Below are 54,955 nucleotides of genomic sequence, written 5' to 3' on the forward strand. Positions count from 1 at the left end.
TGCGCGTTTCGCTTTCCATGATCGAGGCGGTATAGCGACGACGCACATCGGTCATCGGCAACTCGATCATTGTGGTGCTCGAGCAGTTCCTTGAGGCGAAAGGCGAAGCTGTTCCGTCATGGGTACTGGACCCTTTGGGGACGTGCCGAAGGCAGCGGTATACCAGAGCTGTAGACTTGAGGTTGACGGGGGTGGTTGTTCGGTGGGGCAGGCGCGATTAACGTAATGCATCGTTATCAAACCAAGGAAGGACTGCATGAGCCGCTCACTTGAAGTCAATCGCGCCAGTTGGGACGAGCGGGCGCCTTTGCACGCTGCGTCGAAGGACTACGAAGTCGAGTGCTTTGTAAGCAACCCAGGGCACCTCTCCGAGGTGGTGCGTTTTGACCAACCGCGGCTAGGCGACATCCGGGGGCTGCGCGCGGTGCATCTGCAATGTCACATCGGTACCGATACCTTGTCACTGGCACGCCTGGGCGCTCAGGTCAGCGGGCTGGATTTTTCAGAGGCCTCATTGCACCAGGCGCGGCAACTCGCCGAGCGCGCCGGGGCACGCATCGACTACGTGCAAGCGGACGTCTACCGGGCCGCCGAAGTGCTGGAGGCAGGCAGTTTCGACCTGGTCTACACCGGTATCGGCGCCCTCTGCTGGCTGCCCAGCATCGAGCGCTGGGCACGCACCGTGGCAGCGTTGTTGAAACCTGGCGGGCGGCTGTTCCTGCGTGACGGCCATCCGATGCTGATGGCCGTCAACGAAGACTATCAGGACCGCTTGCAACTGGATTACCCGTACTTCGAGCGGGAGGCGCCGACGATCTGGCACAGCGACCAGACCTACGTCGACACCGACCAGGCCCTGACCCAGACCGAAACCCATGAGTGGAATCACGGCCTGGGTGAGATCATCACGGCCTTGTTGGCCAACGGCCTTCGGATAGCTGGCCTGGAAGAGCACCAGAGCATCCCTTGGGAGGCCTTGCCCGGGCAGATGGAGCTTGGAGCCGACGGCGAATGGCGCCTGTGCGAAGCACCTTGGCGCCTGCCGCTGAGTTACACGCTGCAGGCGCTCAAGGCCTGAACATCAGGACAGGAAGCCACCGTCGACATTCAGCGCGGTGCCGGTGGTGTAGCTGGAGGCGTCGCTGGCCAGGTACAGCACCGCGCCGGCCATCTCGCTCGGGTCGGCCACGCGCTTGAGCGGGATCTGTTGCAGGGCGGCATTGCGGATGCTGTCGTTCTTGACCAGCGCCGAGGCAAACTTGGTGTCGGTCAGCCCCGGCAGCAGGGCATTGCAGCGGATGCCGAACTGCGCGCATTCCTTGGCGAATACCTTGGTCATGTTGATCACCGCAGCCTTGGTCACCGAGTAGATACCCTGGAACAGTCCCGGCGAGATGCCGTTGATCGACGCCACGTTGATGATGCTGCCGCCACCGTGCTCGCGCATCAGCTTGCCGGCCTCGACCGACATGAAGAAGTAGCCGCGGATGTTCACGTCGACGGTCTTCTGGAATGCTCCCAGGTCGGTGTCCAGCACATTGCAGAACTGCGGGTTGGTGGCCGCGTTGTTGACCAGAATGTCCAGGCGCCCGAATTGCTCGCGAATGCCGGCGAACACCTGCTGGATCTGCTCCATCTCACCGATATGGCAGGCCACCGCCGTAGCTTTGCCGCCTGCGGCGACTATTGCCTCGGCCACCTGCTGGCAGCCGTCGAGCTTGCGGCTCGAGACGATCACATGGGCACCCTGCTGGGCCAGCAGGTGGGCGATGGCCTCGCCGATGCCACGGCTGGCACCGGAGACGAAGGCGATCTTGCCGTCGAGGTCGAACAGGTGGGTCTTGGACATGCCGGGATTCCTTGTTGTCTGCCGGTGTTACAGGCTGGATTTGTCGATCAGTTGCAGGCTCATGTGCTCCAGTAGCCGGTTCATATGGATGAACTGGGCGAAGCGCTTGTCCTGGGTCTGGCCGTGGAAGAAGCGGTAGTAGATCTGCTGGACGATGCCGGCGAGGCGGAACAAGCCATAGCAGTAATAGAAGTCGACGTTGTCGATACGGATGCCGGCGCGCTCGGCGTAGTAATCGACGAACTGCCGGCGGGTGAGCATGCCGGGTGCGTTGCTGGGCTGGCGGCGCATCAATTGCACGGGAGCCGGGTCGCTTGCCTCGATCCAGTAAGCGAGACTGTTGCCCAGGTCCATCAACGGGTCGCCGATAGTGGCCATTTCCCAATCCAGCACACCGATGATGCGCATGGGGTTGTCGCTGTCGAGGATGACATTGTCGAAGCGGTAGTCGTTGTGCACGATGCCGGGGCGAGGGTGGTCTGCGGGCATTTTTTCACGCAGCCAGGCGATCACTCTCTCCCAGCGTGGAGCGTCGGGGGTCAGCGCCTTTTCGTAGCGGCTGGCCCAGCCCTCGATCTGGCGTTGCACATAGCCTTCCGGTTTGCCCAGGTCGGCCAGGCCGTAGGCGGTGTAGTCCACCTGATGCAGTTCGACCAGGCGATCGATGAAGCTCTTGCACAGGGCTTCGGTGCGGGTGGCATCGAGGTCGAGCTCGGCGGGAATGTCCGAGCGCAGGATGATGCCTTTGACCCGCTCCATCACATAGAACTCGCCTCCGATCAGCGTTTCGTCAGTGCAATGCACATAGGCTTTCGGGCAGTAGGGGAAGCCTTCGTTGAGCTGGTTGAGGATGCGAAACTCACGACCCATGTCGTGGGCCGACTTGGCCTTGTGGCCGAACGGTGGGCGACGCAGGACGAACTCCTTGTCCGGGTAGGCCACCAGGTAGGTGAGGTTGGAGGCGCCGCCTGGGAACTGGCTGATCGTCGGCGTGCCTGCCAAGCCTGGAATGTGATCCTTGAGGTACGGATCGATGACGGCGGCATCGAGTTCTTCGCCGGGGCGGACCTGGGTGGACTGATCGGTGAGCGTCATGCGATTTCCTTATGATCGGTAGCAAGGACTATTGGCTAATCTAATTTCCTAAGGCAGTTGGTACAAGCGTGCCAGGCCGTTATAGGCCGGGGTGTTGCCGGACGATCAATGGCCCTGATGGCCCGACCTTTTCTTGTGCAAAAAAAAACCGAAGCGCGTTGGCTTCGGTCTTTTCTTTCTACGATACGCCCTGGCGATCAGGCCGGGAACAGTTCGCTGAGCTTCATCGACAGCATCATGTCGCCTTCGACGCGCAGCTTGCCGCCCATGAAGGCTTGCATGCCGTCGGTGTCACCGCTGACGATGCCCTTCAGCGTCTCGCTGTCCAGCACCAGGGTGCAGTTGGCGTCGGCGTTCTCGCCTTCCTGGATCTCGCAGGTGCCATCCTTGACGAGCAGCGCGTAGTGCTTGTCTTCGTCGGTGATGTTGAAGCCGAACACCAGGTCCAGGCCGGCGGCCGCTGCAGGGTTGAATTTTGCCTTCATCGCCTCGACGGCTTTAGCTACATCGCTCATGGTGTATTCCTTGTTAAGTGATATTCGCGTCCGCAGGGACACAACAGACCGGGCTCATCGATAGGTGATGAGCTCCGGCGCCCGCAACAGCTGCACGTGGGCTTGGCTGTTGAAGGAAGCCAGTGCCACGTCGCGGCCCCGGAATTTCAGGTGGCTGAGCGACGTGTTGATGATCTGCCAGTTCAGGTTGAAGGCCTGCGCCGGCGTGACTCCGGTTACCAGGTGGAGCAGGGCGGCAATGGTGCCGCCCGAAGTGAACAGGGCGATGTTGTCGCCACTGGCGGCGCTGGCGAGCAGGCGACGAAGGCCGTCGCCGACTCGGTCGATAAAAGCCGGCCAGGTTTCCAGATGGTCGTCGTTATTGTGCTCGCCGTCATGCCAGCGCTGAACCATCAGCGCGAACAGGCGTTGGAACTCGCCACGATGTTGCGCGCCATTGCGCAGGATGTGCAGCGCCTCGGGTTCGTCGGGTAGCAGGCCTGGGAGCAGGGCGCGGATGACGCCGTCGGCGTCGAACTCGTTGAAGGCGGCATCGGTCTCTATGACGGGTACCGGGCTGCCGCTTTGCTGCAGCGCCTGTAGCGCCAGCCGGGCAGTGTCCTGCTGACGACGCAAGGTGCCGGCGACGCAGCGATCCAGCCGCAGGCCCAGTTGTGAGAGGTGCTCACCCAGGGCCTGGCTCTGGCGCTCGCCCACGGGCGAAAGGACGTCGTAGTCGTCGGCACCGAAGGAGGCTTGGCCATGTCGGATCAGGTAGAGGTTGCCCACGAGGTAGTCCGGCCCGGTTGGAGGTTGCTGCGAGGTTAGGATGCCCTTGGCAGGCTGTCAACGAAAAAACATACAAGCGTTTGAAAAGGTCGTTTGAACTGTGTTGCCAGCGTTTTCCCTGGCTGGCAGCCGCCCATGCGCACCGGTATGCTTGCAAGCATTTCGCACCCTTCGTGGTGCTGGTCTATCAAGGAGTCAATGTGGAGTTTCTTGCCGAATACGCAAGCTTTCTCGCCAAAACCGCCACGCTGGTGATCGCCATCCTGGTCGTGCTGTCGGCCATCGCCGGGCTGCGCGGCAAGGGTAGGCGCAAACCGGGCGGGCAGTTGCAGGTCACCCGCCTCAACGAGTTCTACAAGGAACTGCGCGAGCGCCTGGAGTCGGGCCTGCTCGACAAGGCCCAGCTCAAGGCCCTGCGCAAGCAGCAGGCCAAAGCGGAAAAACAGCAGAAGAAAAAGCCCGAGGACAAACGCCGGGTGTTCGTTCTCGATTTCGATGGCGACATCAAGGCATCGGCCACCGAGAGCCTACGCAATGAGATCACTGCGTTACTCACCCTGGCTACTCCGCAGGATGAAGTGGTGTTGCGCCTCGAGAGTGGCGGTGGCCTGGTGCACAGTTATGGCCTGGCCGCCTCGCAGTTGGCGCGCATCCGCGAGGCCGGTATTCCGTTGACCATCTGTATCGACAAGGTGGCGGCCAGCGGCGGTTACATGATGGCCTGCATCGGCGAGAAGATCGTCAGCGCCCCCTTCGCGGTGCTGGGCTCGATCGGCGTAGTGGCGCAGATGCCCAACGTCAATCGCCTGCTGAAAAAGCACGATATCGACTTCGAAGTGATCACGGCAGGTGAGTACAAGCGCACCCTGACCGTATTCGGTGAAAACACCGACAAGGGGCGGGAGAAATTCCAGGAAGACCTGGACATCACCCACCAGCTGTTCAAGGACTTCGTCGCCCGCTACCGCCCGCAGTTGCACATCGACGAAGTGGCCACCGGTGAAGTGTGGCTGGGTATCGCCGCGTTGAATCGCCAGTTGGTTGACGAGCTGGGCACCAGCGACGAGTACCTGAGCCTGCGTGCCCGCGAGGCCAACCTGTTCCACCTGCGCTTTGCCGAGCGCAAGACGCTACAGGAGCGCATTGGTGTGGCGGCCAGTGGCGCGGTGGAGAACACCCTGGTCGGTTTGTGGAGCAAACTCGGGCGTTTGCGCTAACACCTTGAACCCCTTGAAGATTTTTTTCAAAAAGGGGGTTGCAAGGTGAATCGAATGCCGACATAATGGCGTCCATCGAAACGCAGCTGACTTGAAAAAGCCCAGCGGTTTCAAGGAGATAGCGAAAGCTGACTCCGACTTTGAGGCCGAGTAGCAAAGTGGTTATGCTCCGGATTGCAAATCCGTCTACGCCGGTTCGATTCCGACCTCGGCCTCCACCATTCGAAACCCCGCAGATCTAGGTCTGCGGGGTTTTTATTTGTGCCTGGATAATGCCAAGAGTTCCGAAACTACGTTCACCAACAAGGAGAGTGGTATGCGCACATTGATCGGTTTGGCCGCATTGACCCTGATCGCGGGTTGTTCCACGACGCCGGTTTCCGAGGAGCATGCGAAGCAGATTCCATCCGAGCGAATCTATGATCAGGCACTCATCAGAGCCGTGTCGAAGGATGAGTCCACGGTCACATTCTTGCGCGACGAGGGGTTCTCTGGATCGGGGTGCAGTCACGTGGTGTATGTGAACAACCGCAAGGCTTTTGCCATCCGCTCCGGTGAAGGCATTCGCATCCATCTTGTTCCCGGATCTTACTTCTTCCGTCTGGAAACAGGCGCAGGCATGTGCCCAAACATCGCCACATCCCAGAACTCCGAACTCAAACCAGGGGCGCACGAGGCATATCGTATTCTATTACCTTCAGATGGCAGCCTACGACTGACAAGGATCCAGTAGCGAGGGCGGCATTGGAGTGCGTGTGGCATTCCTCGAGCGCCACGCTAGATCGGTTCGATAAGGCCGCTTCCCTGGTTTCTTGCATTCCCGACGGCAGTCGCCACCCGATACCACTCGAACGCTACTGCGGGTTCACCCAGTTCGAGCACCATCTGTTCCGCTTGTGCCTTGGATGTTGCTGGAGCAAGCCATTCACGGGCCAATGCCGGTGCCAGCACCACGGGCCGCCTGTCATGCACATCGACCATGCCCCCCTGGGCGTCGGCGGTGATGATCACGAAACCGTCATCAGCAGTACCGGAGAATTGGCCGATCGAAGCGCACAGGGCAGGGCGCCCGTCTCGGCGCTTGATGAAATAGGGCTGTTTCCGAGGGCCGCCCTCAGCCACCCATTCGAACCAACCGTCCACGGGGGTGATCGCCCGATGGGGCCAGATCGCCCGGAAGAACGGGCCGTGCGCGACTTTTTCAGCCCTGGCGTTGATTGGTGGTGCGCGATCGGTTGCCCAATGGGGGCGCCATCCCCATCGGACCAGGTCGGCCCGGAGGCCTGCGTGGTCCAGTCGAAGCACGGCCACTGGTGTCGAAGGGGCAATGTTGTAGCGAAGCAGCGGCAGGTTACCGACCGCATTGCGCCAGGCGCCTTCCATGTTCAAGGTGTCGGCGAACTCATGCAGGCCGCGGTACTGTGAAAGTCTTCCGCACATGGGGATTACCTCCGCACCTTGAGCATAGTTGCCGGTGCGGTGGTCAGTTGCTGGCATGCAAGCACTGCCCCAAAAAAGAAAACCCGCCGAGGGGCGGGTTGAACAGAACGTATCGAAGCCAGGTCAGTCTGCCTTCACGAATGTCAGCGTTTCGTGAAAACCTGTTGGCAAGGGCTCCAGTAACCGTTACTGAATTTTTCATCGATCATGTGTGTAGAGCGCCGCAGCGGCGCAAGCTCGCACGAAAAAAGCCCGCCATCAAGGGCGGGCAAGAACGTTTCTGAAGGGAGAGCCACTAACCTGCGCCTTACCGGTTAAGGCAGGGTTAACCGCACCGATGATTGACCAGGCGATGCGCTCGGCTTATACAGGCGGGCTGTTGTTACCGGAGACTGTAATGCACGACGAAGACGATTTGCCCGAACCCGAGCACGACCACCTGCTCGACCCTGAATTCCACGATGACTTCGACCCCGAAGCCGACGCCCATGGTGCGCTGGACGAAGTGGAGGAGGACGAAGAAGTGCTGGATGACTTCGATGACGAGGAAGACCATCCAGCCTGGCATGACGACTACGACGATTGACGCCGCAGTCGCCGCGCAACGACCTGTTCAGCGCTTATCGAGTGAGAATCGGCCAGGGCCGCTGACGGCAAGCACAAGCAAGCCACCGATGATGCTCAGGTTCTTGAGGAACTGGGTCATGTTGGCGCTGCGCTCGGGGTCGACCATGTTCCAGAACGGGTGGCCGAGCACTGCAGTGCCGAGCACGAACAAGGCGAGCAACAAGGCCAACGGCCGGGTGTAGAACCCGAGGATCAGCAGGATGGCGGCCAGGAACTCCATGATCACCGCGATCACCGCAGCCAGCATGGGGGCGGGCGCACCCAGTGATGTCATGTAGGCGACCGTGCCTTCGAACCCGGTGAGCTTGCTCCACCCGGAGAGCACGAACAGGATCAGCAGCAGGATGCGGGCAATCAGCAGGATGAGGTCACGTTGACCGTCGAGCAGTGTATAGCGCATGGCGGCGCTCCAGTGGACAGGGACATGTTCCACTCTAGCAGCCGGGCATTTTTTTGACGGGCATGAAAAAAGGCGCCGCAAGGGCACCTTTTCGAAAGAGGATGGTGCGAGTGGCGGGACTCGAACCCGCAAGGCTCACGCCGACAGATTTTAAGTCTGCTGTGTATACCAATTCCACCACACTCGCACGTTTGACTGTCGCGCTTCATAGGCAGAAGGGCCTGACAATCAAGGGCGCTTTATAACCCATTGTTATAGAAGCGTCAACCGGCGCAAGGGTCAGGCGTCGATGGCGTTGGCGATGTCGCGCATCTCGCACGCCGTGTCACGCAAGCCTTCCACATGCCCGTTCATGGCCTGTGCATCGGCCTGGTGGACCGAGTGGCGCAGGAACAGGGCGTGGCCATCCAGTGCCTCGCACAGTTCGTCAAGTTCCGTGGCCGTGCGCATCAGGTCGTCCTGCAGGCCTTGCATGCGAAGGTTCGAATTCATGTCGCTTCCTTGTGGGTTCGAGGCGGACGCAACTATAGGTCAATTGACAGGATGCTTCCATTGCGCCACCTTTTGCCCATTGGATCCAATAGAGCGTGCCGCCATGCCTTCGTCTTCCTCCGACCCCAGTACTGTGCCTGGACGCATCGTGCGCCCACGCCTGTTCTGGCGCCTGCTGTTCATTCAGGTCTGTCTGCTGGGGGCTTTTCTGTATGTCGGCCTCATGTGTCTGGGCGGTTACCTGGTGATGCTGGCGATCGACGAGCAGCATCCTGATCCACAGCGGTTCATGGCCTTGTGCGGTGGGGCGCTGATTCTCCTGGTGGGCTTGTGGCTGCTGAAAGTGGCGATGCCAAGGCGCCTGGTACCTTCGATGTTCGAGCGCGAGGGTTGACGATCGTCGCAGGCGGCCGGGTGCCCGCGAGACTTTTGACTACGCTCAATAAGTCTTTTCGCGGTCTTGTGGAGCTCGCATGGTTTCAGCGGACCAGCCCGGCCATTCCAACATGCCCGAAGCGCGCTATGAACAGTTGGTTCAGGCGGTGGTCGACTACGCCATCTACATGCTCGACCCGACGGGCCATGTGGTGTCATGGAATGCAGGGGCCCAGCGGATCAAGGGCTACCGTGCGGACGAGGTGATCGGCAAGCATTTTTCCCTGTTCTTCACCCCCCAGGATTGCGCCGATGGGCGCCCTGAGCGTTTATTGCGCCAGGCGCTGGAGCAGGGAGTGGCGCAGGACGAAGGCTGGCGAGTGCGCAAGGACGGCACGCAGTTCTGGGCCCTTGCCGCGCTGGATGTCATCCGTGACGAGCAGGGGCAAGTCATCGGCCTGGCCAAGGTGACTCGGGATATCACTGACCGCCGAGAGTCGGCCCTGCAGCTGGATGCCATGCGCGCGCAACTGTTCCAGGCGCAGAAGCTCGAGGCGCTTGGGCAATTGACCGGCGGATTGGCACACGACTTCAACAATCTGCTGACCATCATTCTCAGCTCGGCGCGTCTGGCGGTGAACAGCCAGGACCCGGCCCGTACCCAGCGGCTGCTCGATCATATCCTCGATGCCGGACAGCGGGGCACGCAACTGACCCAGCAATTGCTCAGTTTCGCCCGTCATCGTCAACTGAGCGTGACGTTTATCGCGCCAGCCGACGTGGTGCAGGCAACGCGTGGTCTGTTGGAGCACGCCTTGCCAAGGGATATCGAGTTGCACGAGCAGGTCGAGCCCGGCTTACCATCGATCGAGGTCGATGCAGGGCAGTTGCAGATGGTCCTGCTCAACTTGATGTTCAACGCTCGTGACGCTATCCAAGGGGCGGGAACGATTCGCCTGGTGGTGGAATGTGTACAGTTGGCCGGTGAGGTCGAGGCGCTGCAGGGGCGCTTCGTGCGCTTCGCCATCTACGATGATGGCCAGGGAATCGAGCCGGGCGTGTTACCGCGAATCTTCGAACCCTTCTTCACCACCAAGGCCTTTGGCAAGGGCACGGGGCTCGGGCTCAGCCAGGTCTACGGTTTCGCGAAGCAGAGCAATGGCGCGATCAGCGTGGACAGTCGCCTGGGCGAGGGGACCTGCATGAGCCTGTACTTACCGGCCAGCCAGGCGGCCGATGACCTTGAACCCGGCAGGTAGGTAGACAGCCATGGTAGAACAACTCAAGCGCCTGCCCACCGGCATCCCAGGACTCGACGCCTTGCTCAAGGGCGGGTTGGTGGCCGGCGCCTCGTACATCGTCCAGGGCCATCCGGGCTCGGGCAAGACCATCCTGGCCAACCAGCTCGCCTGCAATCATGTGCGCGACGGTGGTCGAGTGCTGGTGGCCACCTTGCTCAGCGAGTCCCACGAGCGGTTGTTCCAGTACCTGTCGACGCTGGCCTTCTTCGATCCCTCCCAGGTGGGCGACGCCATTCAATTCGTCAGTGCCTTCGACACATTGGAGCAGGACGGATTGGACGCGGTGGTTCGCTTGTTGCGTCAGGAAATAGCCCGGCAGCAGGCCAGCCTCCTGATCGTCGATGGCCTGCTCAATGCCCGTTCCCGGGCGGAGACCAGCCTGGACACCAAGAAATTCGTTTCCGAATTGCAGGGCCATGCCGCTTTTGCCGGCTGCACCGTGTTGCTGCTGACCAGTGCGCGCCTGGAGGAGGGCAGCCCCGAACACACCATGGTCGACGGCGTGATCGAACTCGGTGAGCACTTGGTCGGCAGCACTGCCGTGCGCAATGTCCAACTGCGCAAGACCCGTGGCAGTGGGGCATTGTCCGGACGTCATGAGTGCCTGATCGACGAGGACGGCCTGCAGATCTACCCGCGGCTGGAATCGCTTTACAGCCATCCAGACGGGGAGGGTGGGCGTACCGTGAACCAGGTGGCCACAGGCGTCCCTGACCTGGACACGATGCTTGGCGGTGGCCTTGCCGAAGGCTCCGTGAGCCTGCTGATGGGGCCATCCGGTGTCGGCAAGACAGCCTTGGGGGTGGCTTTCCTCGCCGCATCGAGCAAGGAATCGCCTGGGCTGCATTTCGGGTTTTACGAAACGCCGACGCGTCTGCGCCTGAAGGCGGCGGCGCTGGGCTATGAGTTGGCTGGACTGGAGCACGACGAAGCGGTACGGCTGAGCTGGCAACCGACGACCGAAGGGTTGCTCGACCAGGTTGGTGAGCGTTTGCTGCGGCAAGCTCGAGAGATGGGCGCGCGGCGCGTGGTGATCGACAGCCTTGGCGCCTTTGGGCGCCTGGCGCTGGACCCGGCACGCCTGAACGCTTTTTTCCGTGCCTTGACCGGTGAGCTGCGTTCACGTGGTATCACCGTACTGCTGACCTGGGAGATGCGCGATATCTTCGGTTCGGAGATCACCGCCCCGGCCCCGGACCTGTCTAGCATCGTCGACAACCTGATGCTCCTGCGCTTCGCCGAGCTTGATGCCCGCCTGCACCGCGTCTTGTCGATCGTCAAGGTGCGCGACAGCGATCATGACCCGACCCTGCAGGCGCTGCACCTGGGCCCCTGTGGAATCAGTCTGGGGCGGGTGTTCGACGGTGCCAGCGGTGTGCTCAGTGGTACGGCGATCCCTCAGGGGGATCGCTGATGGGATAGCGCGATGAACACCATCCTGATCGTCGATGACGAGTACCTGATAGCCGACATCCTGGGCTTTGCCTTGGAGGATCAGAACTTTCTGGTGGAAAAAGCGAGTAATGGGAGTAAGGCCCTGGATGCGCTGAAAGAGAAACGAGTGGACCTGGTAATCACCGACTATATGATGCCAGTGCTCAATGGCGAGGAGCTGGCACGGGCGATTCGCGACGAACTGCACCTGCCGGACCTGCCGGTGATTCTCATGAGTGGCGCCCAGGCCAGCCTGGGACGAGTTCGCCCGGAGCTGTTCGCGGCGGTATTCGACAAGCCATTCGACATGGACAGGATGATCGCCAAGGTGCGCGAACTGCTGGGCACCTGAGGCGCGAGGTGGGCTCCCCCGCGTGGGCGGGCAGTCGATCAGACGCGTCCGTGCGGCTTGATACCTGGGTGTTGTCAGTGGTGCTCGTCACTTTTCTCCGGGGCTGGGCTACCAGCCTGGATACGCTTGAAAATCTCTTCACGGTGCACCTGGACATCCTTGGGTGCATCGATGCCGATCCTCACTTGCATCCCCTTGACGCCCAGAATGGTGACTTTGATGTCATCGTTGATGACGATACTTTCGCCAACCTTGCGGGTGAGTATCAGCATGTAGTTCTCCTTGGTGGTGTAGAAAACCGCGGGGCCTGTGCCCAACGGGTGGGAGCGTGTCCCTCTTCCTTCTCATTAAAGACGCTTTCGGCGGATAGTAATTCCCTGGCGGACAAATTCTGTTGCCAGTCTTTAGGTGCAGGGGCCGATGAAAATCGTGTGACCCTCATCGGCGAAGGTGCTCGGTGGCAAGGATAGGGTGCTTGGCTCCATATGGGAAATTTCTGTGTTCGATGGGTTAAATAGCCAGTGTCAATCATCGTTTAGGTTTCCAGGTCCTGAAGGAAGCGCAACAGGACCACTTCCTCCCTCTCCAGGCCCTTGCGCTGGCGCACCCGAGGCAGCTTGGCCAGGTGCCCGAGCTGAAAATGCTCCAGCACGGCAGGGTGGATGTAGCAACGCCGGCAGACTGCCGGGGTGTTTCCCAAACGGGCGGCCACCTGGCGGACAACTGCGGCCACCTGGCGTCTGGCCTCGCTGATCGGTTCCCATGCAAGCGGTTTCAACAGCTCGAGGGCCAGGCTGCTGCCCGCCCAGGTGCGGTAGTCCTTGGCTGTGAAGTCGGCCCCTGTGAGTTGCTGGATGAACTGGTTGACTTCGGTCGAGCCCACGCAATGACGCTGCCCTTGTTCGTCGAGGTATTGGAACAATGCCTGCCCGGGGAGTTCGATGCAGCGCTTTAGCAAACTGGCCAGGCGCCTGTCCCGCAACGTGACGTCATGGTCGACGCCACGCTTGCCACGGAACTGGAAACGCATGGTGCTGCCCCGCACTCTGACGTGGCGCGTTGCGAGGGTGGTCAGCCCGTAGGAGCGATTGTCACGCAGATACTGACGGTTACCGATGCGTATCAGCGTGTTGTCAAGCAGGCTGATCACCAGCGCCATGACCTTCTCCCGGCCCAGGCCGGGGTGCGCCAGGTGTCGATCCAACTGTTTGCGCAGGTTCGGCAGGGCTTCGGCGAAGGCCAGCATGCGTTCGTACTTGTGCTGGTCGCGCAGTTCGCGCCAGAGGGCGTGGTAGCGATACTGCTTGCGCCCACGGGCGTCGCGCCCTGTGGCCTGAAGATGCCCCTGCGGATCGGCGCAGATCCACACGTCGGTATAGGCGGGAGGGATCACCAGCGCGGCGATGCGAGCGAGGGTTTCAGTGTCGCGAATCCGCTGGCCTTGCCTATCGAAGTAATGAAAGTGGTCGCGCCAACGGCGCCGCGTCAGGCCGGGCTGGGTGTCATCGACATAGTGCAGTGAGGCGGGCAGCGGGCAGTCAGGCATCCTGGCGATCCTGGCGTGGGTCATGCTGCAATGGACAACCGCAGCATGGGCGTTGCTCAACCCAGCAACGCCACCGACTTGATCTGCGCCCACAACAGTTGACCGGCCTGCACCCCCAATTGCTCCGCCGAGTAGCGGGTGATGCGTGCCAGCAGCGGGTTGCCGGTGGCATCCAGGCTGACCAGCACATGGGCCGGATTGTCGGCGGGGCGGCATTCGCGCACCCGGACCGGCAAGCGGTTGAGGATGCTCGAGGCCGCGTCGGCGTTCAGCGCCAGGCTCACGTCGCGCGCCTGCACCTTGAGCCGCAGGGTGCTGCCGACATGCAGGTCGGGGTGGGCGATGCGCAGCAGTTGGCCGTCGCTGCCGGGCAGGCGCAGGTCGAACAATCCGTAGTGCGGATCATGGCCGACCACCACGCCTTCAAGCACGACGCCGGCGTCCTCGCCCTGGGCCAGCGACAGGTCGAGGCGGGCCAGGGTCTGGCCGATGGGGCCACTGGCCACGGCCTTGCCCTGTTCCAGTAGCACCAGATGGTCGGCCAGGCGTGCCACTTCGTCCTGGGCATGGCTGACGTAGATCAGCGGGATGTCCAGCTCGTCGTGAAGGCGTTCGAGGTAGGGCAGGATCTCGCGCTTGCGCGCGCTGTCCAGGGCCGCCAGGGGTTCGTCCATCAGCAGCAGCCGAGGGCTGCTGAGCAGTGCCCGGGCGATGCCGACACGCTGGGCCTCGCCGCCGGACAGCGTTGCCGGTTTGCGCTCGAGCAGGTGGCCGATACCAAGCAGTTGGCAGGCCTGCGCCTGGTTGATCTTGCGCTCGGCGGGGGCGATGCGGCGCCAGCCGAATTCCAGGTTGGCGCGTACCGACAAGTGCGGGAACAGGCTGGCTTCCTGGAATACATAGCCCAGCGGGCGCTTGTGCGGGGCGAGGAAAAGACCGCGTGCGCTGTCTTCCCAGACCTCGCCGTTGACCTCGATGTAGGCGCTGGCGGCCCGTTCGAGCCCGGCCAGGCAGCGTAGACAGGAGGTCTTGCCCGAGCCCGAGTGGCCGAAGAAAGCGCTGATGCCACGGCCGGGCAGGTGCAGGTCGACATCCAAGGTGAAATCGTCGCGGGCCAGTTTCAGGCGCGCCTGTATCGCTTTTGTCATTTCAGCTCCAGCCCGCCTTGCCACGGCGGCCAGCATAGAGCATCAGCAGCACCAGGAAGGAGAACACCAGCATGGCCCCGGCCAGCCAGTGGGCCTGGGCGTATTCCATGGCCTCGACGTGATCGAAGATCTGCACCGACACCACGCGGGTCTTGTCGGGGATGTTGCCACCGATCATCAGCACCACGCCGAATTCGCCCACGGTGTGGGCGAAGCCGAGGATGCTGGCGGTGATGAAGCCGGGCCTGGCCAGCGGCAGCACCACGTGGACGAAGGTGTCCCGGGGGCTGGCACGCAGCGTCGCAGCCACCTCCAGCGGACGCTGGCCGATGGCGCCAAAGGCGTTCTGCAGGGGTTGCACCACGAATGGCATGGAGTACACCACCGAGCCGATCACCAGCCCGGTGAAGCTGAACACCACGCTACCCAGGCCCAGGGCCTGGGTGGTCTGGCCAATCCAGCCGTGGGGACCGAGGGCCAGCAGCAGGTAGAAGCCGATCACTGTCGGTGGCAGCACCAGGGGCAGGGCCACCACCGCGCCGATTGGCCCGCGCAGCCAGGAGCGGGTACGGGCCAGCCACCAGGCGATGGGCGTGCCCACCACCAGGAGGATGGCCGTGGTCAGGCTGGCCAGCTTGATGGTCAGCCAGATTGCCCCCAGGTCACTGGCGTCGAGCGGCATCAGATTTCATAGCCGTACGATTTGATCACCGCGGCGGCTTTCGGGCCCTTGAGGTAGTCGACCAGTGCCTTGGCGGCCGGGTTATCCTTGCCTTTGTTGAGGATGACCGCGTCCTGACGGATCGGATCATGCAATTCGGACGGGACGATCCAGGCCGAGCCCTTCTCGATCTTGCCGTCCTTGTAGACCTGCGACAGGGCGACGAAGCCCAGTTCGGCGTTACCGGTGGAGACGAACTGGAAGGCTTGGGTGATGTTCTGGCCCTCGACGATCTTGGTCTTGATGGCTTCGGTCAGTTTGAGCTTGTCCAGCACCTGGGTGGCAGCCAGGCCATAGGGGGCGGCCTTGGGGTTGGCGATGGACAGGTGCTTGAATTCGTTCTTCTTCAGTACTTCGCCTTTGGTATCGACGTAGCCCGGCTTGGCCGACCACAGTGCCAGGGTGCCGACGGCGTAGGTGAAGCGTGAACCCTCGACGATCTCCTTTTCCTGCTCGAGTTTGGCGGGGGTGGTGTCGTCGGCGGCGAGGAACACCTCGAATGGCGCGCCGTTCTTGATCTGCGTGTAGAACTGACCGGTGGCGCCATAGGCGGCGACCAGCTTGTGGCCGGTGTCTTTCTCGAAGTCCTTGGCGATGGCCTGGATCGGCGCGGTGAAGTTGGCCGCCACGGCGACCTGCACTTCATCGGCCAGGGCGTTGTTGACGGAAACCAGGGTGGCCAGGGCGCTGATGGCCAGGTGGGACAGGCGAATACGCATGCAGACGGCTCCTACTACCTTCTAAAGGGACGGCGGGTTATCGTTATAGTGTGGAATATATAGCGATAGGCCATCCGTCGGGAAGAGGGCGGTGCGGAAAAACTTGATCAGAAAGTCAGTTTTTTCAGGGCGTTGTCCGCGATCTCCCGGGTCAGCTTGCCGGCAGGCATACGCCGCCCAAGGCGCAGGGCCTGGCCGGACCACAGGTTGCTGAAATCGGCATTGCCCTGCGCATCGGTGATTGCCCGCAATGGCATCAGCGCGCCGCCTGCCAGCGGGAAGCGTGGGGCGAGGGCGCTCATCGGCCCCAGTTCGCGCATGAGGCGGTTGTTGATGCCCCGCGCGGGGCGGCCAGTAAACAGGTTGGTCAGCGCTGTATCGCTGGCAGGAGCCGTGTTCAGCGCGCGACGGTGGGCCGCAGAGACTTTCGCTTCCGGGCAGAACAGGTAGGCGGTGCCGATCTGCACGGCCGAGGCGCCCAGTGCGAGGGCGGCAACCAGCCCGCGGTGGTCGCCGATCCCGCCAGCGGCGATCACGGGCACCTGCACGGCATCGACGATTTGCGGTACCAGGGCGAAGGTGCCGATCTGGCTGCTGATGTCTTCGCTGAGGAACATGCCGCGATGGCCGCCGGCTTCATAGCCCATGGCGATGATCGCGTCACAGCCCTGCTGCTCCAGCCAGCGGGCTTCCTCGACCGTGGTGGCGCTGGACAGTACCTTTGCACCCGAGGCCTTGACCCGGTGCAGCAGGTCGGCCGCAGGCAGGCCAAAGTGAAAGCTGACCACTTCCGGGCGCATCGCCTCGATCAACTGGCAGCTCCGCTCGTCGAAGGGCGCCCGGTTGGACACGGGTGTCGGCGCCTCGAAGTCTGCCCCGAGCTCTTCGTAATAGGGCTTGAGTGCCTGCTTCCAGCGCGCGTCGCGTTCAGGGTCGGGCGCAGGTGGCTGGTGGCAGAAGAAGTTCAGGTTGAGCGGGCCTTGGCAGGCGGCGCGGAACGCCTCGATCTCGCCACGCACCTGTTCGATCGTGAGCATGGCGCAGGGCAGGGCGCCCAGGCCGCCGGCATTGCCCACGGCGATGGCCATGGCCGCGCCGCTGGCGCCGGCCATGGGCGCCTGGAGGATGGGCACCTCGATGCCCAGCAGGTCGAGGATGCGGCGGTCTTGCCAGGTGCTCATGGGCGACTCCTTTCGTGCGGCGGGATCGGACGTGGTTACAGCGCCTTGCTCACCTGGATGTCGCTGATCTTGTCGGCATCGTCGCCGTGGATCTTGCGCAGGGCTTCCCGGGCTTGCTCGAGGGAAGCATCCGGCATCTGGGCGAAGTCCCAACGGCGCTCGCCGTCGAGTTTGTACTTGATCACATACTTGATGGTCTGGGTCATGCGGTCTTATCCGAGTTTCGACGACGAGCGGCGAATGATCTTGATCTTGTGAGTGAGCGTCGGCTTGCGTGTTACCGAGATCGGCCGCGTGGTCACGGTGTCGATGGTGATGTTCCAGAAACCGGTGCTGGGTACGGTGATCTTGGCTGGGAAGCGTTCGAAGTGGCCGCCGTGGTACGTGTGCCGGCCGCCGTTCTTGAAACTGCGGAAGTTGGCGTCGTTCATCAGGCGGATGTTGCAGCGCTGGGAGCACTCGATGACGACGATGTCGTCCTCGTTCAGGTGCTCGCGCTGGTGTACGAATTTCATGGGGTGCTCCGCAAGGATTGGTTCAGCAAAGGCGAACGATATCACGATGTGAGGGTACACTTGCGCCTCGGCTGGCCGGGCCAGGGAGATTTCTGCCAGAGCAGGGAGCAAAACCGCCCGGATGTGGTCACAGGATGACTTTCGATGTTGGAGATGGCGTGGATGAAGTGGATGGTAGCGGCAGCGGCGTTGGCGTTGGGTGGTTGTGTCAGCGTGGCGGAGCTGGAGCAGTCGCATGCGACCCTGGATGTGATATCCGGCAAGACACCGCGTGAGTACGCGGATTGCGTGAAGCGCAAGCTTGCGGATTCGCGGGACCCGCTGCAGGAAGAAGGGGCGGGCGATTCGCTGCGCCTGATCGTGCCGCAGAAGGTGTCGGCGGGTGTCGGCCCTGCCGCACTGGTTGATATCGACAAGCGTGGTAGTGGCAGCGCGATCAAGGTTCATGAGCGCTTGAACAACTTCCCGCTGCGCCTGGGCGATGTGCGCACGGCAACGACCGAGTGCATCTCGGGTTCTTGATCCAGCTCAGCAAATGAGCGATTAACCAGCGGATTGTCCGTTTCCTGCCCGGCGACGCGTTGTCGCATGCCGGGTAATAGGCCTAGTATTTCTGGGCTTATATCGAATAAGCCTAAGCTTATAACAAGGAAATGGAGCCTCCGTGATGAGACCCTTGAGCCGTGTCGTGATCAGCAGTCTGCTGGTCCTGGCCTGGCCCTCGGCGCATGCTGCCGATGGCCAGAAAATCTTCAACCAGGGCGGGCAGAACCCCGCTGCCATGGCCTGTCTGGGTTGCCATGGCGTCGACGGCAAGGGTGTTGCCGCCGCTGGTTTTCCCCGCTTGGCCGGCTTGCCTGCCGGCTATCTCGCCAAGCAACTGCACGATTTTCGCAACGCCAGCCGCAAGCAGGCGGTGATGGAGCCGTTGGCCAAGGCGCTGGACGATGCGGAGATCGAAGCGGTGAGCGCTTACCTGAGCACGCTGCCGGCTGACGCAGCCCCGGATCAGCGCCGCCAGCAGATCGCCACCGATCCGGTCACACGCCTGGCACTGTATGGCGACTGGAGCCGCCAGATCCCCGGTTGCGTGCAATGTCATGGGCCTGGCGGCAGTGGTGTTGGCGAGCACTTTCCACCCTTGGCCGGGCAGCCGGCCGGTTACCTGGTGGCGCAACTCAATGCCTGGCGCGACGGCAGCCGCAGCAACGACCCCAACCAGTTGATGGTCAACGTCGCCAAGGCGATGACCGACGCCGAGGTCAAGGCGGTCGCCGAGTACTTCGCCCATCCCGTCACCCAGGAGGCCAAGCCATGAAAGCCGTGATTCCAGCCCTGCTGTTGTTGGCCATGGGGGGGACCCAGGCGGCGCCGATCGCCATGGAAGATCAATCCCAGCTCAAGGTGCCTGGCGCCCAGGCCGCTCCGCAATTCGTGCCACCCAGCGAAGACGCGATCCCTGACAATGCCTTCGGCAAGATGGTCCGCCAGGGACACGCGCTGTTCGTCGATACCCGGCGCCTGATGCCCGAGGCCGTGGGCAATGGCCTGAACTGCAGCAACTGCCACCTCGACCAGGGCCGTCTGGCCCACTCTGCGCCGCTGTGGGGCGCCTATCCGATGTATCCGGCGTATCGCAAGAAGAATGACAAGGTCAACACTTTCGCCGAACGCATCCAGGGCTGCTTCCAGTTCAGCATGAACGGCAAGCCGCCGGCAGCCGACAGCCCACAGATGACCGCGCTCAGCGTATATGCCTACTGGCTTTCGACCCAGGCGCCGACGGGGGTGGAGATTGCCGGCCGGGGTTACCCCGAGGTGCCCAGGCCTGAAGGCGGGTATGACTTCAAGCGTGGCCAGCAGGTCTTTCAGGCGCAATGCGCGATCTGCCATGGCAGCAATGGCGAGGGCCAGAAGGTCGCCGGCGAGTACGTGATGCCGCCGCTGTGGGGCAAGGACTCCTACAACTGGGGGGCCGGCATGCACCGGATCAACACATCCGCCTCCTACATCAAGTACAACATGCCCCTGGGCAAGCCCGGCAGCCTCAGCGACCAGCAGGCCTGGGACGTGGCGGCCTGGATCAATCGCCACGAGCGGCCCCAGGATCCGCGGCTGGTGGAGGGCTCGATCGAGAAGACCCGGCTGAAGTTCCATGCCAATGATGGGGTCAACCTGTATGGGCAGAAGGTCGATGGGGTGCTGATCGGACAGGGGACTGGGGGCTGACGGAAGCTTTCCGCTGATGAAACAGACACCTGTGGTAGCGGGTAAACCCGCTACCACAGGAGAAGGCGCCGAGCCTGAGCAACCGTTCGACGGAGGCAATATTTACGATCCCCCGGAACTATCTACACTTGGATATCTCTATCATGGCATCGGCCAAGCGCGGGTGGGGCATTGTAAGGTGACCGCCGCCTGATTAGACTGCGCCGAATTTCGTACGCAAAGCCCTTGTTAAGGACGTTTATGATCAAAAAATGCTTGTTCCCGGCAGCCGGTTACGGCACTCGTTTCCTGCCCGCTACCAAAGCCATGCCCAAGGAAATGCTGCCGGTGGTCAACAAGCCACTGATCCAGTATGGCGTTGAAGAGGCACTGGACGCCGGTCTGAACGAGATCTCCATCGTCACTGGCCGTGGCAAGCGTGCCCTGGAAGACCACTTCGACATCAGCTACGAGCTGGAAAACCAGATCAAAGGCACCGACAAGGAAAAATACCTGGTCGGCATCCGTCGTCTGCTGGACGAGTGCTCGTTCGCCTACACCCGTCAGACCGAGATGAAGGGCCTGGGCCATGCCATTCTCACTGGCCGCCCGCTGATCGGTGATGAGCCGTTCGCCGTGGTGCTGGCGGATGACCTGTGCGTCAACCTCGAAGGTGACGGCGTGCTCGCGCAGATGGTCGCGCTGTACAAGAAGTACCGCTGCTCGATCGTCGCCATCCAGGAAGTCGATCCGCAGGAAACCAACAAGTACGGTGTCATTGCCGGTGAAGAGATCAAAGACGGCATTTTCCGTGTCGACTCCATGGTCGAGAAACCGAAGCCGGAAGACGCACCGTCCAACCTGGCCATCATCGGCCGCTACATCCTGACACCGGACATCTTCGAAAAGATCGAACAGACCGAACCAGGCAAGGGCGGCGAAATCCAGATCACCGATGCGCTGATGAAGCAAGCGGCGGAAGGCAACGTGATCGCCTACAAGTTCAAGGGCAAGCGTTTCGACTGCGGTGGCGCCGAAGGTTACATCGAGGCGACCAACTTCTGCTTCGAGAACTTCTACAAGACCGGCAAGGCGTACTGAGTTCGCCCGCCAGGTCACCAAGCCACCCTTCGGGGTGGCTTTTTTGTTTGTGGCGGCCATCGGCGCTATGCTGGGCGACCGCCAAGGAGACTGAATACATGGCCTACGATTTTGATCTGTTCGTGATTGGCGCCGGTTCCGGCGGTGTGCGCGCGGCGCGTTTTGCTGCTGGTTTCGGCGCCAAGGTGGCAGTGGCCGAGAGCCGCTACCTGGGGGGCACCTGCGTCAACGTCGGTTGTGTACCGAAGAAACTGCTGGTGTACGGGGCCCATGTCGCCGATGAGCTGGAACAGGCTGCTGGCTTCGGCTGGACCCTGGAAGAGGGCCATTTCGATTGGGGCACGCTGATCGCGAACAAGAACCGCGAGATCGAGCGCCTCAACGGCATCTACCGCAACCTGCTGGTCAACAGCGGCGTCACCCTGCTGCAGGGCCATGCGCGCATGACCGCCGCCCACGAAGTGGAAGTGGACGGCCAGCGCTACAGCGCCAAGCACATCCTCATCGCAACTGGCGGCTGGCCGCAGGTGCCGGACATCCCGGGCAGGGAGCTGGCGATCACTTCCAACGAAGCCTTCTACCTCAAGGATTTGCCACGCCGTGTGCTGGTGGTGGGCGGTGGCTACATCGCCGTGGAGTTCGCCGGCATCTTCCAGGGCCTGGGCGCCGACACCACGCTGCTGTATCGCGGTGACCTGTTCCTGCGCGGCTTCGACGGTTCAGTGCGCACGCACCTGAAGGAAGAGCTCGAGAAGCGCGGGCTGGACTTGCAGTTCAACGCCGATATCCAGCGCATCGACAAGCTCGACGACGGCAGCCTCAAGGCAACGCTCAAGGACGGCCGCGAACTGGTCGCCGACTGCGTGTTCTACGCCACCGGCCGCCGGCCGATGCTGGACAACCTGGGCCTTGAGAACACCGGTGTCGAACTCGACGAACGCGGCTTTATTCGCGTCGACGAGCAGTACCAGACCACCGAACCATCGGTGCTGGCCATTGGCGATGTGATCGGCCGCGTGCAGCTCACGCCAGTGGCCCTGGCCGAAGGCATGGCCGTGGCGCGCAGGTTGTTCAAGCCTGAGCAGTATCGCCCGGTGGACTACCAGAACATTCCCACCGCGGTGTTCAGCCAGCCACCGATCGGCACGGTGGGCCTGACCGAGGAGCAGGCGCTCAAGGCCGGGCACAAGGTGCACATTTTCGAGAGCCGCTTCCGGGCGATGAAGCTGACCCTCACCGACATCCAGGAAAAGACCCTGATGAAACTGGTGGTGGATGCCGAGACCGACAAGGTGCTGGGTTGCCACATGGTTGGCCCTGATGCTGGCGAGATCATTCAGGGCTTGGGTGTAGCGCTGAAGGCCGGTGCCACCAAGCTACAGTTCGACGAGACCATTGGCGTGCACCCGACCGCCGCGGAAGAGTTCGTCACGATGCGCACGATCACGCGCTGATTGTCGGGGGCTTATTCGCGGGTAAACCCGCTCCCACAGGTTCCATGCATACCCCTGTGGGAGCGGGTTTACCCGCGAAGAGGCCAGCACGGGCGGCGCAATCCTTTGCTCAGCCCAATCCCTTCTATTAATAAACCTCGCTTATAGCCAAAACCAATTGCCAGCATGAGCTTTGCCAATGAGCCTTCTTCAGGACCAGCGGTTAGGATTCTCTCCGTCAACTGATTCCAACCCCATGAAGGAGCGTCTCTCATGCCTATCATCAACAGTCAGGTCAAACCGTTCAACGCCACCGCCTACCACAACGGCGAGTTCGTCCAGGTCAGCGAAGCCGACCTGAAAGGCAAGTGGTCCGTCGTGTTCTTCTACCCAGCCGACTTCACCTTCGTCTGCCCGACTGAACTGGGCGACCTGGCCGACAACTACGCCGAGTTCCAGAAGCTGGGCGTGGAAATCTACGGCGTGTCCACCGACACCCACTTCACCCACAAAGCCTGGCACGACACCTCGGACACCATCGGCAAGATCAAGTACCCGCTGATCGGTGACCCGACCCACGTCATCTCCCGCAACTTCGACGTGCTGATCGAAGAAGCCGGCCTGGCCGATCGCGGTACCTTCGTGATCAACCCGGAAGGCCAGATCAAGATCGTCGAAATCAACGACGGTGGTGTTGGCCGTGACGCCAGCGAACTGCTGCGCAAAGTGAAGGCCGCCCAGTACGTTGCCGCTCACCCAGGCGAAGTCTGCCCGGCCAAGTGGAAAGAAGGCGAAGCCACTCTGGCACCGTCGCTGGACCTGGTCGGCAAGATCTAAGCCGATGCGCACCCCGCGGGCGGTAGACAGCCGCCAAAGCTGAAGTACCTACCGCCCCGTAAAAGCGCCCGGGCGACCTCGCCTGGGCGTTTTTGTATCCGAGTATTGAAAAAGGAATCGCCCGTATGTTGGACGCCACGCTTAAATCGCAACTGAAAACCTACCTGGAGCGGGTCACCCAGCCGATCGAGATCGTTGCCTCCCTCGACGACGGCGCGAAGTCCCGCGAATTGCACGACCTGCTGGTGGAAATCGCCGGCCTGTCGAAACTCATTACCTTCAGCGCGGATGGCACCGACGCCCGTCGTCCTTCGTTCTCGCTGAACCGCCCGGGGAGCGATATCAGCCTGCGTTTCGCCGGCATCCCCATGGGCCACGAATTCACCTCCCTGGTACTGGCGCTGCTGCAAGTCGGCGGCCACCCGTCCAAGGCCAGCGCCGAAGTGATCGAGCAGATCCAGGGGTTGCAAGGTGAGTTCACCTTCGAAACCTACTTCTCGCTGTCGTGCCAGAACTGCCCGGACGTGGTCCAGGCGCTGAACCTGATGGCGGTGCTCAACCCCAACGTGCGCCATGTGGCCATCGACGGCGCGCTGTTCCAGGATGAAGTCGAAGCCCGCAAGGTCATGGCGGTGCCGAGCATCTACCTGAACGGCGAAGTGTTCGGCCAGGGCCGCATGGGCCTGGAAGAGATCCTCGGCAAGATCGACACCAGCGCCGGTGCCCGCCAGGCCGAGAAGATCAATGCCAAGGATGCTTTCGATGTGCTGGTGGTCGGCGGTGGGCCCGCAGGTGCCGCGGCGGCGATCTACGCCGCGCGCAAAGGTATTCGCACCGGCGTTGCCGCCGAGCGCTTCGGTGGCCAGGTGCTCGACACCCTGGCCATCGAGAACTTCATCTCGGTGCAGGAAACCGAGGGGCCGAAGCTGGCCACGGCCCTGGAGGAGCACGTCAAGCAGTACGATGTCGACATCATGAACCTGCAGCGCGGCGAAGCGCTGATCCCGGCCACCGACGGCGGCCTGCACGAAGTACGCCTGGCCGGCGGCGCCTCGCTCAAGGCCAAGACCGTGATTCTGGCCACTGGCGCCCGCTGGCGCGAAATGAACGTGCCGGGCGAGCAGGAATACCGCGCCCGTGGCGTGGCCTACTGCCCGCACTGTGACGGCCCGCTGTTCAAGGGCAAGCGTGTGGCGGTGATCGGCGGCGGCAACTCCGGTGTGGAAGCGGCCATCGACCTGGCGGGTATCGTCGCCCAGGTGACCCTGATCGAGTTCGACAGCCAGTTGCGCGCCGATGCCGTGCTGCAACGCAAGCTGCACAGTTTGCCGAACGTCACGGTGATCACCAGTGCGTTGACCACCGAAGTGGTCGGCAATGGCGAGAAGGTTACCGGGCTGCGCTACAAGGATCGCACCACTGATGCGCTGCATGATCTGGCGCTGGAAGGGATCTTCGTGCAGATTGGCTTGCTGCCGAACACCGACTGGCTCAAGGGTACCGTCGAGCTGTCGCCGCGTGGCGAGATCATCGTCGATGCCAGGGGCGCGACCAGTATCCCGGGCGTGTTCGCGGCAGGTGATGTGACCACCGTACCGTACAAGCAGATCGTCATCGCGGTGGGCGAGGGCGCCAAGGCCTCGCTGGCGGCGTTCGATCACCTGATCCGCACCTCGGCGCCTGCCTGAGTCTGGTTGCCGGTTAGAGAAACGCCGCCCCTTCGCGAGAAAGGGCGGCGTTTTCGTTGGTGTAGCGGCTTTAGCCGCGATACAGGCAACGCGGTGTCCAGCACCCGCTTCGCGGGTGATCGCGGCTGAAGCCGCTCCTACAGTGAGCAGGTCAGTGCAGCCTGAATGGAAGCGGCAGGTCTACGCTTAACCTCAGTTCACCTCAGGAACCTCTCCCATGAAGCCAATCAGCCGCGAACCCTGGTGGCTCGTGCCGCCCCAGCCCGGGCAGCAAGAGCAGGACCTGCACTGGGGCTACCTGGAAATCTACGCCGACGGCCGCACCGTGTTCGTCGACCAGCGCCCCAGTGAAAAGGAGCTGGCCGAGCGCAAGAGTTGCCGCAATTTCCCGGAAGCGGAGCAGCCCTGAATCAGCCCTCCAACTGGGCCAGACGCGCCTCCAGCGCGGCGATACGCGCTTCCAGCGCTTCGATGCGTTCTTCCGACACATTTGCGCCAGCACTGCGCGCGCCACCTTCCTGCTGGCGCGCGGCAAGGATCTCCTCGATCTGCGCCGGATCGCCCAGGGCGTGGGTATAGCGGTCCTCGCGCTGCCCGGCCTGACGCGGCAGGTGCAGGGCCAGGCCACGGGAGATCAAGCGCTCCAACTGGTGCTGGACCTGGTCGACATCCTCGAAGTCATGCAGGCGGTTGCTGCGGGTCAACAGTTCGCTGAGGGTTTGCGGGCCGCGCAGAAACATCAGCCCCATCAGCACCAGTTGCGCCGGCACCAGTTCCAGGGCCTTGTCGACCCGCTGCTCCCAGCGGTCGGCGCGGCTGCCCATCTGCAGGCGGGCCATCTCCTGGCCCTCGAGCGCGCGCAACGCCTGGCCGACCTGGCCGGGGGAGAGGTTCATCACAGGTTCGCGGCTGGTCTTCTGGTTGCAGGCCAGGACCAGGGCATTGAGGGTCAGGGGGTAGGTTTCCGGGCTGGTGGCCTGCTTCTCGATCAGCGAGCCGAGCACGCGGATCTCGATGTTGCTGAAGCGGCCTTCGCCGGTGGTTTGGTGTTCTGACATGGCCCTGTCTCATTGCGAGGAAAAGGCCACTAGCCTAGGTAAACCGTCAGGCTTAAGCAATCGGTTCACCGGCAAGCGGGCTCCTGCTGGGGCGTGGAGGAGCCCGCTTGCCGGCGAAAGGGCCCGGTCAGGCGCTACGTTGCTCCATGGCCTGGCAGGCGGCCGCGGTGAACAGCACATCGGTGGAGGAGTTCAACGCGGTCTCGGCCGAGTCCTGCAGCACACCGATGATGAAGCCGACTGCCACCACCTGCATGGCAATCTCGCTGGGGATGCCGAACAGGCTGCACGCCAGCGGGATCAGCAGCAGCGAACCGCCGGCCACGCCGGACGCGCCGCAGGCGCAGATGGCCGCGACCACGCTGAGCAGCACGGCGGTGGGCAGGTCGACCGGGATGCCGAGCGTGTGCACGGCGGCCAGGGTCAGCACGGTGATGGTGATCGCCGCGCCGGCCATGTTGATGGTCGCGCCCAGCGGGATCGATACCGAGTAGGTGTCTTCGTGCAGGCCGAGCTTCTGCGACAGCGCCAGGTTGACCGGGATGTTGGCCGCCGAGCTGCGGGTGAAGAACGCGGTGATGCCGCTTTCACGCAGGCACATCAGCACCAGCGGGTACGGGTTGCGGCGGATCTTCCAGAACACGATCAGCGGGTTCATCACCAGCGCCACGAACAGCATGCAGCCGATCAGCACGGCCAGCAGGTGCAGGTAGCCCAGCAGCGCGTCGAGGCCCGACTGCGCCAGGGTGGCGCTGACCAGGCCGAAGATGCCCAGCGGGGCGAAGCGGATCACCACGCGCACGATCAGGGTGACGCCGTTGGACAGGTCCTCGACCACGCCGCGGGTGGTGTCGTTGGCATGGCGCAGGGCCACGCCCAGGCCGATGGCCCAGGTCAGGATGCCGATGAAGTTGGCGTTGAGCAGCGCGTTGATCGGGTTGTCCACCGCGCTGAGCAGCAGGTTCTGCAGCACCTCGCCGATACCGCCCGGCGCGCTGAGCGATGCTTCGCTGGTGCTCAGCACCAGGCTCGATGGGAACAGCATGCTGGCGGCCACGGCCACCACTGCTGCGGCGAAGGTACCCAGCAGGTAGAGCCAGAGGATCGGGCGGATGTGGGTTTCCTGGCCGTGGCGGTGGTTGGCGATCGAAGCCATCACCAGGATGAACACCAGCACCGGCGCCACGGCCTTCAGCGCGGTGACGAACACCTTGCCGAGGAACGCCAGGTCGCGGGCCACGGCCGGGGCGAACAAGGCGAGGGCGATGCCGGCCAGCAGGCCGATGCAGATCTGCGTCACCAGGCCGGTGCGGTTGATCAGGCGAAGAACGGGGGTCATGTGCAGCACGGTCTCGGTTTTGAAAAAAGGGCGTGACTTTACCATAGACCTTGGTCGGGCTGTTCTGACGCTTGTCATGTCAGGTAGCGGCCGTTACCAGGCCATGGGCTTGTCGAAGCCTTTCCAGCACAGCCAGCGGCGGACTTCCCCATGCTCGCCGGTGCCGATCTGCCAGACGGGGCGACCCTGGTCCAGGGCGATGAGCGAAATGAAGCCAGCCTCGCTGGCCGCCACCAGGGTGCGACCGTCCTGGCTGATGTCCATGGCGCTGATGGTCGAACCAAGGTAGTGCTGCCAGTGCTCTTGGCCGTCTTCGCCGAAGGCGCGCAGATAGCCTTGAGCGTCACCGACGATGTATTCACCGTCACGGGCGACACCGGCATGCAGCGGTGCGCCTTGCTGCAGCAGTGGTGCTTCTTTGTGGACGTCGGTGCCCAGGCTCGGCAGGTCCGCTACGCGCACGCCGACGGTCGTGCCGTGACAGCAGCGGCAGGCATTGAGCATCAACTGGTCGCCCCGATGGTTGAACAAGGCGAAATGGGGAGACTCGTCGCCTGGGCTGACTTCGGCAAGTTGGCGCAGTTGCCCGTCGAGCACCAGGTGGCGGCCACACTGCTCGCCGAGTGCGATCAGCCGGCCATCCGGCGACAGCGCGGCGTGCTCCATTTCCAGCATCAGGGGAACGTCATCCGGGTCGGTGCCGTTGCGCAGCGCCTCGAGGATCTCGCTTTCCCGTGGCAACAGGCGGGTCGCCCCCTGGGCCGCCAGGAGAAAGATACCGTCGCTGCTGACCAGCAACACGCGCTTGCCGTCGGGGAAGGGGAGTAGCGCGGTTGGCGTCGGTGGCATATCGAGTGGGTCGAACGGGTAACCCTTGGGTAGCCCTTCCAGCCCATGGGGCCACGCCAGCCGCGCAACCAGGGGGCCACCCCAGCCATCGCTGACGCGCACGCCCTCGCTGTTGGCCAGGGCGTAGTAGCGTCGCTGTGGGCAACGGCCGAAGTGTTCGACGCCGATCACCGGCGTGATGGTGTAGCCATCGATATGCAGCACCTGGCCCCGGTCCCAGGGCCGGCCGACCCGCACCAGCAGACTGCCGTCGTCGAGCATCAGCAAGTGGCCGATGCCTTGGGCCTGCTTTTCCAGTAAAGGCAGCAGCGGCAGGTGCGCTGGCGGCCAGGCCTCACGGAATAGCGCGCGCTGCTGCGCGTCCGTGCCGGGCCGGTTGATCGCCTGCAAGGCACAACGCCAGGCGTCGAGCAGGTGCGCGGTGTCGGGTTCCAGGGGGGCGTCGAGCGTGTCCCAGCCTTGCGCACGGCCCTGTGCCACATAAGCGTTGACCGCTTCGGCATAGGTGACTACGGCTTTGCGCCACTGCTGCTGGGGGTGTTGCTTGTCCATGGTCGGATCGAACTCCTTGTTCCGCGAGGCTGACCGGGTGCGTGCCACAAAAGGGTGCACGAATGCGCGCATGGTACTCCGTCCACGCCCGTGGTTGTGAGGGCCAGGCGGGATGCGTACCATGCCGGCATCCTTCCAATAACAAAACGTGCGTCAGCGCCTGAGTGCCAGGTGGCCGGCGTGCGTTCCCTTGCCTTGTCCGCGGAGTAAAGACTTCATCACATGAATGGCCCCGTTCCCTCGAACCTGCCCCCCACCGCCGGCAACGGCAGCTGGCTGAGCGTCGTCGCCCTGGCGTTGGCGGCGTTCATCTTCAACACCACCGAGTTCGTGCCGGTGGCGCTGCTCAGCGACATCGGCCGCAGCTTCGACATGACCACCGCCCAGGTCGGCCTGATGCTGACCATCTATGCCTGGGTCGTAGCGCTGGCGTCGTTGCCGATGATGCTGATGACCCGCAACATCGAACGCCGCCGCCTGCTGCTGTTCGTGTTCGTGGTATTCATCCTCAGCCACCTGATGTCGTGGCTGTCGCAGAGCTTCGCCATGCTGCTGGTCAGCCGTATCGGTATCGCCCTGGCCCATGCCGTGTTCTGGGCCATCACCGCGTCGCTGGCGGTGCGGGTTGCGCCGCCCGGGCAACAGGCCAAGGCGCTGGGGCTGCTGGCCACCGGCACCACCCTGGCGATGGTCATGGGCATCCCGCTGGGCCGCGTGGTGGGCGAGGCGCTGGGCTGGCGCATCACCTTCCTGTGCATCGCCGGGGTGGCGCTGGCGACCATGCTCTGCCTGATGAAGTCGCTGCCGTTGCTGCCGAGCCAGAACTCCGGCTCCCTGCGCAGCCTGCCGATCCTGTTCAAGCGCCCGGCCCTGGTGATCACCTACCTGCTGGTGACGCTGGTGATCACCGCGCAGTTCACCGCTTACAGCTACATCGAGCCGTTCGCCCTGCATGTGGCGCAGATCGGTGGCGAGCGCACCACCTTGCTGTTGCTGTTGTTCGGTGGCGCCGGGGTGTTCGGCTCGCTGCTGTTCAGCCGCTACAGCGAGCGTTTCCCCCACGGTTTCCTGGTGATGGCCATCGCTGCCCTGGCGGCCTGTCTGCTGTTGCTGCTGCCGCTGTCGGGCAACTTCTACCTGTTCGCAGGGCTGAGCATGGTGTGGGGCGTGGCGATCCTGAGCTTCGGCCTGGCGCTGCAGTCGAAAACGCTAAAGCTCGCTTCGGATGCCACCGATGTGGCCATGGCGCTGTTCTCCGGCATCTACAACATCGGTATCGGTGGTGGTGCGCTGCTGGGCAGCATTGTCAGCAGCCAGCTGGGCGTGGCCGATATCGGCCTGGTTGGCGGCGGCGTCGCGCTGGTGGGGCTGGGGCTGGCGCTGGCCAGTGCCCGGCGCTTTCGCGAGGCCTTGGGCGGCACGGCGCGCCACGCGTGAGCCGCCATCTGCCGGTGTTCGAGCACCCGGGCCAGCGCTGCCGCCCGGTGTGGCGCGAGTATGCCGACGGCCAGTGCCTTGAAAGCCACTGGCACGATGCCGGGCAATTGGTGTTCGCCGCCCGGGGCATCATGGAGTTGCGCTGTGCCCATGGGTTCTGGGTGCTGTCGCCGCAGCAGGGGCTGTGGGTGCCGGCAGGGTTGGTGCATAGCCTGCGGGCGCGTGGTGCGGTGAGCTTGCGCAGTCTTTATGTGCATACCAGCATCCAGGGTTTGCCTGCGTCTGCGCAGAGCTTGCTGGTCACGCCGTTGTTGCGCGAACTGCTGTTGCGTGCGCAACCCGTAGGGCTGGAGACGCCCGTCGACAGCCGCGAGGCGCACCTGATGACCCTGCTGGTCGATGAGGTGCGGTGGGCCCATGACCTGCCGCTGCGTTTGCCAATGCCTGGCGAAGCGCGCTTGCAGAAGCTCTGTTGCCTGTTGCTGGCGACGCCATCGGACGGGCGCAGCCTGGAGGACTGGGGACGGGAAGTGGGGGCCTCGGTGCGCACCCTGGCGCGCCTGTTCCAATGTGAGCTGGGCTGTACCTTCCAGCAATGGCGTCAGCAGGCTCGGGTGTTCGCTGCCATCGCCCGGCTGGAGCAGGGAGAACCGGTTGGTCGTATTGCCCTGGCATTGGGCTATGAGTCGCCAGCAGCATTCACCAAGGTGTTCCGCCGGCTGATGGGCTGTGCGCCGAGCGAGTTCGTCGCAACCTGGCCGATACGCGCGCATCCGTGACCGAAGCGCGCCAGCGTGGGCATGCGTGCCAGCCTAAGCTACAGAGCCTTTGATCTGTAGCAGGAGGCGCCACATGGCTGTCCCATTCACACGCGAGTCGCTGGCCATTTCCGTCAATGGTGTCCACCTCGATGCGTGGCTTTACTTGCCCGCGTCTGCTGGCCCACATGCACTGGTGCTGATGAGCCCGGGCTTCGCAGCCCTGAAGGGGCAGGCCCTGGACCGTTTCGCCGAGTGTTTTGGCGGCGCCGGGCTGGCGGTGCTGGTCTATGACCCGCGCAATTTCGGCCACAGCGGTGGCGCGCCGCGCGGTGAGATCGACCCGCGCCAGCAACTCGATGACCTGCGCGAAGTGCTGACCTGGGCCTGCCTGCAACCCCGTTTCGACGCCCTGCGCATCGGTGTGTGGGGGTCGAGCTACAGCGGCGGGCATGCCCTGCAACTGGCGGCCTGGGACCGGCGCGTGCGTTGCGTGGTGGCCCAGGTGCCGACCATCAGTGGCTACCAGAGCTTTCTGCGCCGTGCGGGGGAGCGCCTGCATGAGCTGCGCGAGGGATTCGCCGAGGACCGTGGCGCACGCCACGCGGGCGGCCCGATCGGCTATCGCCGGGTAATTGCCGAAGCAGGAGAGGCCGGGATCTACCCAGGGGCTGATGCCGAGGCGTTCTACAACACGGCGCGGGTGCTGGAGGCCGGTTGGGACAACCGCGTGACCCAGCGTTCGAGTGAGCTTGCCAGCGAGTACGAGCCGGGCCTTACGATCGAGCGCATCAGCCCGACGCCATTGCTGATGCTGGTGGCCGAGCGTGACACGGTCACGCCCACCGACCTTGCGCTGGCGGCATTCAACCGGGCAGGGGAGCCCAAGCGCCTGGTGCTGCTGCCGGGTGGGCATTTCGATCCGTACGGGCCGTGCTTCCAGCAGGCGGCCGAAGCGGCTCGGGAGTGGTTCTTGAAGTATCTCGGTTGACCACAGGGCCTCTTCGCCGGCAAAGCCGGCTCCTACAAGCTGGACTACCCCTCTGCTTAAAACGTTTGTGCAGCCTTCAGCGCTGGGCAAACGCCAGGTTGATCCCCAGCCCGGCGAACGAGGCAGCAAAGCCCCGGCGCAACCACGCCTGAACGGTGGGCGACTCGATCACCGCACGGCGGAACAGGTGGGCGAGCAGGCCGTAGAGCACGAACACCACGAAGGTCATGGCCATGAACACGGCGCTCAGCCCAAGCATCTGCAGGGTGGCGGAGCCGGCGCGGGGGTCGATGAACTGCGGCAGGAAGGCCAGGAAGAACAGGGTCAGCTTGGGGTTGAGGATGTTCAGCAGGCAGGCCTTGAGCACCAGCTGGCCAGCCGAGGCGGGCGTGGCCTTTGCGTCCACGGCGAAGGCCGCGCGGTCGCGCCAGGTGGCGTAGGCCAGGTACAGCAGGTAGGCGACCCCCGCGAACTTCAACCCCTGGAATGCCAGGGCGCTGGCATGCAGCAGCGCCGACAGGCCCAGCACCGAGGCCAGCAGGTGCGGGACGATGCCCAGGGTGCAGCCCAGGGCGGTCCACAGGCAGGCCCTGCGCCCGGCCACCAGTGCGCTGGAGACGGTGAGGATGACGCCGCTGCCGGGGATCAGCACGATGATCAGGGCAGTGACGAGGAATTCCAGGCTCGGCATCGGTGACAGCTCCTTGCAGTCGGGGGTGGATGCACTATACGCCGGGTGCCGGTGGCTGCAACACGTCCTCCGGGCGCAGCGCGGCGAAGCGTTCGCGCAGCCACTGGTGCAGTTGCGCCACGGCGGGTGTCAGTTGCTTGCGGTGCGGGCAGACCAGCGTCACGGGGGTGAGTTCGCCGAGGTGCTCAGGGAGCAGAACCTCCAGCTCGCCAGCGGCGACGTTGGCGAACACATCCAGCCATGATTTGTAGACGATGCCTTCGCCCTCCAGCGCCCAGCGCCGGACTACGTCGGCGTCGTCGCTGAACAACGGCCCGCGCACATGCACGATCTTGTGGCCCAGGCGCCATTTGTCATAGACCCGGCTCTGTTGCAGGTACAGCAGGCAATCGTGCTGCTGCAGCGCTTCGGGCGTGCGCGGGCGGCCATGGCGCGCCAGGTAGTCGGGCGAGGCCACTACCACCCGGCGGTTCCAGGGTGCCAGGGGCAGGGCAATGTAGTTGGCGTCTTCGTTGAGGCCGTAACGGATGGCCACGTCCACCGGGTCGCGGTACAAGTCGGCCATCTGGTCGGAGAGAAAGAAGCGCAGGTTCAGGCCCGGGTGTTCGCGGCGAAAGGCGCTGAGCCAGGGGCGCAGCAGGTTGCGGCCCATGTCCGAGGGCGCGGCGATCTGCAGCACGCCGCGTAGGCTGCTGTGGTCGCCGTGCAGGTCTTCGCGGCCCTGGCGCAGGGCATCGAGCACGCGCTGGGCGGTCGGCAGGTACAGCTCGCCCTCGGCGGTCAGGCGCAGGCTACGAGTGGTGCGGGCGAACAGGCGCACGTCCAGCTCGCGCTCCAGGCGCTTGATTGCCGCCGCCACCTGGCCGGGCAGCAGGTCGGCCTCGTGGGCGGCGGCGGTGAAGCTGCCCAGGGCGCTGGCACGGGCGAACAGTTCCAGGTCGGTGATGCGCAGCATTTTCACTCCAGGGATGAAAGTGTTGCTGCATTGTGCGGTTTTTTCTTTGCAGCCGGGAAGATAAGATTCGCCTCAATCACGATCCCACCGAGGAATTACCGTCCATGGACACCGTTGCCCTGGCCAAGCGCCGCTACACCACCAAAGCCTACGACGCCAGCCGCAAGATCCCCCAGGCCACCATCGACGCGCTGCTCGAGCAACTGCGCCACAGCCCGTCCTCGGTCAACTCGCAGCCCTGGCACTTCGTGGTCGCCGACAGCGACGAAGGCAAGGCGCGCCTGGCCAAGAGCACCGAGGTGGGCTTTGCCTACAACACGCCGAAGATCCTCAACGCCTCCCACGTGATCGTGTTCGCCGCCCGCACCGACATGACCGAGGCGCACCTGAACGGCCTGCTCGAGCAGGAAGCCAAGGACGGGCGCTTCCGTAGCGATGAGGCCAAGGCCGGGCAGGACCAGAGCCGCCGTTTCTATGTCAATCTGCATCGCTACGACAACAAGGACCTGCAGCACTGGATGGAGAAGCAGACCTACCTGGCCCTGGGCACTGCGCTGCTGGGCGCCGCCGCCTATGGTCTGGATGCCACGCCGATCGAAGGCTTCGACGCCAAGGCGATGGACGCCGAGCTGGGCCTGCGCGAGCGTGGCCTGACCAGCGTGGTGGTGCTGAGCCTGGGCTACCGCAGCGAGGAAGATTTCAATGCCGGGCTGGGCAAGTCGCGGCTGCCGGTGGACAAGGTGTTCACCTTCCTCTGAGCCTGCTCCGCCAGGGTGTTTGGCGGGAGAGTTGCCGCGCCTGTCAGATCGAGCGCCGCCCTGCGGCGCAGCGCGGATGAATCCGCTCCTACAGGTCTGTCTCGGGTAGGAGCGGATTCATCCGCGATGCGCCGCGTGAGCGGCGCCCAATCTCGAGAGCGCTGCAAGGTTATCGCCTGGCACCCGCCCGCCATTACGCAATCCCCACCGGAAAGTGCTGGCTGTAAAACCCACAGGGCACAGGTAGACTCGCGCCTCCCTCAAGCCCCCAGCGAGCCAGCCGCATGGATGCCACCCTCGAACTGCTGCAGACCGGCCCCGACCAAGCCGACCTGGTGCGCAACCTCTACCAGTTCTACGCCTACGAGTCTTCCGACTGGGAGCAGGAGGACGTGGAAGTGGACGGGCGCTTCTACATCCACGAGCCGCACTTCGAGCGTTACTGGCAATCGCCCGGCTGGAGCGCAACGTTGGTGCTGGTCGATGGCTTCATCGCCGGCTTCGTCCTGGTCGAGCGCAGCGAGTTGCCAGGCATCGACGCCTTCGAACTGGCCGACCTGTTCATCCTCAAAAAGTACCGTCGCCTAGGCATCGGCCGCGCGGTCGCCCGGCAGTTCCTCTGCGAAGGCGATGCCGACTGGCTGCTGCGCTGGCATGGCGCCGATGCCGTGGCGACGCAATTCTGCCGGGCGCTGTTGGCCGATCTGCCGCGCGCCACGCGGGAAATTGCCCTGGACGATGAACCGGAGCTGTTCAATTACCTGGTGACGCCACGCCGGCACTGACAGGTCTTTGCATTTTGTGACAGGCTTCACAAAATTCCCTCGGACGGCATAATGCCAGCACTGTGCGGTTCCGTTCGCCAGAGGCCCGGAAGCGCTCCACTCGTGCCCGTCGCAGGTTCAGGGAAACCCCATGTCGCTAGCCACAAGTCCCGACGTCATGTACCGGCTGTTGATCCAGAGCGTGGTGGACTACGCCATCTACCTGCTCACCCCCGAAGGCATCGTCGCCAACTGGAACCCCGGCGCGCAGCGGGCCAAGGGGTATCACGCCGAGGAAATCGTCGGCCAGCACTATTCGCTGTTCTACCGCGAAGATGAACGGGCCGCGGGAATGCCGGAGAAGAACCTGGAGCAGGCCCGCAGCACCGGCCGCTTCGAGGAGCAGGGCTGGCGCCTGCGCAAGGACGGCTCGGCGTTTCACGCCCATGTGCTGATCGAGGCGGTGCGTGACGACCAGGGTCAATTGATCGGTTTCGCCAAGATCACCCGCGACATCAGCGAGCGCCGCCGGCATGAACAGGAGTTGCTGCAAGCGAAGGAACTCGCCGAGCAGTACAGCCAGGAAATGGCCAAGTTGTCGCAGTTTCTCGATTCGGTGATCACCCACATTCCCGCCAGCGTGATTGTCCAGGACCTGCACAGCCAACAGATCCTGCTGGCCAACCAGCAGGCCGAGCGCCTGTTCGGCGGCGAGGGTGCGAGCCTGGTCGGCAAGCAGCCGGGCGAGTGCATGGCGCCCACGGCGGCCGACTACCTCGAACAGCACCTGGCCCGTGGCGCGCGCAGTGCCAAGGGCTTTGCCGCCGAGACCCGGGTCGATACCGCCAGAGGCCCGCGTACCCTGCGCAGCCGTGCCATGCTCTGCCAGAATCCGGGACAGGGCGACTACGTGCTGTTCGTGGCCGAGGACGCCACCGAGGAACTGGCCGCCCATGCCCAGATCCACCACATGGCGCACCACGACGCCCTGACCGGGCTGCCCAACCGCACGTTGTTCCATGAGCGGCTCAAGCAGGCGCTGTTGCGCGGCGAGGACGACGGCAAGCTGACCGCCGCCCTGTGCCTGGACCTGGACAATTTCAAGAACATCAACGACACCCAGGGCCACGCCTTCGGCGACAAGCTCCTGCGCGCCCTGGGCAAGCGCCTGCGCCGCGAGCTGCGCGAGCACGACACCCTGGCCCGGCTGGGCGGCGACGAGTTCGCCGTGGTGCTGGCCGGCCTCGACAGCCGCGAGGCCGCGCGCACTACCGCCCAACGCCTGATCGAGGCGATCTGCCCGCCGTTTCATATCGAGGGGCACCAGTTCAGCGTGGGGGTGAGCATCGGTGTCGCTACCGCGCCGGACGACCACGACCAGGCCGAGCAGTTGCTCGGCTATGCCGACATGGCCCTGTACGAAGCCAAGCGCAACGGGCGTAATCGCTTCGAATGCTTCCATGTCGAACTCGACGTCGCCGCGCGCCAGCGCCGGCTGGTCGAGACCGACCTGCGCACCGCCCTGCACTTGGGGCAGTTGGAGCTGCACTACCAGCCGGTGGTCGACCAACAGAGCAACAGCGTCACCGGCTACGAGGCGCTGCTGCGCTGGCAGCACCCGACGCGGGGCATGATCATGCCCATGGACTTCATCCCCATTGCCGAGGAGACCGGGCTGATCCACGAGATCGGCGCCCGCGCGCTGAACCTGGCCTGCCAGGAAGCGGCCAGCTGGGGCACCGAGCAGACGGTGTCGGTCAACCTCTCGGCGGTGCAGTTCAAGAACGCCGGGCTGGTGCACAGCGTGGCCCTGGCGCTGTCTGATTCAGGGTTGCCGGCGACGCGGCTGGAACTGGAGATCACCGAGTCGGTGCTGCTGGGCAACAGCGAGGAGAACGTGCGCACCTTGCGTGCGCTGAAGGACCTGGGGGTGTCGATCTCCCTCGATGATTTCGGCACCGGGTATTCGTCGCTGGGCTACCTGCGCTCGTTCCCGTTCGACCGGATCAAGATCGACAAGTCGTTCGTGCACGACATGTGCGAAAGCCGCGAGGCGATGTCGATCGTGCGTGCAATTACCGAGCTGTCCAACAGCTTGATGATCAAGACCACCGCCGAGGGGGTGGAGTCGGCGGAGCAGATGCAGCGGTTGATGGCCGAGGGCTGCTCGCATTTCCAGGGTTATCTGTATGGGCGGCCGGCGCCGGCCAGCGAGCGGTTGCGGCAGGTGGGGGTGGTGGACACGCATCGTGTACCGACCTGAATCGGCAGTGACGCTGTGGGTAACTGTCTTGCAGATATACGTCTGCCTCTGTGGGAGCGGCCTTGTGTCGCGAAAGGGCTGCGCAGCAGCCCCAGGTTCAGCGTTGATGCAATGATCGCCGGGGCCGCGTTGCGGCCCTTTAGCGACACAAGGCCGCTCCCACAGAGACCAATCCCTCACTACACCCCGTAGGAGCCAGCCTTGCTGGCGAAGCCTGGCATGGCCGGGCCAGGACAGGACCGCGCATAAAAAAGCCCCGACGACCAAGGCCATCGGGGCAAACGGTTGGGGGAGGAACCAACCAAAGGAGTCTTCAGATCAGGGAAGCGCTCAGCGCGCGCTGGCCACCACCTCCGGTTGCCAGCCGCCGCCCAGGGCCTTGTAGATCGCGACGATGCCGCTGTACAGCTCGACCTCGCCCTGGGCCTGGGCATCCTCGGCGCTCAGCCGCTCACGCTCGGCATCCAGCAACACCAGGTAATCCACCGTCCCTTCGCGATAGCGGATCGAGGCCAGCTCGGCCGCCTTGCGGCTGGCCTCGCTCTGGCGCATCAGCGCCAGCAGGCGCTGCTGGCGCTTGCCATAGTCGCTGAACGCGTTGGCGGACTCTTCCAACGCCAGCAGCACCTGCTGCTCATAGTTGGCCAGGGCGCCGTCAGCGTCGGCCTTGGCCCCGCGCAGACGGGCGCGCACGCTGCCCAGGTCGAACGCCGCCCAGGTGATGCTCGGCCCCAGCGCCCAGGCGTTGGAGGCCGCCGAGCCGATTTGCGAACCGCGTGCGGCGGTGAAACCGAGGAAGCCGCTCAGGCTGACCCGCGGGAACAGGTCGGCGGTGGCCACGCCCACGTTGGCCGTGGCCGCTGCCAGCTGGCGCTCGGCGCTGCGGATGTCCGGGCGGCGGCGCAGCAGCTCGCCCGGGTCGCCCACCGGCAGGGCCTTGGCGATGGCCGGCAGGGCCTTGGGCGACAGATCCACGGTCATGGCGTCCGGGCGCTGGCCGAGCAGGGTGGCGATGCGGTTCTTCGCCCGCACCTGCGCGGCCTGCAATTGCGGCACGGTGGCTTCGACACCCGCCAGGCGGGCGTCGGCGCGTACCACGTCGAGTTCGTTGCCGACCCCGGTGTCGCGCAGGGTCACGGTGATGTCCCGCGACTGCTGCTGGGTCTTGAGGTTGGCCACGGCGATCTGCTCGCGCAACTGGGCGCCGCGCAACTGGCCATAGGCGTCGACCAGCTCGGCGATCAGGCTGACCTGCAGCTGTTGCAGGTCGGCTTCGGCGGCGGCTTCCTGGGCTTCGCTGGCCTCGATCTGGCGCTGGATGCGGCCGAACAGGTCGAGCTCCCAGGCCATGTCCAGGCCCAGGTCGTAGCGCTCGCTGTTGACCCGGCGTTCGGTCTGGCCCGGGACCTGGCCCTTGCCCTTGCCCAGGTCGCTGCTGGCGCGGCTGGTGACCACCGGGAGCTGGTCGTTGGACACATCCTCGCGGATCGCCCGCGCCGCCTTCAGGCGGGCGAACGCCACGCGCAGGTCACGGTTGCCCTCCAGCGATGCCTGCACCAACTGGTTGAGCACCGGGTCGTCGAACTGCTTCCACCACACACTCTCGAAGCGGCTGCGGTCGAAGGCCTTGGCCTCCAGGCCGCTGTCCAGCCTGGCCGGCGCGGTGTCCGGCGTCTTGTAGTCCGGGCCCACGGCGCAGGCCGCCAGGGCCAGGGCCAGCAGGCTCGGGGTCAGGGGTTTGAGCAACTTCATGCGTGGTTCTCCAGCGCGATGCTGCGCTCGGCCTTGCGGGCCTGGCGACGCTCGACGAAACGGCGGATCAGGAAGAAGAACACCGGGGTCAGGAACAGGCCGAACACGGTCACCCCGATCATCCCCGAGAACACCGCCACACCCATGGCGTGACGCATTTCCGAGCCGGCGCCGGAGGAGAACACCAGCGGCACCACGCCCATGATGAAGGCGATCGAGGTCATCAGGATCGGCCGCAGACGCAGACGGCAGGCTTCCAGCACGGCAGCCAGCGGGTCGAGGCCCTTGGCCTGTTCATCCTTGGCGAACTCGACGATCAGGATCGCGTTCTTGCACGCCAGACCCACCAGCACGATCAAGCCGATCTGGGTGAAGATGTTGTTGTCGCCACCGGAGACGATCACCCCGGTGATGGCCGACAGCAGGGTCATCGGCACGATCAGGATCACCGCCAGCGGCAGGCTCCAGCTTTCGTACTGGGCGGCCAGCACCAGGAAGGCCAGCAGCACGCAGAGCGGGAACACGAACAGCGCGGTGTTGCCCGAGAGGATCTGCTGGTAGGTCAGGTCGGTCCACTCGAAGGTCATGCCGTTGGGCAGTTCCTCCTTGAGCAGCTTCTCGATCGCAGCCTCCGCCTGGCCGGAGCTGTAGCCGGGGGCTGCGGCTCCGTTGATCTCGGCGGTGATGAAGCCGTTGTAGTGCATCACCCGGTCAGGCCCGGAGGTGTCGCTGACCTTGAGGAAGGTCGCCAGCGGGATCATCTCGCCCAGGTTATTGCGCACCTTCAGCTGGCCGATCTGCTCGGCGTCGAGGCGGAACTGCTGCTCGGCCTGGACGTTGACCTGGTAGGTGCGGCCAAAGCGGTTGAAGTCGTTGGTGTACAGCGAGCCCAGGTAGACCTGCAGGGTGTCGAAGATGTCGGTGATCGCCACGCCGTGGGTCTTGGCCTTTTCCCGGTCGATGGCGGCATCGACCTGCGGCACGTTGACCTGGTAGCTGGTGAACAGGCCCGCCAGCTCCGGCACGCTGCGGCTCTTGGCGATGATGTTCTGGGTCTCTTTGTACAGCGCCTCATAGCCCAGGTTGCCACGGTCCTCGATCTGCAGGCGGAAGCCGCCGATGGTGCCAAGGCCTTGTACCGGTGGTGGCGGGAAGATCGCGATGTAGGCGTCCTGGATGTCGGCGAACTGGGCGTTCAGCGCCGCGGCGATGGCCTGCGCCGACTGGCTCGGGTCCTTGCGCTCGTCGAACGGCTTGAGCGGGGTGAACACGATGCCGCTGTTCGGGCTGTTGGTGAAACCATTGATCGACAGGCCCGGGAAGGCCACCGAATCGGCCACGCCCGGTTGCTTGAGGGCGATCTCGCTCATCTTCTTGATCACAGCCTCCGTACGGTCGAGGCTGGCGGCGTCAGGCAGCTGGGCGAAGGCTACCAGGTACTGCTTGTCCTGGGCCGGGACGAAGCCGGTCGGGGTGGACGAGAAGCCAAGATAAGTCAGGCCCATCAAGCCGGCATAGACGAACAGGGCGATGCCGCTGGAGCGGATGACCCGGCGCACGCCGCCGACATAGCCATGGCTGGCGCGGTCGAAGAAGCGGTTGAACGGCGCGAACAGCCAGCTGCCCAGCAGCTTCTCGAGGAACCGCGAGAAACGGTCCTTGGGCGCGTGGTGGTCCTTCAGCAGCACGGCGGCCAGGGCCGGCGACAGGGTCAGCGAGTTGAACGCCGAGATCACGGTGGAGATGGCGATGGTCAGCGCGAACTGCTTGTAGAACTGCCCGGTAAGCCCCGAGATGAACGCGGCGGGCACGAACACGGCGCACAGCACCAGGGCGGTGGCGATGATCGGGCCGGTCACTTCGCTCATGGCCTTCTGCGTCGCTTCCAGCGGTTTCAGGCCGAGCCCGATGTTCCGTTCGACGTTCTCCACCACGACGATGGCGTCGTCCACCACGATACCGATGGCCAGCACGAGGCCGAACAACGACAGCGCGTTGAGCGAGAAACCGAACAGGTGCATCACCGCGAAGGTACCGATCAGCGAGACCGGCACGGCCATCAGCGGGATGATCGAGGCGCGCCAGGTCTGCAGGAACAGGATCACCACCAGCACGACCAGGATCAGTGCTTCGAACAGGGTATGCACCACCGCTTCGATGGAGCCACGGACGAACACGGTCGGGTCATAGACGATGCTGTAGTCCATGCCTTCCGGGAAGTCTTTCTTCAGCTCGGCCATCTTCGCCCGCACTTCGTCGGAGATCTCGATGGCGTTGGAGCCCGGGCGCTGGAAGATCGGAATGGCCACGGCCGGCTGGTTGTTCAGCAGCGAACGCAGGGCGTACTGGCTGGAGCCGAGCTCGACCCGGGCGATGTCCTTCAGGCGCGTGATCTCGCCATTGGCGCCGGCACGGATGATGATGTTCTCGAACTCTTCCTCGTTGACCAGGCGGCCCTGGGTGTTGATCGACAGCTGGAAGCTGGTCGAACCCGGGGCGGGCGGGGCGCCCAGCTGGCCGGCGGCGACCTGGCGGTTCTGCTCGCGAATGGCGGCGACCACATCACTGGCGGTGAGGTTGCGCGAAGCGGTCTTGTTCGGGTCGAGCCACACCCGCAGCGAGTAGTCGCCCATGCCGAACAGCTGCACGTCGCCCACGCCGCCCAGGCGCGCCAGCTCATCCTTGATGTTGAGGATGGCGTAGTTGGACAGGTAGAGCATGTCGTAGCGGTTGTCCGGCGAGGTCAGGTGCACGACCATGGTCAGGTCGGGCGAGGCCTTGTCGACGGTGATACCGATACGGGTGACTTCCTCCGGCAGCTTGGGCTGGGTGCGGGTCACGCGGTTCTGCACCTGCACCTGGGCGTTGTCCAGGTCGGTGCCTAGAGCGAAGGTGATGGTCAGGGTCAGCTTGCCGTCGGCGGTGGACTGCGAGGACATGTACAGCATGTTCTCGACACCGGTGATGGCCTGCTCCAGCGGCGCGGCGACGGTTTCGCCGATCACCTTGGGGTTGGCGCCGGGGAAGTTGGCGCGCACCACCACGGTGGGTGGCACCACTTCGGGGTATTCGCTGATCGGCAGCTGGAACAGCGAGATCGAACCCGCGATCAGCAGCACCAGCGACAGCACCGCGGCGAAGATCGGCCGGGTAATGAAGAATTTCGAAAAGTTCATCGGTGTCGTCCCTTAACCGCGTGGCGCCTGGGCGCTGGCGACTTTTTCGTTGGTGCCGGCAACCTTCGGCGCCGGGTTGCTGGCCTCCAGGGCCTGGCGCTGCTGGGCGAGGGCGGCGAGGGTCTGTTCGCTGGCCATTGGCGTTTCCTCCGGGGTGACCGGCGAGCCAGGGCGTACGCGCTGCAGGCCCTTGACCACGATGCGGTCATCTTTGCCCAGGCCGCTGCGCACGATGCGCAGGCCTTCGAGCTTGGGCCCCAGTTCCACGGCGCGGTAGGCGGCCTTGTTGTCCTTGTCCATCACCAGCACGAACTTCTTGCCAAGGTCGGTGCCGACCGCCTCGTCGTTGATCAGCACGGCGTCGTACTGGGCGCTGCCGACCAGCTTCAGGCGTGCGTACAGGCCGGGGGTGAACTGGCCGTCGCGGTTGTCGAACACGGCGCGGCCACGGATGGTGCCGGTGCGTGGGTTGACCTGGTTGTCGACGAAGTTCATCTGGCCCAGGTGCGGGTTGCCGGTTTCGTTGGTCAGGCCCAGGTACACCGGGGTGCTCTGGCCACGCTGGCCGTCGCGGGCGAGCTGGCTGTACTTGAGGTACACGCGCTCGTCGGCGTCGAAGTAGGCGTACACCTTGTCGGTGGAGACCACGCTGGTCAGCGGGGTGACATCGGCAGTGACGATGTTGCCGGCGGTGAACTGGGCGCGGCTGACGCGGCCGCTGATGGGCGCGGTGACGCGGGTGAAGCTCAGGTTCAGGCGGGCCAGGTCGAGCTGCGCCTGGATCGCGTCGACCCCGGCGCGGGCCTCGGCGGCGGCGCTGGTGCGCGACTCGGCCAGTTCCGCGGAGATGGCGTTGCTGTCGCGCAGGCGCTCGCCACGGCTGGCTTCGTTGGCGCTGCGCACGGCGGTGGCTTTAGCTTGTTGCAGCTGGGCTTCGAGGCGGCGGACTTCAGCCTGGAACGGACGCGGGTCGATCTGGAACAGCAGGTCGCCTTTCTTGACCTGGGCGCCTTCGGTGAAGGCCACCAGGTCGATCTGGCCGGAGACGCGCGGGCGCACCTCGACGGTTTCCGGCGCCTCGAGGCGGCCGGTGAACTCGTCCCATTCGTTGATCGGTTGCTCGATCACCTTGGCTACGCTGACCTTGGGCGCGGCGGGAGCCTGCACGGCGTCGGGGGTGCGACCGCAAGCGCTGAGCACCACCACTGCCAGGGCAGCGAGCGGAAAGCGCAAGGGTTTGAGTGAGTGATCCATGGAGAGCTCCGCCAATGTATTAGTAGTGGGCGGAGTGTGAGTGTGTTGCGTTTAAGGAACGAATCGAACGGAGCGAAGGTTATTATCACGCGCAATGATATGAGCGGTGGTGGCATCGATGATGTGCATGCATCGCGCACTCAGCCTATCAGGTCGAGCGCCTGTGCTGATTGCCGTGACCGATGGCCTCAAAGGTATGCCAGAGGCTCTCAGTGCCGTGTTTCCAGAGACGACGTTGCAAACGTGCATCGTGCACCTGATCCGCAACAGCCTCGACTTCGCGGCCTGGGACAAGCGGCGGGCTCTGGCCAAGGAGCTGAAGCCGATTTACCAAGCCATTAATGCTGAAGCGGCTGAGCAAGCACTCGATGAGTTTGAGAACGGGCCGTGGGGCGAGAAATATCCAACGGTGGTGGCTGCCTGGAGACGCGCCTGGGATCGAGTGATTCCATTTTTCGTCTTCCCACCGGCCATCAGAAAGGTGATTTACACCACCAACGCCATCGAGAGCATCAACGCCCAGCTACGCAAGGTCATCAAGACTCGCGGGCATTTCCCGAATGATGACGCAGCGACCAAACTGATTTGGCTGGGATTGCGCAACATAACAGCCAATTGGGGAAAACCGGCCCATGATTGGAAAAGCGCGATGAATCAATTTGCGATTCTGTACGGAGATCGGTTCATCAGGCCGACCTGGTGAGAATCAGGGCCTGCCTGACGGCAGGCCGTTACCGGCCCGCACACAAAAAATCTGACAGTCCCAGCGCCGCTCGCGCGGCGCATCGCGGATAAATCCGCTCCTACATCTGTTGCAACGTGCCGCACCTGCAAGGCGATCCCGACCTGTAGGAGCGGATTCATCCGCGATGCGCCGCCTGGCGGCGCTCGATTTGCGCACCACCACAAAAACCGCTCAGCCCCCCACCACCGTCACCGTCTGCAACCGCGCCAACGCCCCTCCCTCCCGGTCTCGGTCGAACACCTGCACCGACACCTCCACTCCTTCACCCGCCAAGCGCACCACCCGCTGTTCACAGCGCAACCGCAACCGCCCCTGGTCACACTCGACCTGCCGCACCCCGGGCTTGGGGGCCCCCTCCAACCGCACCTCGGCCAGCCGCCCCTGGGCCGCCAGCAAGGCCAGCGACTTGTCCCGCAGCAGCCCATTCCCCTGGGTCATCAGCCCGGTCGCGCGCACGGCAGCGGCCATGGCCACCGCGACGATGGTCAGGGCGACCAGTACTTCAATCAGGGTGAAACCCGCCTGGCGGTTGCGCACGGGCTGAGCTCCGGGCAAGGGAAAGCCGCACTGTAGAGCGCTTGGGTGACGGTTTGACGACGCCGACTCCCGAGCTTTTTCAATATCCGTGACATACCGGCTTGCCACAATCGGCCCCCGACTCGAACTCACGCAAGGAATGCCGAGATGCAGATCGTCCGTCGCAGCGCCAGAGGCCGCCGTTTCCGCCAGCAGGGCTTCACCCTGATCGAGATCATGGTGGTGGTGGTGATCCTCGGGATTCTCGCGGCAATGGTGGTGCCCAAGGTGCTCGACCGCCCCGACCAAGCCCGCGCCACGGCGGCGCGCCAGGACATCGCCGGGCTGATGCAAGCGCTCAAGCTCTATCGCCTGGACAACGGCGGCTACCCGAACCAGAACCAGGGCCTGAAGGTGCTGGTGGAAAAACCGGCCCAGGCCAAGGACGGCCAATGGCGCGCCTACCTCGACCGCCTGCCCAACGACCCGTGGGGGCGCCCGTACCAGTACCTGAACCCCGGCGCCAACGGCGAGATCGATGTGTTCTCCCTCGGCGCCGACGGCCAGGCCGGTGGCGATGGGGTGAACGCCGACCTCGGCTCCTGGCAGTTGTGACCGGCCATGGCGCGCCAGGAAGGCATGGCGGTGATCAGCGCCTTGCTGATCGCCGCAGTGGTGGCAGTGATTGCCGCCGGGATGATCGAGCGCCAGGGGCTGCTGACCCGGCAGGTGGAGAACCGCCAGCTGGCGGTGCAGGGGCAGTGGGCGTTGCAGGGGGGGCTGCAACTGAGCCGGCAACTGCTGGCCGAGCAGCGCCAGCGCGACCCGCTGGTGCGCGGCGGCCAGCCCTGGACTCGGCCGTTGCCGGACATGGCGGCGGGCAATGTGCTATTCGCCGGCCAATTGGAGGACGAGCAGGGCAAGTTCAACCTGCGCAACCTGGTGGTCGATGGCCGGGTCGACGCTGAGGCGCTGGCGACCTTCCAGCGGCTGTGTGGGCTGATCGGTGTCGAGGCGCGGCTGGCCTCGGCCATCAGCGAGCGGGTGATCGACAGCTATCCCCGGCAACCGGTCACCCCGGTGGCGCCGCAACAGGCCGGTTTCGACAGCGGCCGCCTGACGTCGCCCGCCAGTGCCAGCGCGCCACTGCCGGCCAAACAGCCGATGATGAGCAGCCTCGACGCCCTGGCATCGCTCAAGGGCATGAACACGCAATCCCTCCAGCGCCTGCGCCGGTTTGTCACGGTGTTGCCGGCGCTTACCTGGGTCAATGGCAACACCGCCAGCGCCGAGGTGCTCGCCGCCCAGGTGCCGGGGCTGTCGCTGCAACAGGCCGCCGCGCTGGTGGCCGAGCGCGATGGCGGACGCTGGTTCGTCAACCGTGGCGACTTCGTCAACCGCCTGCGCATGCCGCAACTGGCGCAGGCCAATGTGCGGGTGGGGATCAACAGCGACTGGTTCCGCCTGCACGGCCAGGCGCGCCAGGGGCAGCGGGTGCTGCGCATGCAGGCGCTGCTGCGCCAGCGCGAGGGGCGGCTGCCGGATGTGATCTGGACACGGGTGGGCGCATGAACACGCTACTGGACGTTCAACTGCCACCGCTGGCCGAGCTCGGGCCGGCGTCGAGCCTCGACTATCGCCTGAGTGATCGCCAGGGCCGCACCTTGGCCACGGGCAACGCCGAGCTTGCGCAGTTGCTAGGCGAAGCCAAGGGCGCCGGCTGGCGCCTGCACCTGCACGAGGACGACAGCCTGGCCCTGGCTGTCGCCTTGCCGCCGCTTTCGGGCAAGCGCTTGAGCGCGGCGGTGCGCTGTGCGGTGCAGGGGCTGGTGCTGGGCGATATCGGGCAGGTCCATGTGGCTCACGGGCCACGCCAGGGCGATGGCCAGGTGGCGGTGGCCTGGCTTGGGCTGCCGCAGCTGGCCCACTTGCAGGCTTGGTTGCAGGCCGGACGGATCAGACCGCAAGGGGTGTTCACACAGCCTGCGGAGGATCGCCCGGTGGTGGACCTGGGCGGTGGCTTGCAGGGGCCGGCCCACACCTTGGATGTGGGACGCGCCGTAGCGGTGTGGAGTGTGGCGGCGCTGGTCTGGTGCCTCGGTTTGAACCTGCATGCCATGCAGTTGGCCAGCGAAGGTGAACAATTGCGGGCGCGGATGGTGACCCAGGTGCGCACGGCGTTCCCGCACTTGCCGGTGGTGCTCAACCCGCTGCAACAAGCGCGTCAGCAGTTGCAGAGCGGGCAGGGCGCCACGGGTACTGGGCTGGTCGCTCTGCTCGATGGCGCAGGCAAGGCCATGCCGTTTCTCGCCGGTAATGTCGCGGCGCTGGACTACACCGACGGCGAGCTGCGCATCACCCTCTTGGCCGACGGGCGCAAGGCGCCCGCCGACATGGCTTGGCAGGCGCAACTCGCCGCCCAGGGCATCGAGGCCAGCGCTGGCGAACAAGGTTGGACACTGCGCGTTGGCGGCGCCGCGAACGAGGCCCTGGCCCATGTCGATTAAGGCGCGCATCAACGGCCTGCGCGGGCAGGCGCGGCAGCGTTGGCAGGCCTTGGCCCCGCGTGAACGGCGTGCCGTGGCGCTGGCCGCCGCTGTGCTGGGGAGCTTCTTCTGCTGGCAAGTACTGGTGGCGCCAGCGCTCACCCGTATCGAGCACTGGAACACTGAAACCCCGAAGCTGCGAAGCCAGGCCCAGGCCTTGGACGCCTTGCTTGGGCAACGCCCGGCCGACCTTGCCGGCGCCCTGGCCCAGACCCTGGACGAGGCGGGCCTGCGGGCGCACTCGCAACTCGATGCCGAGGGCGACGGCTGGCACCTGGCCTGGCGGCAGGCCCCGGCCGAACCGGCCATGGCCTGGTTGCAGCACATTCCCCCGCGCCTGGGGCTCACCATCGGCCAACTGAGCTTGCGCCGCGACCCGGGTGCCGACACCGGCCCGGTGACGTTTTCCGGAACCCTTCGCATGGATCAGGCGCACGGCGCTAAGGACCCTTCATGACGTGCACTGGATCGCCACGTATTCTTTCTCGGGCACTGCCGTTCGCACCGCTGGCATTGGTCCTGGCGCTCAGCGCATGCGCCAACGCGCCGGCACCGCACAAACCCCTGGCCAGCAGCGAGCTTGGTCAGCCCCTGGCCCAGGTCGACAGCACTTCGACCGCGCTGGACCTGCACACCCAGCCCGGCGCCGGGGCACGCCAGGCCGTGCGCCAGGTACCGCCGCGGGTCGGCCAGCGGCATAGCCGTGGCACGCCCGCGCCGGTGGCCGGCAACCCGCTGGGCGATCAGCCGGTGCAGCTGAACTTCGTCGACGCTGATATCCAGGCGGTGGTGCGCGGCCTGTCGCGGGCCACGGGCCGGCAGTTCCTGGTCGATCCGCGGGTCAAGGGCCAGCTGACCCTGGTCTCCGAAGGCGAGGTGCCGGCCAGCAAGGCCTACGGCATGCTGCTGGCGGCGCTGCGCATGCAAGGTTTCAGCGTCGTCGATGTCAATGGCGTGGCCCAGGTGGTGCCCCAGGCCGACGCCAAGCTGCTGGGTGGCGCGCTGGTGAGTGGCGACCGCGACGCGGGCAACGGCATGGTCACTCGCACCTTCCGCTTGCAGTACGAGAATGCGGTCAACCTGATCCCGGTGCTGCGCCCGATCGTCTCGCCGGACAACCCGATCAACGCCTACCCCGGCAACAACACGATCGTGGTCACCGACTATGCCGAGAACCTCGAGCGGGTGGCGCAGATCCTCGACCGCGTCGACATCCCCAGCGCCCTCGACACCGACGTGGTGGCGATCCACAACGGCATTGCCAGCGATATCGCCAGCATGGTCGGCGAGCTGCTCGACAGCCAGGGCGCCGACCCGACGCAGAAGATCAGCGTGCTGGGCGACCCGCGCTCGAACAGCGTGGTGATCCGCTCGTCCAGCCCCGAGCGCACCCAGCTGGCGCGCGACCTGATCTACAAGCTCGACAACGCCCAGAACAGCACCGGCAATCTGCACGTGGTGTACCTGCGCAACGCCCAGGCCGACAAGCTGGCCCAGAGCCTGCGCGGGCTGCTCACCGGCGAGAGCGACAACGCCACCAGCGACGGCGCCCGGGCGCTGCTCAGCGGTGGCGGCATGCTGACGGGGGGCAATAACAAGAGTGGCGGCGCCAGCAGCAGTGGCACGTCGCAAAACACCAACGGCAACACCGGCAGCCTGAACCGGGGCAATGGCCAAGCGGGCACCACCACGCCCAATGGCTACGGCAATGGCTCCCAGCAGAGCGACCAGGGCATCGCGTTCTCCGCCGGCGGCGCGACCATCCAGGCCGACAAGACCACCAACACGCTGCTGATCTCTGCGCCCGAGCCGCTGTACCGCAGCCTGCGCGAGGTCATCGACCAGCTCGACCAGCGCCGCGCCCAGGTGGTGGTGGAAAGCCTGATCGTCGAGGTCGGCGAGGATGACGCCAACGAGTTCGGCATCCAGTGGCAGGCCGGCAACCTGGGCAAGAACGGCCTGTTCGGCGGCGCCAACCTGGGCGGCAGCGGCCTGGGCAAGGGGCCCACCAGCATCGATGTACTACCGCCGGGGCTGTCGGTGGGGGTGGTCGACGGCACGGTGAAGATCCCCGGCGTCGGCGCAGTGCTCGACCTCAAGGTGCTGGCCCGGGCGCTCAAGAGCAAGGGTGGCAGCAACGTGCTGTCGACGCCCAACCTGCTGACCCTGGACAACGAGGCGGCGAGCATCTTCGTCGGCCAGACGATTCCCTTCGTCAGCGGCCAGTACGTCACCGACGGCGGCGGTAACAGCAACAACCCGTTCCAGACCATCCAGCGCGAGGAGGTCGGCCTGCGCCTGAACGTGCGCCCGCAAATCTCCGAGGGTGGCACGGTCAAGCTCGATGTCTACCAGGAGGTCAGCAGCGTCGACCAGCGCGCCTCCAGCGCCGCCGGCACGGTGACCAACAAGCGCGCCATCGACACCAGCATCCTGCTCGACGATGGCCAGATCATGGTGCTCGGTGGCCTGCTGCAGGACGGCTACACCCAGAGCAACGAGGGCATTCCGTGGCTGTCGAGCCTGCCGGGGGTGGGCGCGCTGTTTCGCAGCGAGCGCCGGGCCAGCAACAAGACCAACCTGATGGTGTTCCTGCGGCCCTACATCGTGCGCGACGCCAATGCCGGGCGCAGCATCACCCGCAACCGCTACGACTTCATCCGCCGCGCCCAGGGCGACCTCAAGCCCGAGCACTCGTGGGCGCTGCCGGACATGGACATGCCGTTGCTGCCGCCGGTGGAGCAGGGGGTGCCCGATCAAGGGCGTGCGCCCCGTGCATCTATTCGCGCGGTGCCGCTGGACGAGGTCGCCCGGTGAGTCGCCTGCCATACGCCTGGGCCAAGGCCCAGCGCCTGGTGCTGCAGGCCAGCGGCGAGGAGGACGCGCGCCTGGCGCGCTGCCCGTCGAGCCCGGCGTGGGCGGTGGCGGAGGTGCGGCGGCGTTTTGGCCAGGTGCCGGTCGAGGCGCTCAGCGACGCGCAGATGGACGCGCTGCTGGTCAGCGCCTACGCCGACACCGGCAGCGCCGCGGCGGTGGTGGGGGCGGCGGAGAACGAGGTCGACCTCGACCGGCTGTTGCAGGATATGCCCGAGGTCACCGACCTGCTCGAAGCCCAGGACGACGCGCCGGTGATCCGCATGATCAACGCCTTGCTCACCCAGGCCGCGCGCGACCAGGCCAGCGATATCCATATCGAGCCGTTCGAGAGCCACTGCCTGGTGCGTTACCGGGTCGACGGCACCCTGCGCGACGTGGTCTCGCCACGCAAGGCACTGCACGGGGCGCTGGTGTCGCGGATCAAGATCATGGCGCAGCTGGACATCGCCGAGAAACGCCTGCCCCAGGACGGTCGCATCGCCCTGCGGGTGGCCGGGCGGCCGATCGATATCCGTGTGTCCACCGTGCCCACCGGGCATGGCGAGCGGGTGGTGATGCGTCTGCTCGACAAGCAGGCCGGGCGCCTGCGCCTGGAGGCGCTGGGCATGGACGCGACGTTGCTGGCGCGGCTCGACCAACTGATTCGCCAGCCCCATGGCATCGTCCTGGTCACCGGCCCCACCGGCTCGGGCAAGACCACCAGCCTGTACGCCGCCCTGGCGCGGCTGGACGCCAGCGTCAGCAACATCCTCACCGTCGAGGACCCGGTGGAGTACGACCTGCCGGGGATCAGCCAGATCCAGGTCAACGCGCGTATCGACATGAGTTTCGCCGTGGCCCTGCGGGCGATCCTGCGCCAGGACCCGGACGTGATCATGATCGGCGAGATCCGCGACCTGGAGACCGCGCAGATCGCCGTGCAGGCGTCGCTGACCGGGCACCTGGTGCTGGCCACCCTGCACACCAACGACGCGGTGTCGGCGGTCAACCGCCTGGTGGACATGGGGGTGGAGCCGTTCCTGCTGGCCTCGGCGCTGCTCGGGGTGCTGGCCCAGCGCCTGGTGCGCCGGTTGTGCCCGCATTGCCGCGAGCCTGATCCGGCGGCGCCGGGGCAGTACCGCGCGGTTGGCTGCGCCCAGTGCAACCAGTGCGGCTATAGCGGGCGTACCGGCATCCACGAATTGTTCTGCGTCGACGACGCGGTGCGCAGCCTGGTGCACCAGGGCGCCGACGAACAGGCCCTGCGCGCCGCCGCCCGGCGCAATGGCATGCTCAGCCTGCGCGAGGATGGCCAGCGCTGGGTCGACGATGGCAGCACCTGCCTTGAAGAAATCCTGCGTGTCACCCGGGACGCCTGATGAACCGCTATCGCTATGAAGCCGCCGACGCCCAGGGGCGCCTGGTCAATGGCCTGCTGGAGGCCGACAGCCCAGCCGCGGTGATGGCCCAGTTGCGCGCCCTGGGGTTGACCGCCCTGGCGGTGGAACCCCAGGCCGTGGCCGGGCAGGGCGCTGGCCTGTTCAGCGCGAAGCTGTCCGATGGCGACCTGGCCTGGGCGACCCGCCAACTGGCCAGCCTGCTGGCCGCCGGGCTGCCGCTGGAAGCGGCGCTGGGGGCGACCCTGGAGCAGGCCGAGCGCAAGCACATCGCCCAGGTGCTGGGCGCCGTGCGAGCGGATGTGCGCAGCGGCATGCGCCTGGCCGATGCGCTGGCCGAGCGGCCACGGGACTTTCCGGATATCTACCGCGCCCTGGTGGCGGCGGGCGAGGAGTCCGGCGACCTGGCCCGGGTGATGGAGCGCCTGGCCGACTACATCGAGGAGCGCAACACCCTGCGCGGCAAGATCATGACGGCGTTCATCTACCCCGGGGTGGTCGGCCTGGTGTCGGTGGGGATCGTCATCTTTCTGCTCAGCTACGTGGTGCCTCAGGTGGTCAGCGCCTTCACCCAGGCGCGTCAGGACCTGCCCGGGCTGACCCTGGCCATGCTCGCGGCCAGCGACTTCGTGCGAGCGTGGGGTGTGCTGTGCTTCGCCTTGCTGGCCGGGGCGTTCTGGGGCTGGCGCGCCTATTTGAAGGCGCCAGGGCCGCGCTTGGCCTGGCACAGGCGGGTGTTGCGGCTGCCATTGATCGGGCGCTTTGTGCTGGGCCTGAACACGGCGCGCTTCGCCTCGACCCTGGCGATCCTGGGCAGCGCCGGGGTGCCGTTGCTTCGCGCATTGGAGGCGGCGCGCCAGACCTTGGGCAACGACTGCCTCGACCAGTGTGTCAGCGAAGCCACGGCGCGGGTGCGCGAGGGCGTGGGGCTGGCGTCGGCGCTGGCGGTCGGCAAGGTATTCCCGCCGTTGCTGATCCACCTGATCGCCAGCGGCGAGAAGACCGGCGACCTGCCGCCGATGCTCGACCGGGCGGCCGACAGCCTGGCCAAGGACATCGAGCGGCGGGCGATGGGCATGACGGCGTTGCTCGAGCCGCTGATGATCGTGGTGATGGGCGCGGTGGTGCTGCTGATCGTGATGGCGGTGCTGATGCCGATCATCGAGATCAACCAGCTGGTGCAGTGATGCCTGTGGTTACTCGCCGAGGCGTTGCTCGCGCGAGGGCGGGTAGCCGAAGTAGGCGGCATAGCACTTGCTGAAGTGCGACACCGAGACGAACCCGCAGGCCACTGCGACTTCCATCACCGACAGGTCGGAATATTGCAGCAGGCGCCGGCTCTTGGTGATGCGCAGCTCCATGTAGTAGCGCCGCGGCGAGGTGCCGAGCTGGGCCTGGAACAGGCGGTCGATCTGCCGCCGCGAGCGACCGGAGTAGGCGGCCAGCTGGTCCAGGCTCAGGGTTTCCTCGAGGTTGTTCTCCATCAGCTCGACGATGGTGCGCAGGTGCAGGCTCATGGATTTCTTCGCCCCGGGACCAACCTGGCGATAGCGCGCGCCGGAGAACGACAGGATCTCCTCGACACCTTCGGCCAGGGCGTCGCCGTGCAGGCGGCGGACCAGGCCGAGCATCAGCTCCATGGCACCGTTGGGGCTGGCGGCGGTGAGGCGGTCGCGGTCGAGGGTGAAGCTGGCCGGGGTGATGCGGGTCTGCGGGCTGCATTCGGCCAGGCTGGCGCGTTGTTCGGGGTGGACGCTGCAGCCATAGTCGTCGAGCACTCCGGCGCGGCCGAGGAACCAGGCGCCGTTCCATAGCCCGCCGAGGGTCATGCCGTGGCTGGCGCAGTCGCCCAGCAGGCGGTCGAGCTCGGGGTACTTGAGCGGCGTGCGCAGGCCGCCGCAGATCACCAGCAGGTCGAGCGCGTGCAGCGTCTGCGGGGTGAGGGGGGTGGCGACCAGTTCCAGGCCCAGGTCGCTGAGCACCCGGTCGCCGCCCAGCGACAGCGGGGTGAAGGCGAAGCGCTCGGCGCGCAGCAGGTTGGCGGTGACCAGCACGTCCATGGCCACGGTGAAACTGGCCATGGAGAAGTGTTCGAGCAGCACGAAGGCGACCTGGTAGGGGCGTTCGGCGCTGCCGTCGGTGGGCTTGAGCCGCAGCATGTTGCTGGTGCTGGTCTTCTTGCTGAACTGGCGTGGCGTGGGCACTGCGGACTCCGCTTCCTGGCTGGCGGGGATGAGTGTGCGTCGGGGCGGGGGGAAAGACAACCGGGTGAGTGCGCGTTGGGCTATGCTGGGCGCCCGCTACCCCAGGACCTTGATCACGATGAAATACGCCGCCGCCCTGTTGCTCAGCCTGCTCCCGTTGCTGGCCCTGGCCGTGGAACCTGGCGACAGGCTCGCGCCCTGGACCTTGCTCGACCAGTACGACCAGCCCTACAGCCTGTCGGCCGACACCCGCATCCTGCTGGTGGCCCAGGACATGGACGGCGCCAAGCTGGTCAAGGCGGCGCTGGAGGGGCAGCCCAAGGGCTACCTGGAGGCGCGCGATGCGGTGTTCGTCGCTGATATCCAGCGCATGCCGGCGCTGGTCAGCAAGCTGTTCGCCATACCGGCGATGCGTGACTACAGCTACCGGGTGATGCTGGACCGCGAAGGGCGGGTTGCCAGCCGTTATGCGGCGGGTGACGGCAAGGTGCAGTGGTTGACGTTGGATAAAGGTGTGCTGGTGAAGCGCCAGGCGTTCTCCGACGCTCAAGCACTCAAGGCGGCGCTGAAGCAGGTGGGCCGCCCCTGAACCTGTTATCTGAACTGCTGATCTAGTGTCCCTGTGGGAGCGGGTTCACCCGCGAATACGGTAGTGAATTCACCTCCGCCTTCGCGGGTAGACCCGCTCCCACAGGTATGCCGTGCTCTTAAAGAAGGCGTATTGGGTTGAACGCTTCTTGCAGCAATCCAGGCAACACTTCTCCCGCCTTGCCGGCCAGGGTGAACTCGCGCGGATGGTTGGTCACCACCGGTTGCGGATTGACATGCACCACGGTCGCGCCGGCCTGCAACGCCATCCGTGGTATCGACGCTGCCGGCTGGACCACGCCCGAGGTGCCTATCGACAGCAGCAGGTCGCAGTCTTCGGCAGCCGCGAAGGCCTGGTCCAGCGTGTGTTCGGGCAACTGCTCGCCGAACCAGACCACGCCGGGCCGCAGGTAGCCTCCACACGTATCGCAGCGCGGTGGCTCGATACGCCGGCCTTGCTCGGCGCCTTCGGTCAGAGGAAGTGTGCTGCCGACCGGTTGCGCGCAACTGAAGCAGCGAAATGCATCCAGTCGCCCGTGCAAGT

At 64.9% G+C, this 54,955-nt stretch carries 56 protein-coding genes, 2 tRNA genes and 1 pseudogene (1 of these 59 cut by a window edge); 32 read left to right on the top strand and 27 right to left on the bottom strand.

Annotated elements, in window-relative coordinates:
* Positions 1-256: 256 nt before the first annotated feature.
* Positions 257-1,078 (top strand): class I SAM-dependent methyltransferase, encoded by an 822-nt coding sequence (locus JYG34_RS10805; protein WP_213660673.1) that lies wholly within the window; start codon positions 257-259, stop codon positions 1,076-1,078.
* 3 nt (positions 1,079-1,081) lie between these two features.
* Here the strand turns inward: JYG34_RS10805 and JYG34_RS10810 are convergent, their stop codons facing one another.
* The 4 genes from JYG34_RS10810 to JYG34_RS10825 form a co-directional block, all read right to left on the bottom strand.
* Entirely contained in the window at positions 1,082-1,849 is a 768-nt protein-coding gene (locus JYG34_RS10810) for an SDR family oxidoreductase (RefSeq protein ID WP_213660674.1), read from the bottom strand.
* Between the two features lie 27 nt (positions 1,850-1,876).
* The gene (locus JYG34_RS10815; protein ID WP_213660675.1) at positions 1,877-2,944 is read right to left on the bottom strand and encodes a phosphotransferase family protein; all 1,068 of its coding nucleotides are present in this window, start codon (positions 2,942-2,944) and stop codon (positions 1,877-1,879) included.
* 197 nt (positions 2,945-3,141) lie between these two features.
* Positions 3,142-3,459, bottom strand: coding sequence for an SCP2 sterol-binding domain-containing protein (locus JYG34_RS10820; RefSeq protein WP_125464629.1), 318 nt, complete (start codon positions 3,457-3,459; stop codon positions 3,142-3,144).
* Positions 3,460-3,513: 54 nt separating this feature from the next.
* Positions 3,514-4,227, bottom strand: a complete 714-nt coding sequence (locus JYG34_RS10825) for a histidine phosphatase family protein (protein WP_213660676.1) — start codon at positions 4,225-4,227, stop codon at positions 3,514-3,516.
* 200 nt (positions 4,228-4,427) lie between these two features.
* Between JYG34_RS10825 and sohB the strand changes: the two genes are divergently transcribed.
* The 3 genes from sohB (at position 4,428) to JYG34_RS10840 (ending at position 6,177) form a co-directional block, all read left to right on the top strand.
* Positions 4,428-5,444 (top strand): protease SohB, encoded by a 1,017-nt coding sequence (sohB, locus tag JYG34_RS10830; protein ID WP_213660677.1) that lies wholly within the window; start codon positions 4,428-4,430, stop codon positions 5,442-5,444.
* A 144-nt stretch (positions 5,445-5,588) separates the two neighbouring features.
* Positions 5,589-5,662, top strand: a tRNA-Cys gene (locus tag JYG34_RS10835).
* Positions 5,663-5,760: 98 nt separating this feature from the next.
* Positions 5,761-6,177, top strand: coding sequence for a hypothetical protein (locus tag JYG34_RS10840; RefSeq protein ID WP_213660678.1), 417 nt, complete (start codon positions 5,761-5,763; stop codon positions 6,175-6,177).
* 44 nt (positions 6,178-6,221) lie between these two features.
* On the opposite strand, the gene JYG34_RS10845 is transcribed toward JYG34_RS10840, so the two are convergent.
* Positions 6,222-6,884, bottom strand: coding sequence for an SOS response-associated peptidase (locus tag JYG34_RS10845; protein ID WP_213661148.1), 663 nt, complete (start codon positions 6,882-6,884; stop codon positions 6,222-6,224).
* 397 nt (positions 6,885-7,281) lie between these two features.
* Between JYG34_RS10845 and JYG34_RS10850 the strand changes: the two genes are divergently transcribed.
* The gene (locus tag JYG34_RS10850) at positions 7,282-7,470 is read left to right on the top strand and encodes a hypothetical protein (protein WP_213660679.1); all 189 of its coding nucleotides are present in this window, start codon (positions 7,282-7,284) and stop codon (positions 7,468-7,470) included.
* A 27-nt stretch (positions 7,471-7,497) separates the two neighbouring features.
* Here the strand turns inward: JYG34_RS10850 and JYG34_RS10855 are convergent, their stop codons facing one another.
* From JYG34_RS10855 to JYG34_RS10865, 3 genes are all read right to left on the bottom strand, one after another.
* The gene (locus tag JYG34_RS10855; RefSeq protein ID WP_213660680.1) at positions 7,498-7,911 is read right to left on the bottom strand and encodes a DoxX family protein; all 414 of its coding nucleotides are present in this window, start codon (positions 7,909-7,911) and stop codon (positions 7,498-7,500) included.
* Positions 7,912-8,013: 102 nt separating this feature from the next.
* A tRNA-Leu gene (locus JYG34_RS10860) sits at positions 8,014-8,098 on the bottom strand.
* A gap of 92 nt (positions 8,099-8,190) precedes the next feature.
* Entirely contained in the window at positions 8,191-8,403 is a 213-nt protein-coding gene (locus JYG34_RS10865) for a hypothetical protein (protein ID WP_213660681.1), read from the bottom strand.
* A gap of 103 nt (positions 8,404-8,506) precedes the next feature.
* Here JYG34_RS10865 and JYG34_RS10870 point away from each other — a divergent pair, with 103 nt between their 5' ends.
* The 4 genes from JYG34_RS10870 (at position 8,507) to JYG34_RS10885 (ending at position 11,865) form a co-directional block, all read left to right on the top strand.
* Complete coding sequence (locus tag JYG34_RS10870; protein WP_213660682.1) at positions 8,507-8,797, top strand: hypothetical protein; 291 nt, start codon at positions 8,507-8,509, stop codon at positions 8,795-8,797.
* Positions 8,798-8,876: 79 nt separating this feature from the next.
* Positions 8,877-10,037 (top strand): two-component system sensor histidine kinase NtrB, encoded by a 1,161-nt coding sequence (locus JYG34_RS10875; protein WP_213660683.1) that lies wholly within the window; start codon positions 8,877-8,879, stop codon positions 10,035-10,037.
* 10 nt (positions 10,038-10,047) lie between these two features.
* Positions 10,048-11,493: an ATPase domain-containing protein gene (locus JYG34_RS10880; RefSeq protein WP_213660684.1), complete on the top strand. Its 1,446-nt coding sequence runs from the start codon at positions 10,048-10,050 to the stop codon at positions 11,491-11,493.
* Between the two features lie 12 nt (positions 11,494-11,505).
* Positions 11,506-11,865, top strand: coding sequence for a response regulator (locus JYG34_RS10885; RefSeq protein ID WP_213660685.1), 360 nt, complete (start codon positions 11,506-11,508; stop codon positions 11,863-11,865).
* Between the two features lie 74 nt (positions 11,866-11,939).
* Here JYG34_RS10885 and csrA read toward each other — a convergent pair whose 3' ends face one another.
* From csrA to JYG34_RS10925, 8 genes are all read right to left on the bottom strand, one after another.
* The gene (gene csrA, locus JYG34_RS10890; RefSeq protein WP_213660686.1) at positions 11,940-12,137 is read right to left on the bottom strand and encodes a carbon storage regulator CsrA; all 198 of its coding nucleotides are present in this window, start codon (positions 12,135-12,137) and stop codon (positions 11,940-11,942) included.
* Between the two features lie 263 nt (positions 12,138-12,400).
* Complete coding sequence (locus tag JYG34_RS10895) at positions 12,401-13,411, bottom strand: DNA topoisomerase IB (RefSeq protein WP_213660687.1); 1,011 nt, start codon at positions 13,409-13,411, stop codon at positions 12,401-12,403.
* Positions 13,412-13,467: 56 nt separating this feature from the next.
* Positions 13,468-14,559: a molybdenum ABC transporter ATP-binding protein gene (modC, locus tag JYG34_RS10900; RefSeq protein WP_213660688.1), complete on the bottom strand. Its 1,092-nt coding sequence runs from the start codon at positions 14,557-14,559 to the stop codon at positions 13,468-13,470.
* A 1-nt stretch (position 14,560) separates the two neighbouring features.
* Positions 14,561-15,241: a molybdate ABC transporter permease subunit gene (modB, locus tag JYG34_RS10905; RefSeq protein WP_213660689.1), complete on the bottom strand. Its 681-nt coding sequence runs from the start codon at positions 15,239-15,241 to the stop codon at positions 14,561-14,563.
* A complete protein-coding gene (gene modA, locus JYG34_RS10910; protein WP_213660690.1) occupies positions 15,241-15,999 on the bottom strand; it encodes a molybdate ABC transporter substrate-binding protein in 759 nt (252 codons plus the stop codon). Before modA ends, modB begins: the two co-directional genes overlap by 1 nt.
* A 107-nt stretch (positions 16,000-16,106) precedes the next feature.
* On the bottom strand, positions 16,107-17,180 hold the full coding sequence (locus JYG34_RS10915) for an NAD(P)H-dependent flavin oxidoreductase (RefSeq protein WP_213660691.1): 1,074 nt from the start codon (positions 17,178-17,180) through the stop codon (positions 16,107-16,109).
* Between the two features lie 35 nt (positions 17,181-17,215).
* The gene (locus JYG34_RS10920; protein ID WP_011533503.1) at positions 17,216-17,386 is read right to left on the bottom strand and encodes a hypothetical protein; all 171 of its coding nucleotides are present in this window, start codon (positions 17,384-17,386) and stop codon (positions 17,216-17,218) included.
* 6 nt (positions 17,387-17,392) lie between these two features.
* Positions 17,393-17,695, bottom strand: a complete 303-nt coding sequence (locus JYG34_RS10925) for a DUF1883 domain-containing protein (RefSeq protein ID WP_008090281.1) — start codon at positions 17,693-17,695, stop codon at positions 17,393-17,395.
* A 162-nt stretch (positions 17,696-17,857) separates the two neighbouring features.
* Here JYG34_RS10925 and JYG34_RS10930 point away from each other — a divergent pair, with 162 nt between their 5' ends.
* The 8 genes from JYG34_RS10930 to JYG34_RS10965 all read left to right on the top strand — a co-directional run bounded on the left by JYG34_RS10930 (position 17,858) and on the right by JYG34_RS10965 (position 25,371).
* Positions 17,858-18,217: a hypothetical protein gene (locus JYG34_RS10930; protein WP_213661149.1), complete on the top strand. Its 360-nt coding sequence runs from the start codon at positions 17,858-17,860 to the stop codon at positions 18,215-18,217.
* 145 nt (positions 18,218-18,362) lie between these two features.
* Positions 18,363-19,013 carry a c-type cytochrome gene (locus JYG34_RS10935; protein ID WP_213660692.1) on the top strand — a complete coding sequence of 217 codons (651 nt, stop codon included), beginning with the start codon at positions 18,363-18,365 and terminating at the stop codon, positions 19,011-19,013.
* Positions 19,010-19,924, top strand: a complete 915-nt coding sequence (locus JYG34_RS10940) for a c-type cytochrome (protein ID WP_213660693.1) — start codon at positions 19,010-19,012, stop codon at positions 19,922-19,924. Before JYG34_RS10935 ends, JYG34_RS10940 begins: the two co-directional genes overlap by 4 nt.
* Positions 19,925-20,164: 240 nt before the next feature.
* On the top strand, positions 20,165-21,004 hold the full coding sequence (gene galU, locus JYG34_RS10945) for a UTP--glucose-1-phosphate uridylyltransferase GalU (protein WP_046855135.1): 840 nt from the start codon (positions 20,165-20,167) through the stop codon (positions 21,002-21,004).
* Positions 21,005-21,102: 98 nt separating this feature from the next.
* Positions 21,103-22,458, top strand: a complete 1,356-nt coding sequence (gene gorA, locus JYG34_RS10950; protein ID WP_213660694.1) for a glutathione-disulfide reductase — start codon at positions 21,103-21,105, stop codon at positions 22,456-22,458.
* Positions 22,459-22,710: 252 nt separating this feature from the next.
* Complete coding sequence (gene ahpC, locus JYG34_RS10955; protein WP_011533509.1) at positions 22,711-23,274, top strand: alkyl hydroperoxide reductase subunit C; 564 nt, start codon at positions 22,711-22,713, stop codon at positions 23,272-23,274.
* 125 nt (positions 23,275-23,399) lie between these two features.
* The gene (ahpF, locus tag JYG34_RS10960; RefSeq protein WP_213660695.1) at positions 23,400-24,962 is read left to right on the top strand and encodes an alkyl hydroperoxide reductase subunit F; all 1,563 of its coding nucleotides are present in this window, start codon (positions 23,400-23,402) and stop codon (positions 24,960-24,962) included.
* A gap of 217 nt (positions 24,963-25,179) precedes the next feature.
* Positions 25,180-25,371 (top strand): hypothetical protein, encoded by a 192-nt coding sequence (locus tag JYG34_RS10965; protein WP_213660696.1) that lies wholly within the window; start codon positions 25,180-25,182, stop codon positions 25,369-25,371.
* A gap of 1 nt (position 25,372) precedes the next feature.
* Here the strand turns inward: JYG34_RS10965 and JYG34_RS10970 are convergent, their stop codons facing one another.
* From JYG34_RS10970 to JYG34_RS10980, 3 genes are all read right to left on the bottom strand, one after another.
* Positions 25,373-26,020, bottom strand: coding sequence for a YceH family protein (locus JYG34_RS10970; RefSeq protein ID WP_213660697.1), 648 nt, complete (start codon positions 26,018-26,020; stop codon positions 25,373-25,375).
* A 127-nt stretch (positions 26,021-26,147) separates the two neighbouring features.
* Positions 26,148-27,359, bottom strand: coding sequence for a serine/threonine transporter SstT (gene sstT / locus JYG34_RS10975; RefSeq protein WP_213660698.1), 1,212 nt, complete (start codon positions 27,357-27,359; stop codon positions 26,148-26,150).
* A 93-nt stretch (positions 27,360-27,452) separates the two neighbouring features.
* A complete protein-coding gene (locus JYG34_RS10980; protein ID WP_213660699.1) occupies positions 27,453-28,760 on the bottom strand; it encodes a hypothetical protein in 1,308 nt (435 codons plus the stop codon).
* Between the two features lie 222 nt (positions 28,761-28,982).
* On the opposite strand from JYG34_RS10980, the gene JYG34_RS10985 reads away from it, so the two are divergent.
* From JYG34_RS10985 to JYG34_RS10995, 3 genes are all read left to right on the top strand, one after another.
* Entirely contained in the window at positions 28,983-30,197 is a 1,215-nt protein-coding gene (locus tag JYG34_RS10985) for a sugar transporter (protein ID WP_213660700.1), read from the top strand.
* Positions 30,194-30,976, top strand: coding sequence for an AraC family transcriptional regulator (locus JYG34_RS10990; RefSeq protein WP_213660701.1), 783 nt, complete (start codon positions 30,194-30,196; stop codon positions 30,974-30,976). Before JYG34_RS10985 ends, JYG34_RS10990 begins: the two co-directional genes overlap by 4 nt.
* A 73-nt stretch (positions 30,977-31,049) precedes the next feature.
* Complete coding sequence (locus JYG34_RS10995) at positions 31,050-31,946, top strand: alpha/beta hydrolase (RefSeq protein ID WP_213660702.1); 897 nt, start codon at positions 31,050-31,052, stop codon at positions 31,944-31,946.
* A 76-nt stretch (positions 31,947-32,022) separates the two neighbouring features.
* On the opposite strand, the gene JYG34_RS11000 is transcribed toward JYG34_RS10995, so the two are convergent.
* Positions 32,023-32,637 carry a LysE family translocator gene (locus tag JYG34_RS11000; protein WP_213660703.1) on the bottom strand — a complete coding sequence of 205 codons (615 nt, stop codon included), beginning with the start codon at positions 32,635-32,637 and terminating at the stop codon, positions 32,023-32,025.
* Between the two features lie 34 nt (positions 32,638-32,671).
* Positions 32,672-33,592: a LysR family transcriptional regulator gene (locus JYG34_RS11005; protein ID WP_213660704.1), complete on the bottom strand. Its 921-nt coding sequence runs from the start codon at positions 33,590-33,592 to the stop codon at positions 32,672-32,674.
* A gap of 104 nt (positions 33,593-33,696) precedes the next feature.
* Here JYG34_RS11005 and nfsB point away from each other — a divergent pair, with 104 nt between their 5' ends.
* From nfsB to JYG34_RS11020, 3 genes are all read left to right on the top strand, one after another.
* Complete coding sequence (gene nfsB, locus JYG34_RS11010; protein WP_213660705.1) at positions 33,697-34,350, top strand: oxygen-insensitive NAD(P)H nitroreductase; 654 nt, start codon at positions 33,697-33,699, stop codon at positions 34,348-34,350.
* Positions 34,351-34,634: 284 nt separating this feature from the next.
* On the top strand, positions 34,635-35,135 hold the full coding sequence (locus JYG34_RS11015) for a GNAT family N-acetyltransferase (RefSeq protein WP_213660706.1): 501 nt from the start codon (positions 34,635-34,637) through the stop codon (positions 35,133-35,135).
* Positions 35,136-35,265: 130 nt separating this feature from the next.
* Positions 35,266-37,377 carry a sensor domain-containing protein gene (locus JYG34_RS11020; RefSeq protein ID WP_213660707.1) on the top strand — a complete coding sequence of 704 codons (2,112 nt, stop codon included), beginning with the start codon at positions 35,266-35,268 and terminating at the stop codon, positions 37,375-37,377.
* Positions 37,378-37,707: 330 nt separating this feature from the next.
* Here JYG34_RS11020 and JYG34_RS11025 read toward each other — a convergent pair whose 3' ends face one another.
* Genes JYG34_RS11025 through mexE form a run of 3 tightly spaced genes read right to left on the bottom strand, consistent with a single transcriptional unit; the run spans position 37,708 to position 43,559 of the window.
* Positions 37,708-39,129, bottom strand: a complete 1,422-nt coding sequence (locus tag JYG34_RS11025; RefSeq protein WP_213660708.1) for an efflux transporter outer membrane subunit — start codon at positions 39,127-39,129, stop codon at positions 37,708-37,710.
* Positions 39,126-42,305: an efflux RND transporter permease subunit gene (locus JYG34_RS11030; RefSeq protein WP_213660709.1), complete on the bottom strand. Its 3,180-nt coding sequence runs from the start codon at positions 42,303-42,305 to the stop codon at positions 39,126-39,128. Before JYG34_RS11030 ends, JYG34_RS11025 begins: the two co-directional genes overlap by 4 nt.
* Before the next feature lie 12 nt (positions 42,306-42,317).
* Positions 42,318-43,559 carry a multidrug efflux RND transporter periplasmic adaptor subunit MexE gene (gene mexE, locus JYG34_RS11035; protein ID WP_213660710.1) on the bottom strand — a complete coding sequence of 414 codons (1,242 nt, stop codon included), beginning with the start codon at positions 43,557-43,559 and terminating at the stop codon, positions 42,318-42,320.
* A 157-nt stretch (positions 43,560-43,716) separates the two neighbouring features.
* Here mexE and JYG34_RS11040 point away from each other — a divergent pair.
* Positions 43,717-44,262, top strand: a pseudogene (locus tag JYG34_RS11040) (IS256 family transposase); the annotation flags it as partial.
* A gap of 213 nt (positions 44,263-44,475) precedes the next feature.
* On the opposite strand, the gene gspI reads toward JYG34_RS11040, so the two are convergent.
* Complete coding sequence (gspI, locus tag JYG34_RS11045; RefSeq protein WP_213660711.1) at positions 44,476-44,841, bottom strand: type II secretion system minor pseudopilin GspI; 366 nt, start codon at positions 44,839-44,841, stop codon at positions 44,476-44,478.
* 147 nt (positions 44,842-44,988) lie between these two features.
* Here gspI and gspG point away from each other — a divergent pair, with 147 nt between their 5' ends.
* From gspG to gspF, 7 genes are read left to right on the top strand one after another with little or no spacing between them, the layout of a single operon-like run.
* Positions 44,989-45,435: a type II secretion system major pseudopilin GspG gene (gene gspG, locus JYG34_RS11050; protein ID WP_213660712.1), complete on the top strand. Its 447-nt coding sequence runs from the start codon at positions 44,989-44,991 to the stop codon at positions 45,433-45,435.
* A 6-nt stretch (positions 45,436-45,441) separates the two neighbouring features.
* The gene (gene gspK, locus JYG34_RS11055) at positions 45,442-46,392 is read left to right on the top strand and encodes a type II secretion system minor pseudopilin GspK (protein WP_213660713.1); all 951 of its coding nucleotides are present in this window, start codon (positions 45,442-45,444) and stop codon (positions 46,390-46,392) included.
* Complete coding sequence (gene gspL / locus JYG34_RS11060) at positions 46,389-47,327, top strand: type II secretion system protein GspL (RefSeq protein ID WP_213660714.1); 939 nt, start codon at positions 46,389-46,391, stop codon at positions 47,325-47,327. The genes gspK and gspL overlap by 4 nt, the downstream gene beginning before the upstream one ends.
* Complete coding sequence (gene gspM, locus JYG34_RS11065; RefSeq protein WP_213660715.1) at positions 47,317-47,823, top strand: type II secretion system protein GspM; 507 nt, start codon at positions 47,317-47,319, stop codon at positions 47,821-47,823. Before gspL ends, gspM begins: the two co-directional genes overlap by 11 nt.
* The gene (gene gspD, locus JYG34_RS11070) at positions 47,820-50,183 is read left to right on the top strand and encodes a type II secretion system secretin GspD (protein WP_213660716.1); all 2,364 of its coding nucleotides are present in this window, start codon (positions 47,820-47,822) and stop codon (positions 50,181-50,183) included. Before gspM ends, gspD begins: the two co-directional genes overlap by 4 nt.
* Positions 50,180-51,601 (top strand): type II secretion system ATPase GspE, encoded by a 1,422-nt coding sequence (gspE, locus tag JYG34_RS11075; RefSeq protein WP_213660717.1) that lies wholly within the window; start codon positions 50,180-50,182, stop codon positions 51,599-51,601. Before gspD ends, gspE begins: the two co-directional genes overlap by 4 nt.
* Entirely contained in the window at positions 51,601-52,806 is a 1,206-nt protein-coding gene (gene gspF / locus JYG34_RS11080) for a type II secretion system inner membrane protein GspF (protein ID WP_213660718.1), read from the top strand. Before gspE ends, gspF begins: the two co-directional genes overlap by 1 nt.
* A gap of 9 nt (positions 52,807-52,815) precedes the next feature.
* On the opposite strand, the gene JYG34_RS11085 is transcribed toward gspF, so the two are convergent.
* Positions 52,816-53,823, bottom strand: a complete 1,008-nt coding sequence (locus tag JYG34_RS11085) for a GlxA family transcriptional regulator (protein ID WP_213660719.1) — start codon at positions 53,821-53,823, stop codon at positions 52,816-52,818.
* 118 nt (positions 53,824-53,941) lie between these two features.
* On the opposite strand from JYG34_RS11085, the gene JYG34_RS11090 reads away from it, so the two are divergent.
* A complete protein-coding gene (locus JYG34_RS11090) occupies positions 53,942-54,412 on the top strand; it encodes an FAD/FMN-containing dehydrogenase (protein ID WP_213660720.1) in 471 nt (156 codons plus the stop codon).
* A 118-nt stretch (positions 54,413-54,530) separates the two neighbouring features.
* Here JYG34_RS11090 and JYG34_RS11095 read toward each other — a convergent pair whose 3' ends face one another.
* Positions 54,531-54,955: the 3' portion of an SIR2 family NAD-dependent protein deacylase gene (locus JYG34_RS11095; RefSeq protein ID WP_213660721.1), read on the bottom strand. It continues 340 nt past the right edge of the window; only the last 425 of its 765 coding nucleotides appear in the window; the start codon falls outside the window, past its right edge; its stop codon occupies positions 54,531-54,533.

This window comes from Pseudomonas entomophila, assembly GCF_018417595.1.
Taxonomy (GTDB): Bacteria; Pseudomonadota; Gammaproteobacteria; order Pseudomonadales; family Pseudomonadaceae; genus Aquipseudomonas; species Aquipseudomonas entomophila_C.

Bases quoted from the DNA above. Each gene is read 5' to 3' on its own strand.
- modA (WP_213660690.1), bottom strand. From the start codon at position 15,999: ATGCGTATTCGCCTGTCCCACCTGGCCATCAGCGCCCTGGCCACCCTG.
- sstT (WP_213660698.1), bottom strand. From the start codon at position 27,359: ATGACCCCCGTTCTTCGCCTGATCAACCGCACCGGCCTGGTGACGCAG.
- JYG34_RS10815 (WP_213660675.1), bottom strand. From the start codon at position 2,944: ATGACGCTCACCGATCAGTCCACCCAGGTCCGCCCCGGCGAAGAACTC.
- nfsB (WP_213660705.1), top strand. From the start codon at position 33,697: ATGGACACCGTTGCCCTGGCCAAGCGCCGCTACACCACCAAAGCCTAC.
- gorA (WP_213660694.1), top strand. From the start codon at position 21,103: ATGGCCTACGATTTTGATCTGTTCGTGATTGGCGCCGGTTCCGGCGGT.
- JYG34_RS10925 (WP_008090281.1), bottom strand. From the start codon at position 17,695: ATGAAATTCGTACACCAGCGCGAGCACCTGAACGAGGACGACATCGTC.
- JYG34_RS10930 (WP_213661149.1), top strand. From the start codon at position 17,858: ATGAAGTGGATGGTAGCGGCAGCGGCGTTGGCGTTGGGTGGTTGTGTC.
- JYG34_RS10820 (WP_125464629.1), bottom strand. From the start codon at position 3,459: ATGAGCGATGTAGCTAAAGCCGTCGAGGCGATGAAGGCAAAATTCAAC.
- JYG34_RS10935 (WP_213660692.1), top strand. From the start codon at position 18,363: ATGAGACCCTTGAGCCGTGTCGTGATCAGCAGTCTGCTGGTCCTGGCC.
- gspG (WP_213660712.1), top strand. From the start codon at position 44,989: ATGCAGATCGTCCGTCGCAGCGCCAGAGGCCGCCGTTTCCGCCAGCAG.
- JYG34_RS10970 (WP_213660697.1), bottom strand. From the start codon at position 26,020: ATGTCAGAACACCAAACCACCGGCGAAGGCCGCTTCAGCAACATCGAG.
- JYG34_RS10880 (WP_213660684.1), top strand. From the start codon at position 10,048: ATGGTAGAACAACTCAAGCGCCTGCCCACCGGCATCCCAGGACTCGAC.
- JYG34_RS10840 (WP_213660678.1), top strand. From the start codon at position 5,761: ATGCGCACATTGATCGGTTTGGCCGCATTGACCCTGATCGCGGGTTGT.
- JYG34_RS10920 (WP_011533503.1), bottom strand. From the start codon at position 17,386: ATGACCCAGACCATCAAGTATGTGATCAAGTACAAACTCGACGGCGAG.
- galU (WP_046855135.1), top strand. From the start codon at position 20,165: ATGATCAAAAAATGCTTGTTCCCGGCAGCCGGTTACGGCACTCGTTTC.
- gspF (WP_213660718.1), top strand. From the start codon at position 51,601: ATGAACCGCTATCGCTATGAAGCCGCCGACGCCCAGGGGCGCCTGGTC.
- gspK (WP_213660713.1), top strand. From the start codon at position 45,442: ATGGCGCGCCAGGAAGGCATGGCGGTGATCAGCGCCTTGCTGATCGCC.
- csrA (WP_213660686.1), bottom strand. From the start codon at position 12,137: ATGCTGATACTCACCCGCAAGGTTGGCGAAAGTATCGTCATCAACGAT.
- JYG34_RS10805 (WP_213660673.1), top strand. From the start codon at position 257: ATGAGCCGCTCACTTGAAGTCAATCGCGCCAGTTGGGACGAGCGGGCG.
- gspL (WP_213660714.1), top strand. From the start codon at position 46,389: ATGAACACGCTACTGGACGTTCAACTGCCACCGCTGGCCGAGCTCGGG.
- gspM (WP_213660715.1), top strand. From the start codon at position 47,317: ATGTCGATTAAGGCGCGCATCAACGGCCTGCGCGGGCAGGCGCGGCAG.
- JYG34_RS11005 (WP_213660704.1), bottom strand. From the start codon at position 33,592: ATGCTGCGCATCACCGACCTGGAACTGTTCGCCCGTGCCAGCGCCCTG.
- JYG34_RS10965 (WP_213660696.1), top strand. From the start codon at position 25,180: ATGAAGCCAATCAGCCGCGAACCCTGGTGGCTCGTGCCGCCCCAGCCC.
- JYG34_RS11000 (WP_213660703.1), bottom strand. From the start codon at position 32,637: ATGCCGAGCCTGGAATTCCTCGTCACTGCCCTGATCATCGTGCTGATC.
- JYG34_RS10855 (WP_213660680.1), bottom strand. From the start codon at position 7,911: ATGCGCTATACACTGCTCGACGGTCAACGTGACCTCATCCTGCTGATT.
- JYG34_RS10895 (WP_213660687.1), bottom strand. From the start codon at position 13,411: ATGCCTGACTGCCCGCTGCCCGCCTCACTGCACTATGTCGATGACACC.
- JYG34_RS10980 (WP_213660699.1), bottom strand. From the start codon at position 28,760: ATGGACAAGCAACACCCCCAGCAGCAGTGGCGCAAAGCCGTAGTCACC.
- JYG34_RS10865 (WP_213660681.1), bottom strand. From the start codon at position 8,403: ATGAATTCGAACCTTCGCATGCAAGGCCTGCAGGACGACCTGATGCGC.
- JYG34_RS10870 (WP_213660682.1), top strand. From the start codon at position 8,507: ATGCCTTCGTCTTCCTCCGACCCCAGTACTGTGCCTGGACGCATCGTG.
- JYG34_RS10915 (WP_213660691.1), bottom strand. From the start codon at position 17,180: ATGAGCACCTGGCAAGACCGCCGCATCCTCGACCTGCTGGGCATCGAG.
- JYG34_RS11030 (WP_213660709.1), bottom strand. From the start codon at position 42,305: ATGAACTTTTCGAAATTCTTCATTACCCGGCCGATCTTCGCCGCGGTG.
- JYG34_RS10985 (WP_213660700.1), top strand. From the start codon at position 28,983: ATGAATGGCCCCGTTCCCTCGAACCTGCCCCCCACCGCCGGCAACGGC.
- JYG34_RS11015 (WP_213660706.1), top strand. From the start codon at position 34,635: ATGGATGCCACCCTCGAACTGCTGCAGACCGGCCCCGACCAAGCCGAC.
- JYG34_RS10995 (WP_213660702.1), top strand. From the start codon at position 31,050: ATGGCTGTCCCATTCACACGCGAGTCGCTGGCCATTTCCGTCAATGGT.
- JYG34_RS10875 (WP_213660683.1), top strand. From the start codon at position 8,877: ATGGTTTCAGCGGACCAGCCCGGCCATTCCAACATGCCCGAAGCGCGC.
- JYG34_RS11025 (WP_213660708.1), bottom strand. From the start codon at position 39,129: ATGAAGTTGCTCAAACCCCTGACCCCGAGCCTGCTGGCCCTGGCCCTG.
- gspD (WP_213660716.1), top strand. From the start codon at position 47,820: ATGACGTGCACTGGATCGCCACGTATTCTTTCTCGGGCACTGCCGTTC.
- JYG34_RS10885 (WP_213660685.1), top strand. From the start codon at position 11,506: ATGAACACCATCCTGATCGTCGATGACGAGTACCTGATAGCCGACATC.
- JYG34_RS10940 (WP_213660693.1), top strand. From the start codon at position 19,010: ATGAAAGCCGTGATTCCAGCCCTGCTGTTGTTGGCCATGGGGGGGACC.
- JYG34_RS11090 (WP_213660720.1), top strand. From the start codon at position 53,942: ATGAAATACGCCGCCGCCCTGTTGCTCAGCCTGCTCCCGTTGCTGGCC.
- ahpC (WP_011533509.1), top strand. From the start codon at position 22,711: ATGCCTATCATCAACAGTCAGGTCAAACCGTTCAACGCCACCGCCTAC.
- JYG34_RS10850 (WP_213660679.1), top strand. From the start codon at position 7,282: ATGCACGACGAAGACGATTTGCCCGAACCCGAGCACGACCACCTGCTC.
- JYG34_RS10810 (WP_213660674.1), bottom strand. From the start codon at position 1,849: ATGTCCAAGACCCACCTGTTCGACCTCGACGGCAAGATCGCCTTCGTC.
- JYG34_RS11020 (WP_213660707.1), top strand. From the start codon at position 35,266: ATGTCGCTAGCCACAAGTCCCGACGTCATGTACCGGCTGTTGATCCAG.
- mexE (WP_213660710.1), bottom strand. From the start codon at position 43,559: ATGGATCACTCACTCAAACCCTTGCGCTTTCCGCTCGCTGCCCTGGCA.
- modB (WP_213660689.1), bottom strand. From the start codon at position 15,241: ATGCCGCTCGACGCCAGTGACCTGGGGGCAATCTGGCTGACCATCAAG.
- modC (WP_213660688.1), bottom strand. From the start codon at position 14,559: ATGACAAAAGCGATACAGGCGCGCCTGAAACTGGCCCGCGACGATTTC.
- ahpF (WP_213660695.1), top strand. From the start codon at position 23,400: ATGTTGGACGCCACGCTTAAATCGCAACTGAAAACCTACCTGGAGCGG.
- JYG34_RS10845 (WP_213661148.1), bottom strand. From the start codon at position 6,884: ATGTGCGGAAGACTTTCACAGTACCGCGGCCTGCATGAGTTCGCCGAC.